Source organism: Aeromonas sp. 600948, from assembly GCF_049174875.1.
GTDB classification, from domain to species: Bacteria; Pseudomonadota; Gammaproteobacteria; order Enterobacterales; family Aeromonadaceae; genus Aeromonas; species Aeromonas veronii_A.
In genome coordinates this window covers 54,625-112,295 of record NZ_JAAKTY010000009.1, presented here as the reverse complement: position 1 = coordinate 112,295, position 57,671 = coordinate 54,625, and the positions used below count along the sequence as shown (strand labels likewise).

Sequence of the window (57,671 nt, the reverse complement as noted above, 5' to 3'; positions counted from 1 at the left end):
CGCCAAACGGCTGGCCAAGCTGCTGACCGGCGAGTGCGACGTTATGAGCACCCCTTCCGCTAGCCAGCTCTCGGTGATCAAGCAAAATCCGGCGCTGAGTCTCTCGCTCCAGTCGGGGATGAACGTCGCCTTTTTGGCCCTCAATACCCGCAAGCCGCCGTTCAACAACGTCAAGGTGCGTCAGGCCATTGCCAGCGCCATCAATATCGACAACCTGCTTCAGGCGGTCTATTTCGATACCGGCCTGCCCGCCAACAGCCTGTTGCCGACCCTCTCATGGGGTTACAACCCCAGCCTGCCCGAGCGCAAACCCGACCTGAAACGGGCGCGCCAGCTGCTCAAGGAGGCGGGTCTGGAGAAAGGGTTCGAGATGCAGGTGCTGGTGCAACCGGACGCCCGCCCCTACAACCCGGATGCGGTCAAGACCGCCCAGCTGATCCGCAGCGATCTGGCCAAGGTCGGGATCAAGCTCAAGATCGTGCAACGGGAGTGGCCGGTGATCGAAGGCCGCCTCACCAAGGGGCAGTACGACAGTCTGCTCTCCGGCTGGATTGCCGACAACGCCGATCCGGACAACTTCTTCCGCCAGCTGCTGAGCTGCTCGGCAGTGGAGCGCGGCAACAACTACAGCCGCTGGTGTAGCCCGGCCTTCGATCAGTTGCTGGATGATGCGGTCACCACACCCCAGCTCTCGTTTCGGCTGCGCAACTACTACTATGCCCAGACCCAGCTCAACGAACAGCTGCCGCTGATCCCGCTGGCACACGCCTTGCGTACCCAGGTCAGCCGCAGCGACATCGAGGGGCTGACGCTGATGCCCTTTGGCGGCACCTCCTTCAACCAGGCTCACAGGGAGTAAGCATGCTTCTATACACCTTGCGCCGCATCAACCTGCTGCTTATCACTCTGCTGGCGCTGACCTTTGTCGCCTATCTGCTGGACTATCGGCTGATCGGCAATCAGCTCAGCTTCTGGAGCGGCTATCCCGATTTCCTGCGTCGCATTTTCGCAGGTGACCTGGGGCTCTCCAGCGTCTCTGGGCTACCGGTGCTGGACGAGATCCGCCACTACTTCCCGGCGACCCTGATCCTCTGTCTGGCGGCGTTCGCCATCTCGCTGCTGGTGGGCATTCCTCTCGGCACCCTGGCGGCCCTGTCACAGGGAAAGACACTGGATCTCTCCATCATGACTGCCGGTCTTATCGGCTATGCGGTGCCGGTGTTCTGGCTGGCACTGCTGGTAGTGATGCTCTTTTCGCTGGATCTCGGCTGGTTGCCGGCGTCGGGCCAGATCAGCCTGCTCTACGACGTGCCCCCCATTACCGGCATCGCGGTGATCGATGTGCTGCTCAGCAACGAGCCCTGGCGGCAAGCGGCGCTGCACGATGCCCTGCGCCACCTCATTCTCCCGTCACTGGTGCTGGCGGTGGTGCCCACCACCGAGGTGATCCGCCATGTGCGCAGTTCCCTCATCGACGTGATGAAGCAGAACTACATCAAGGCGGCGGCGAGCCGGGGCCTTTCCAAGGCGCAGATCGTCTGGCGCCATGGTCTGAAGAACGCCCTGCCGCCGGTACTGCCGCTGCTGGGTCTGCAACTGGGTAGCGTGCTCACCTCCGCCATGATCACCGAGGTGGTGTTCGAGTGGCACGGGATCGGCCGCTGGCTCATCAGCAGCATCGCCCTGCAGGATTACGCCGCCATTCGCGGCGCGACTCTGGTGGTGGCCAGTTTCGTGATCCTGACCAGCGTCAGCACCGAGTTGCTGACCACCCTTATCTATCCGGCACGGCGCAAAGAGTTGTATGCCAAACAAGATTGAACGCGCTCATGGCGTGACCAGGAGCCAGGTATCCTATGCAAGATAAATCGAACATCTATCCCGAGCTCAAGATCCTCTCGCCCCTTGAGCAGACGTGGGCCTCCTACAGCCGCAATCCGCTCGCCATGGCGGGGCTCTGGTGCTTTTTGCTGTTGCTGCTCATCACGCTGGTGGGGCCGCTGGTCGTCCCCTACGGCATCGATGAACAGCACACCGACAAGCTGCTGCTCGCCCCCTCGTGGGCGGCGACCGGCAACATCGACTACTTCCTCGGCACCGATGATTTGGGGCGCGACATGCTCTCCCGGCTGGTGGTGGGAGCACGTCTCACCTTCGGCTGTGCCCTTGTCGTGGTGGTGATCGCCATGGTGGTGGGCTCCGCCATCGGCATACTCGGCGGCATGAGCAAGGGGCTGAAATCGAGCGTGCTGCACCACCTGCTCGATACCCTGCTCTCCATCCCCTCCCTGCTGATGGCCATCATCATGGTTGCCATTCTGGGGCCGGGCCTTGGCAATACCCTGATCGCCATTACCCTGGCATTGATCCCCCCCTTTATCCGGGCCACTTACAACGCGGTGCATGCCGAGATGCAGAAGGAGTACATCATTGCCAGTCGGCTCGATGGCTCGCCCCCCTTCAGGATCATGCGGCTGGCTATTTTGCCCAATATCGTCGAGACCCTGGTGGCCCAGACCACCCGCACCTTGTCTGCGGCCATTCTCGATATCTCGGCAGTCGGTTTTCTCGGCCTCGGCGCACAATCCCCTCAACCGGAGTGGGGCACCATGCTGGCCGATTCGAGTGACCTCATCTATCTCGCACCCTGGACCGTCACTTTGCCGGGCATGGCTATCCTGTTCAGCGTGCTGGCCACCAACCTGGTTGGTGAAGGCATCCGCGAAGCACTCAAAGAGGGGAATGACTGATGCCGCTGCTCGATATTCGCAATCTCACCATCGAGATCGACACACCGCAAGGCAAGGTCAAGGCGGTGGACAAGGTGAGCCTGACCCTGACCGAGGGGGAGATCCGCGGTCTGGTGGGTGAATCCGGCTCAGGTAAAAGTCTGATCGCCAAGGTGATCGTCGGCATCGAGAAGGACAACTGGACGGTACGTGCCGACCGGATGCGCTTCAACGACATGGATCTGCTGAGCATGCCTCCCAAGGAGCGTCGTCGCATCATGGGTCGCGAGATCGCCATGATCTTCCAGGACCCCATCAGCTGTCTCGACCCCTCCGAGGAGATCGGCACCCAGCTGGAAGAGGCAATCCCGACCGATTCGTTCGAGGGGCAATTCTGGCAACGCTTCCAGTGGCGCAAGAAGAAGGCCATCGCCCTGCTGCACCGGGTCGGCGTCAAGGATCACCGCAAGGTGATGCGCGCCTATCCCCATGAGCTGTCGGATGGCATGTGCCAGAAGGTGATGATCGCCATGGCCATTGCCAACCAGCCGCGTCTGCTGGTAGCCGACGAGCCCACCAGCGCCATGGAGTCCACCACCCACTCCCAGATCCTGCGACTCCTGGACAAGATGAACAAGCTGGGCAATACCACCATCCTGATCATCAGTAACGACATCGCCGCCATCGCCAACCTGACCGATACCATCAACGTGATGTACTGCGGCCAGATGGTGGAAGTGGGCACCCGGGAGCAGATCCTTGAGACCCCGCATCACCCCTATACCGATGCCCTGCTCAAATCGATCCCCGACTTTGACAAGCTGGTGCGCCACAAGTCGCGCCTCGAGACCCTGCCCGGCGTCATCCCGCCACTGCAACACCTGCCCATCGGCTGCCGTCTGGGGCCGCGCTGCCCCTACGCCCAGAAGCAGTGCGTGCAGACTCCTTTGATGAACAAGATCAAGGGCCATCAGTTCAGCTGTCACTTCCCGCTGAACATGGAGGAGCCCAAAAAATGATGACCGTTAATGCCCCCATGAAGGAGCCTCGCTTGTGATCGAGCCATCCCTGTTGCAGGTCAGAGGCCTTAGCAAAACCTACCAGAACCGTACCGGTCTGTTTCGTCGTCAGGCAGTAGAGGCGATCAAGCCCCTCTCGTTCGATCTTGAAGTGGGCCAGACCCTCGCCATCGTCGGCGAAGCTGGCTCCGGCAAGAGTACCCTCGCCCGCATTCTGGCCGGCATGATCGAACCCACCAGCGGCGACATCGCCATCGACGGCCAACTGATGGTGCATGGCGATTACCAGACTCGCTGCAAACTGCTGCGGATGATTTTTCAGGATCCCAACACCTCGCTGAACCGCAAGATCCGGGTCGGCCAGATCCTGGAAACCCCGCTGCGTCTCAACACCGAGATGACCGAGGAGGAGCGCCGTGAGAAGGTGGTGCAAACCCTGCGCATGGTGGGGATGCTGCCGGACCACGCCCTGTTTTATCCGCAGATGCTCTCCTCCGGTCAGCAACAGCGGGTGGCGCTGGCACGCGCGCTGATCCTCAACCCCAAGATAGTGGTGGCCGATGAGGCGCTCTCCACCCTGGATATCTCGGTACGCTCCCAGATCATCAATCTGCTGCTGGAGATGCAGGAGACCATGGGACTGAGTTATGTGCTGGTAGCCAACGATCTGGGCATCGTCAGCCATATCAGCGACGAGGTGCTGGTAATGCACGAAGGTCGGGTGGTGGAGCGCGGCAAGACTCTCAAGGTGTTTGCCGATCCCCAGCATGAGGTGACTCGCCGTCTCATCCAGAACTACAACAACGAATACCGCAAATAGAGAGGCGCTGGCCGCTCCCTTGCCGCTGTGTTTCGCCGAGCTCACTCGGCGAGATCAAAAAAGCCCACTGCATGCAGTGGGCTTTCTGTTACCGGCGTTGCTGCTTAGGATTGCAGCAGCAGACGGTTGATACGGGAGACGAAGCTCGCCGGATCGTTCAGCCCGCCCTGCTCGGCCAGCTGGGCCTGTTCGTGCAGCAGGGTGACCCACTCACCGAACAGAGCCTCGTCTTCAATGGTGTCGAGTTTCTTCACCAGCGCATGGTCAGGGTTGAGCTCCAGAATGTACTTCTGCTCCGGTACCGGCTGGCCAGCCGCACGCATGAGCTTGATCATCTGGGTGCTCATACCGTAGGCGTCAGTGACGATGCAAGAGGGTGAATCGGTCAGACGGTGAGTGACACGCACCTCTTTCACTGCATCGCCCAGGCTCTTCTTGACCCGCGCCACCAGACCGGCGTTAGCTTTTTCGGCCTCTTCCTGCGCCTGCTTGGAGGCTTCATCTTCCAGATCGCCGAGATCCAGTTCGCCACGGGTGACGGAGATGAGCTGCTTGCCGTCGAACTCGGTCAGGTGGCTCATCAGCCACTCGTCCACTCGCTCCCACATCAGCAGCACTTCGACACCCTTCTTGCGGAAGATCTCGAGATGCGGGCTGTTCTTGGCAGCGGCATAGGAGTCGGCGGTGATGTAGTAAATCTTCTGCTGACCTTCCTTCATGCGGCCAACGTAATCCTCGAGAGAGACTGTCTGGGCTTCGCCCTCGCCAGCGGTGCTGGCAAAGCGCAGGAGCTTCGCGATCTCTTCGCGGTTGGCGTAATCCTCGGCCGGGCCCTCTTTGAGCACGTTACCGAACTCTTTCCAGAACTTGGCGTACTTCTCGGCATCGTCTTTCGCCAGCTTGGAGAGCATGGTCAGGACGCGCTTGGAGCAAGCTTTGCGCAGGGAAGCGGTCACCTTGTTGTCCTGCAGAATTTCACGGCTGACGTTGAGCGGCAGATCGTTGGAGTCCAGCACCCCTTTGACGAAACGCAGGTAGGTCGGCATAAACTGCTCGGCGTCATCCATGATGAAGACGCGCTGTACGTAGAGCTTCAGACCGTGCTTCTGCTCGCGGTTGTAGAGGTCGAACGGTGCGCGGGCCGGTACGTAGAGCAGGCTGGTGTACTCTTGCGCCCCTTCCACCCGGTTGTGACCCCAGAGCAGCGGATCTTCAAAGTCGTGGGCGACGTGCTTGTAGAACTCCTGATACTCCTCGTCCTTGATATCTTTCGGGTTGCGGGTCCACAGTGCAGTCGCGCGGTTGACCTGCTCCCACTCGCCCGGGGTGCCGACGATGGTTTCACCATCCTCTTCACGATCCGGGGTACCCTCTTTGAACATCTCGACCGGTACGCTGATGTGATCGGAATATTTGCCCACCACGGAGCGCAGACGCCAGTCGTCGAGGAACTCGTCCTCTTCGGCACGCAGGTGCAGGATGACGTCGGTACCGCGACCGGCTTTAGTCACGTCAGCCACGGTGAAGGAGCCTTCCCCTTCCGATTCCCACTGTACGCCCTGCTCCGGAGCAGTACCGGCGGCGCGGGAAACCACGGTCACCTTGTCGGCCACGATAAAGGCAGAGTAGAAACCGACCCCGAACTGACCGATCAGCTGGGAATCCTTGCCCTGATCGCCGGAGAGGTTTTTGAAGAATTCGGCGGTGCCGGACTTGGCGATGGTACCCAGATGCTCGATCACCTGATCACGGGTCATACCGATCCCGTTATCGGAGATGGTCAGGGTACGCTTCTCTTTGTCCACCACCAGGCGCACACGCAACTGGCCGTCGTTTTCAAACAAAGAGGCATCGGAAAGCGCCTTGAAGCGCAGCTTGTCCGCCGCATCGGATGCGTTGGAGATCAGCTCGCGCAGGAATACTTCTTTGTTGGAGTAGAGGCTGTGAGCCATCAGGCTCAGCAGTTGTTTGACTTCAGTCTGAAAGCCGTGGGTTTCGGCATGAACACTTTGGGTCATGGACCAATCCTCAGAAACATCGGGTTGAACATATGCCCAACCTAGATGGGGACGGCCAATCAAATATCAAGGGGGCGAATGTGCAATCCTGCTCATTCGCCCCCTTTTTCCATTCAACTGCCGATTTTCTGATCAAGCCGCAATGATACAGCCCTATCCCGCCCCTTATTTGAGGCGCTGACGCCCCATCAGGGAGTGGGAGAGCGTGGTGCCATCCACCAGCTCCAGCTCTCCGCCCACCGGCACACCGTGGGCGATGCGGCTCACCTCTACCCCGGCAGCACGGGCCATATCAGCGATATACCAGGCGGTAGCATCCCCCTCGATGGTGGGATTGGTGGCGAGGATCAGTTCGCTGATGTGCTCTTCCTTCAGGCGGCGCTCGAGAATATCGAGTCCCAGCTCCTCCGGGCCTATGCCGTCCAGCGGCGAGAGGTGGCCCATCAGCACGAAGTAGCGGCCGGAGAACTGGCCGGTCTGCTCGATGGCGGCCACGTCCGCCGGGCTCTCCACCACGCAGAGCAGACCGTTCTCTTCCCGCTTGGGATTGGCGCAAATATCGCAGCGATCGTTCTCGGTAAAGGTGCGGCAGTGGCTGCAGTGGCCAATCTCGGTCAGGGCGCGAGAGAGCAGTTGGGCCAACCGCAAGCCGCCGCTGCGCTCACGCTCGAGCAGGGTAAAGGCCATCCGCTGGGCAGACTTAGGCCCCACCCCCGGCAATACCTGCAGGGCTTTCATCATCTCATCGAGCAGGGGACTGAACTTCATAACACTCCTTACACAGGCCTGCCCCTCGCCACCACTAGGGCCACGACGGGTCAGCAAAACAGGATAACGCCATTGGCGCAGGACTATACCCGAGCCGGCCCATGACTGCCATTTGCTTTGCTGGCCAGCGCAAAAACGCGGCGCTTATACTTGGTCAAAGACAAACGGGTGGTGTCATAAAAGATCGCCCCCCTCATCAGGACAAGGAGGTTAAATGGAGACACAACATATAAAGCCTCTGGTCCGCCGAAACGGGCTGACCCTGATCTGGGCCGGGGGGCTCATCACCAGCCTGATGCTATTACTGCTCTGGTTGCTTGTGGAAGGCCCGGTGCTCCCGGCCTATATATTGCTACTGAGTGGCATGATGATGACCTTGATAGGCTGGTTCAAGCTCAATGAACCCCCGATCAGCCTCTCCCTATGCCAGCACTCCCTCCACTATCACCACAAATATGGCGGCTGGGCACTGAAGTGGCACAACATCCAGCGTATCGATCAACCCAGAATCCATGTTGGTTGGGATCTCCAGCCCCTGCCCTATATCGGTTTCAAGATAAAACAGTATGACGAGTTTCTGACACTGATCACTCCCAGACTGGCCGTGCATCTGTTGACAGAGCAGCGCCCTGTGTTGCTGCATGCCCTGCATAATGAGCAGCTCCATGGGCAGCCAGTGCATACCAATGACCCCTTACAAGGCATCGACTGGCTGGAAGAGAGTCACTTTTGCTCCCCGCAAGGGCTGCACTACGATGGAGCATTGGCCATGCTGGCTCAACGGATGATTCGCATGCGCCACTTGCTCGGTTATGACCTGTTGATCCCGGTAGGCAGCCTGGATCGGGAACCGGATGATTTCCTCAAACTGCTGCGCCAATACAGGCAGGAGGCGATCGTCTCTCCACTACCTTCATCAGAGCCACACGCTCAATAACCCCCCTGCCAAGTGGTTGTCGCTACGTCCCAGGCACTAAACGGTGAGCTATCCAACGCGGTTGTAACACCCATTAGACGATTGCAGAGAGTGCTGATGAGAACTACCGATTCCCATAACACTAAATACTCATACCCTGAAGTAACCACCCTTCACCATGTGGTGCGGTGTTTATTTGAACAGTTAACTGCCATGGGTCATTGCAGTTAAAGAGGCTCATTTTTCGACATTGGATGCCAAAACGCTCAAGCGCTCTTGGCAACACGTTTTTATTTGTAATGGCTAACCAAAATCTAATTACCATACAAGTAACCCGAATTGCCGACGCACCTCCTACAGCGAATCATCACTTTTATTTAAGCCTTATTTTTTATACACTTAAATACATGTCGGGAGATTATTGGATGGCTTTTCCCTCAGATAACGAAGGATGTCGAGCCGAGTAAAACCAATCAGGAAGCAGAACACGTGTCCTCGAGAAGCAAACAAACCGTCAAGCTTGATAATGTCGCGGCCCTGGCCAAGGTGTCCCCCTCGACAGTCTCACTTTATGTACGTCATCCAGACAAGGTAAAAGCCAATACCGGCCATAAAATTCAGCGTGCCATTGATGAATTGGGTTATGTGCACAACAAAATTGCCAGTCAGTTTACTGCCGGGCGAAGTTCGGCAATGGCAATTATCGTTCCTTCCATTTCCAATATTACCTTTAGTACCTTTGTCCAGCAGATTGAACATATCGTGAGTGATGCAGGTTTTCAGCTCTATATCGCATCTCATGATCACTCAATGGAAAAAGAGGAGCAGCAGATCCGCTCCATTTTACAATGGTCTCCTGCCGCCATAACCCTCACTGGCGCGAAGCACAGTGATACTACGATTCGTATGCTGGAGCACAGTGCGGTGCCTGTGGTTCAAGCATGGCAAATCGGTGAAGCCAGTCCGTTTGTCGCGCAGGTCGGTATAGATCATTTTCAGGTGGGTTACGATGCCGCATCTTACCTGATACGCTCCGGCTGCCATAAAATTGCCTATTTCACGACCCGTTTTAACGATGACGTGCGTGCGCAGAGCCGCTACAGCGGCTTTTGCCAGGCACTTGAGACGGCGGGTATGGATCCCTTGTTGGTCGAAATCCCTTACAGCGACAATATTTACCCCGCCGCACGCGAACTACTCATCAAGACACTGCTCAAAGAGCGCAAACTCGACGGCATTTTTGCATCAAACGATACCATTGGTACTGCATTGCTGATGGAGGCGATTGCACGCAATATCCCGGTACCAGAGCAACTATCTATCATCGGGTTTGGCGATTTTCCAGGCAGCGGCTATCTGGCCCCCGTGACCTTGTCCAGTATCAATATCAATATTCACTCTGTTGCCAGCCAAGCTGCATCTATGATGTTGCGGATGGCTCGCGATCCCGATTATAAAGGCGAGATCATTGATGCAGGATTTGACTTGATCCCCAGACAGAGTACCCGGTTTGTTTTGTGACCAAGCCAATATAGTCACACCATGAACCATCACAAAACCATGGCCTTGATAAATAGCCCATAAAGATAAATGCCCCCCATGTATCTACCAGAACACTATCCATTGCGTCAGATATTTTTAAGCAGGGCACCAGTCACTGCCAGCGCTACAAGGTTTTGGTTAAGTAATATCGCTGATGAAACACCGGGCACTTTTCCAACGTCATCACGACGGAATAACCCCTCGCTTGGTAAAAAGGCTTTGCTTGAAAACTAAAAGTATCGAGCTGTGAAAAACGGCAGCCGCGCTCTAGGGCAGCCTGCTCCATTGCTGCCAATAACCGGCCTCCTACACCGCGCCCCCGCAGACTGCGGGCCACCCACAGATACTCGATATAGAGCCAGTTGCCGTAGGTATGGCCGCTGCATCCTCCGGCACGACGTTGCTGCTCATCCTGATAGAAGATGGCAAGTGGGCGACGTATCTGTTCACCGACAAACTCACGATTGGTTTTGATCAGGTTGTCTCGTAAAAAATCTATGTCGTCCTGGCTGGGGTTTTGCACAACGTCAAGAGTGTCAATCATGCTGCTCTGCTCCTCTGTTGAAACATAATGGCCGTGAACATTGTCACGGCCATGGGTTATCCGGGTCGCATCCTCTATAGCGAACGCCGGTGCGATTTACGCCAGATCCTTTAGCTCGGCAAACAGCGAAGCCCAGGGACTTTTGGCACGATAGAACACCGGGGGCTGGCCAATCGGTGCAGGCAGAGTGACCCGCTGGCCCCCTGTAAAGCGCTGGCCGCTCCAGACATGCGTCCACTGCTCACCTGCAGGCAGGTAAGTTGTCCACTCACGCACATCCCCTTGGTGAACCGGTGCCACCAGCAACTCTGACCCATAGAGGTATTGATCCTGTATGACGTAGACCTCGGGATCATGTTCAAAATGCAGCATCATGGCACGTTGAACCGGATACCCTTTCTCAGCCGCTTCATCCACCAGGCTACGTAAGTAAGGAGTCAGGTGGCAATAAACTCGGGTCATCCGGGCAAAATGCGCCAACGTGCTGCCATCCTGGTCAAACTGGAAGTTCTCATCAGGGCGGTTACCTTCGTGGGTACGCATGACTGGGGTAAAGGCAGCCATTTCAACCCAGCGGTCAAACAGCTCCTTGGTTCGACGGTTGCCAAACAGTGAGGTGTAGCCACCGATATCCGAGTGGTGATACGCGTTCCCCAACATACCGGAGGAGAGCGCCCCCGAGATCACCGTGACCAGACCGTCGTGACGGCTGAAATCGACACATTGATCGCCTGCCCACAGTAGCGGGCAGTATTGCTGCACCCCAGTGTAACCGGCTCGCATAAAGAAAAGGGCATCACCGGTTTGGCCGTTCATCGCGATCGCTTCTGCGTTGCACTGGGCCCACAGAGTCGGCCAGGCATTGTGCATCAGCTTGGCATCGACACCGTTGTGCAGGTAGATGTTATCGGTCGGCAGGTACTCGCCAAAGTCAGCCATCCACCCCTTGATCCCCATGTCCAGCATGTTTTTACGCAGCACGGTATCACGGAACCAGGCCATGGCGTCTGGATTGGTAAAGTCGATACAGCCGCAATAGAATTCGCCAAAGTCGACCAGCGCAACTTGACCATCCTTGTCCAGCGCCATATAGCCGAGCTCTTTGGCGATCGGAAACAGCTTGCCATCTTCACACAGGTAGGGGTTGACGTAGGCCATGAACTCGATGCCCTGGTCATTGAGCTCCTTGATCCTGGCGGGCAGATTGGGGTAGCGATCCTGATGGTGCTGCCAATCCCAGTCCCAGAACAGGCGCTTGCCAAACGAGGTGACCCGCAAGCCGCACCAGTCTTCACTCCACAAACCCGAAACCTTGATACCATGGTCAAGGGCGTTTTCCAGACGACTGAAGGTATTGACCTCTCCCCCCTTCAGACCAAGGATCGCCCCCTTGTAAACCCACTCAGGCAACCTGGGCTGGCGGCCAAACCGGGCGGACAGTTTTTCGATAATGCCCAGATAGCTCTCTGCGGTGCGCAACTCGATGGCCTGCGGGATCGCCCACACTTGCAGCTCATGAAACCCTTCGTGACGAAAATCGAAATCGGCATAAGCGGTGGTGTCGATATGGCAGCTGTATTTACGAGAGGAGACAAACGTGGGTTGCGGATAGTTGGTGTGGTAGTAATCCCCACCGGCTTTGCCCATCACATCGGCTTTCCATTTGATCTCGCTGTGGGGATGGCGACCAACACCGGGCTCTGAGGTCCACAACGGAAAGTGACGGCCACGCAAATCAAAATAGGACATCTGCTCGCCACAACCCCAGACATGCTCTTTACGTTCGGCCGGCAATCTGACCCAAAAGCGGTTATATGCCTCGTCCAGTATGGTCGGATAAAGCATCACATCATCGCCATCACACACCACAGCCACCTGTAGCAAAGCCGGGGTCAAGGCATTCGGGGCAAAAACGAACAGGTTGTTGTCAACCTGTTCGATATGAGTCAATGCGACGCGAGACTCGATGTAGTCTTCGATGTCAAAGTTGCCGCGATAAATTTCCATTTTTTCCCGGCCCTTGCCTATATAAAACGCTGGGGCATCCGCTTGATGAGAAAATAACAACTGCTGCTGGTGCTGAATCGTTAACGCCTGTGACGAAAATTCGAGTTGCATTGCATAAGCTCCTGTTTAGTCGGGCCATCCCCGCTTGCTCGCAAACACAATAATAGCGCTACGATTTCATTTCAATCGCGTAAAACCCAAACAGCGATCTCGATCACCAATCAACACCCGCCACATGAAAACGTTTAGCTCGCTTGCAAGCACTATTTGTAAGAGAATCCTTAACCACCAGCGCAATCTCTCGATCTGGATCCCACTTTTCAACAATCACACTTGCGCCAATAATCGCATCGCTACGATTATTGGGCTGCCGGATGGATTCCACACTATGGAGAATAAAATGGTTGTTCAGGCGCATATCGAAAGCAGACTGCCTTTTAGGGAAAAACTTGCCTATGGCGTCGGCGATTTTGGTTACAACTTTGTATTGAATATCACCACCCTCTACCTGCTTAAATTTCTGACCGATGTAGCAGGTATCAATGCGGCGTGGGCAGGCGTCATCTTTTTGGTGGCGAAAGTGTTCACCGGCTTCACCGACCTGGGCACCGGCATTTTCCTCGACACCCGCAAGAGCTTCGGACCTCGCGGCAAGTTTCGTCCGATGCTGCTCTGGACCATAGTGCCCCTGTTTGTCTGCAATATGTTGCTGTTTTGTAATTTTGAGCTCGACAGCGAGACCAAGACCACCCTGTTCATCGTCTGCTTTATGGCCTTTGGCCTGTTCTTTAGCTTGGGCAATGCCAGCTATGGCGCCATGGTGCCCTCTATGACCAAAAATGTTCAGGATCGCGCAGAGCTGGCAGCATGGCGTCAGGGCGGAGCCAACACCGGCCTGTTGTTAGCCACCGTCGGTTTCATGCCCATCGCCATGTTGTTTGAATCCCAGGAGACCGGCTACATGGTGGCAGCCCTGGCCTACACCTCGGTCGGCTTGGCGGCGGTGCTCTTTTGCTACCTCAACGTCAAAGAACACCACACCATCATAGGTAATGACCCTGACCAGATAGTCGAGAAGCCCACCATCAAGGAGGGGCTCAAGGCGGTACTCAAGAACAACCAGTTGCTGGTGCTGGCAGTAGCCAACCTGCTGACCCTCTCCGCATTCAACGTCAAACTCACCGTGCAGGTCTTCTACGCCCAGTACATTCTGGGTGATGTCTCCATGGTCTCTTACATGAGCTTTGTCAGCATGGGGTGCATCTACCTCGGGGTGTTGTCTGTGCCTGCGCTGGTACGCCGCTTTGGCAAAAAACCTGTCTATCTGGCCGGATTGTGCCTGTGGATCTCCGGCGACATTGCCAACTACCTGTTCGGTGGCACCGTCATGAGTTACGTGCTGTTCACCTCGCTGGCGTTCTTTGGCACCTCTTTCGTCAACAGCCTTAACTGGGCGTTTGTCTCAGATACCGTTGAGTACGGTGAGTGGAAAACCGGTACCCGTACCGAAGGCTTGGTCTACTGCGGCATGACCTTCTTTAGAAAGTGTTCGCAAGCTATCGCAGGGTTCGTCCCCGGGTTTGCTCTGGCACTGGTTGGCTACATGCCCAATGTGGAGCAAACCGATGCCGCCAAAACCGGGATCACCGGACTGATTTTCATCTACCCGGCAAGCCTGGCCATCGTAACGGCACTGGTGATGGCCCTCTTCTACACCCTCAACGAGCAGCGCTATCAAGAGATCATTGCCAGCCTTGGTGCCCGCCGTGTGGCGACCACCCAAAGCTGACTCTCATTCAACTGGCAGCGGCGTGCTGGCCACGCTGTTGCTCTCTTCAAGGATGTGATCCCATGACATATCGCAATGTGGCAAGTGACCGTCTGGCATGGCAGGAAAAGATGGCCTACGGAGTGGGTGATCTCGGCTATAACTTCCTGCTCAACTGCACAACGCTCTATTTGCTGATCTTCCTGACCGATGTGGCAGCCATTCCGGCAGCATGGGCCGGAGCAATCTTTCTGGTTTCGAAGTTCTTTACCGCCTGCACCGATCTGGTGACCGGCAGCGTGCTGGATAATCGTTCCGAGCTCGGCCCCAGAGGTAAATTTCGCCCCTTCCTGCTCTGGACCATAGTGCCACTGGCTCTTATCAACACCGCCCTGTTTACCAGCGTTGAGCTCCCGGTCATCGCTAAAACAGTGCTGTTTACCCTGCTGTTCATGATGTTTGGTGCCTTTTACAGTTTTGGCAATGCCTCCTATGGCGCCATGGTCCCGGCCCTCACCAAGCGACTCCAGGACCGAGCCGAGCTCGCCGCCTGGCGCCAGGGCGGAGCCAATACCGGATTACTGCTCTGCTCGGTAGGGTTCATGCCGCTGGTATTGCTGTTTGACAAGCCACAGGTCGGCTATAGCGTTGCGGTACTGATTTATTCGGTCATGGGGGCTGCAGCAGTACTCTTTTGCTACAGCAGAGTTCATGAACGCCATGTGCTGCCATCGGTTGTCAACGAATCGGGGTTTTCGGCAGTACAAACCAACGCACGGGCCGTGCTGGCAAACCGTCCGCTGGGCATCCTGGCGCTGGCCAATCTGCTGACGCTGGCAGCGTTCAACACCAAGCTGATTGTTCAGGTTTTTTACGCCCAATATGTGATTGGCGACGTATCGATGATCGCCTACATGAGCTTCATCAGCATAGGGTGTATCTACCTGGGGGTATTGCTGGTCCCCTTTGCCGTGCACCGTTTTGGCAAACTGCCTGTCTATCTGGCCGGTATTGGCGTGTGGATATGCGGTGACCTGCTCAACTACCTCTACAGCGAGAGTGCTCTCGATTACATCCTCTTTACCTCCCTGGCCCTGTGGGGATCCGCTTTCGTTAACAGTCTCAACTGGGCGTTCATCTCTGACACCGTCGAGTATGGGGAATGGAAAACAGGCATCCGCACCGAGGGGCTGGTCTACTGCAGTCTGACCTTCTGCCGCAAATGTTCGGCTGCGCTTGCGGGCCTCATTCCCGGGCTGGTACTGGCATGGTCAGGCTATGTTCCCAACGCGACGCAAAGCACCGAGACCCAAAGCAGCATCGCCAATCTGATGTTTCTCTACCCAATCTGCGCCCTGATTTGCGCTGCTGCCTTGATGTTGCTGTTCTACCCGCTCACTGATGCTCGCTATCAACAGATCGTCCGGGAGCTGGCACAACGCCATGCCCTTGCTTCTCCCCGGAAACCCCATCACCGAATGAGTGAACAATCTACTCCATCGCCTGACACCCCCCCTCTTCGTGCGGGTCAGAATGGCTGAATTTAACATGCTGTTTTTATTGAATTAATCCTTAACCAAATCAGATAAAGAGAGCGCTATTCCTATGTCATTCAACAGTGAAAACCTGGCCAAGCTCGATATCTCGGCGCTGCGTAGCCAACGCTGGTATGCCCCCGACACCATCCGAGCCTTCGCCCATCGTCAACGCAGTCAGCAAAGTGGCTTGAACCGCGACGAATTCATGGGCAAGCCAGTGATCGGGATCATCAATACCTGGAGTGAAATGAGCCCCTGCCATAGCCACCTGCGTGAGCGCGCCGAGGCCGTCAAGCGAGCCGTCTGGGCCGCGGGAGGCTACCCCGTTGAATTGCCCGCGCTGTCGGTCGGGGAAGTATTGGTCAAGCCGACCACCATGCTCTATCGCAACTTTCTGGCGATGGAGGCAGAAGAGCTGCTGCGCCAGCATCCTATCGATGGGGCCGTGCTGCTCGGCGGTTGCGACAAATCCACGCCAGCCCTGCTGATGGGTGCCATTTCGATGGACTTGCCGGTGATCTTCTGCCCCGCCGGCCCCATGTCGAGCGGCAAATGGCGCGGCCATGTCACCGGTGCCGGTACCCATACCAAGAAGTTCTGGGACCAATTGCGCTTGGGGGCCATTACCCAGCATGACTGGATCGAGCTGGAGGGGGCGATGACTCGCTCCATCGGCACCTGCAATACCATGGGCACAGCATCCACCATGACCTCCATCGCCGATGCCATGGGCTTTATGTTGCCGGGGGCCAGCTCCATCCCCGCCGCTGACTCGCGACACGTCCAGATGGCAGCCCAATGCGGCCAAATCATCGTCGACATGGTGTGGCATGATCACAAACCTTCCCGCTGGCTGACCCGAGCCAACTTCCTCAATGGCGTAGTGGCCTACATGGCGCTCGGCGGCTCCACCAATGCCGCGATCCACATGATTGCGATGGCCAACCGGGCGGGCATCAACCTCACTCTGGAAGACATGGAGTCGGTGGCACGGGAAGTCCCTGTGCTGGCCAATCTGTTTCCCTCTGGTGATCAGTTGATGGAGGAGTTCTTCTTCGCCGGCGGTCTGATGGCCCAGCTGAAAAAGGTGGAGTCATTCCTCCACCTCGATGCGATCGGGGTCACCAATCGTCCCGTTGCACAGTGGATTGCCAACGCGACCTGTTATGACGACAACGTGATCCGCTCGCTAGATAACCCTGTGGTACCGCTCTCCCGTGGATGTGCATTGACAGTATTGCGCGGCAATCTGTGTCCCAACGGGGCTGTGATGAAATCATCTGCCGCCAAACCCGAACTGCGCCACCACAAGGGCCCTGCCATCGTCTTCGACAGCCATCAAGAGCTCTCGGATCGCATCGATGACCCCGCCCTGGAGGTAACCAAGGAATCAGTGATTATCCTGCGCAATGCCGGCCCGGTCGGCGCGCCGGGCATGCCGGAGTGGGGCAACCTGCCGATCCCGAAAAAGCTGCTGCAACAAGGCGTCACCGACATGGTGCGGATTAGTGATGCCCGCATGTCCGGTACTCACTATGGCACCTGTATCCTGCACGTTGCCCCTGAAGCGGCCATTGGTGGCCCACTGGCACTGGTACGTACCGGTGACCTCATCGAGCTCGATATCGCCAATGGCCGCCTCAACATGCTGGTCAGTGATGAAGAGCTGGCCGAGCGCCGCCGCACGCTCAAACCGGTACACAAAGTTTATGAACGCTCTTATGCCGCACTCTATCAACAACATGTGACCCAGGCCGATCAGGGCTGTGACTTCGATTTCCTCCAGGCTGGCAGCAAAGTGCCCGAGCCCCCGATTTTCTAAAGGAGCAAACAATGAATCCGTTCAAACTTGCGATTACTCAAGGTCCACGCCCACTGGGCACCTGGATGATGACTGGCAGCGATACGGTGGCGGAAGCCATGGCGACTGTCGGTTTCGATTTCTTGGTGCTGGACCAGGAACATGTGCCGGTCGATAGCCTGGATGCGATCCGTATCGATCGCGCCATTCGTGCCAGCAACCCGGCCACCACCCCACTCTACCGCCTGGCCTGGAACGACACTGTGTTGATCAAACGGGCGCTTGATGGCGGTGCAACGTCGCTGATGGTGCCGTTTGTCAACAGTGCAGCAGAAGCCCGCAAAGCGGTAGAGGCGGCCTACTACCCTCCCCTAGGCAAACGCGGCTTTGCCGCGGTGCATCGTGCGTCCGGTTACGGTGCCGAACCCGAATTCGTGCGTAAAGCCCGGGAAGAGCTCTGCCTTATCCTGCAAATTGAGACCCCTGACGCCATTGATGCCATGGAAGAGATGGCCATTGAAGGAGTGACCGGCTTCTTTATCGGCCCCGGCGATATGAGCGCAGCCATGGGCCATATTGGCAATCCCTCTCACCCCGAGGTGCAAGCCAAGATCCGTGAAGGGCTGGAGAAGTGCCAGCGCTTGGGATTGCCTTGCGGGATCGTCGGTGGCAACCCCGAGCTGGTGAACAAATATCAAGAGATGGGTTTTAGCTTCGTGGCGCTCGGCTCCGACATGAGTTACCTGCTGGCTCGCGCCCGTGAACAGCTCGCCGCGATCCGGGGGGAACGTCTGAGCATATCCGGTGGCGAGGTTTACTGATGAAGAGGCTTCACCGCCAAAGCGGCCCGCTTGATCTGGAGCTCATCCCCGAGCTTGGTGGCGCTGTCGGCAAACTGACCTGGCATGGCAGGGAGATCTTGCGCTCCCTGCCCGATGGTCAGAACGTCACAGTCAACCAGGGGGGCTGTTTTCCCCTGGTACCTTACTCCAACCGTATTGCTCATGGACGGTTTCACTTCGCCGGATATGATTACGCCCTGCTGCGTAACTTTGGCGATCATCCCCACTCAATTCATGGCAACGGCTGGCAGCAGCCATGGCAAGAAGGGGATGCAGATGATGACTCTGTCGTGCTGACCCTGCACCATGACGCACAGGGAGCATCCGCGGCGCAATGGCCCTGGCCTTATCGGGCAACTCAGCGCTTCACCCTGCAAGAGAATGCGCTGCATATCATACTCACTTACCACAATCTGGCCGATCACGCTGTCCCGGCTGGGCTGGGCTTTCACCCCTATTTTCCCCGTGCGGCGCACGCCGAGATCCAGTTCGACGCAGGCGGTGTGGTACTCAACGACCACAAGTCCCTGCCCACTGGTCTCGCGCCACTACCGACCCAATGGAACTATCGCACTTGGCGCAAACCTGAACCCGCCAGTGTCGATAACTGCTTCCATCACTGGAGTGGCTGTGCACGGGTGCGCTGGCCAGATGAGAAGCTGATGGTGACCCTGAGCTCACCCGATGCGCCTCACGCCATCCTGTTTCTGCCGCCCGCCGATCGTGACTTCATCGCCATCGAGCCGGTTTCTCATATCAATGATGCCATCAACAACGGTGGCTTTGGTGACCCTGCGCTGGCCATGGCCACTGTGCCAGCCAATGGGCAGTTGCAGATCTCCATGCTGCTTGAGGTTTCTCACTATGCCTAATCCTGCTCTGCTACTTGCCGACTACCGCGGCCATCTGCCCGAGTGCCCGACCTGGAGCACTGATGAACAGGCGCTCTACTGGACCGATATTCTCGAGCGTTGCCTGTACCGCTATCACCCCGAAAGCGGCGCCATGACGACAATCCCCTTCCCCGAAGAAGTGGGCTGTTTTGCCCTGCGCGAACAGGGTGGCTTTATCGCAGCGATGCGCACCGGGATCTATCTGTGTGATCAACACGGGCAAATTGAGCGTAAAGTCGCCGATAACCCCAATAACCCAGCGCTGGCCCGTTTTAATGATGGCGGTACCGATCAGGCGGGTCGTTTCTATGCGGGCACTTACTGGAGCCCACGAGATTACAACGGCGCCCTGCTATGCCGGGTTGATGCCGAGCTGCAGATGTCGGTGATCCAGTGCGACATTCTGGGAGCCAATGGCTTGGCATTCAGCCCAGACATGCGCTGGATGTACACCACTGATACCCCCAACCGCCGCCTTTATCGCACTCCGTTGGCCCGCGACGGTTCACTCGGTCAACGGCAACTGCTGCGCGAGTTTGCAGCCCGCGCCGACGAAGGGCGCCCGGATGGGGCTGCAATCGATGTCGAAGGATGCTACTGGAGCGCCCTGTTTGATGGCCATCGTATCGCCCGCTTCTCTGCAGAGGGGGTATTGCTGGCCGAATATCCCTTGCCGGTACGTTGCCCCACCATGGTCTGTTTTGGTGGTGAAGACATGAAGACCCTCTTCATCACCACCACTCGCGAAAATATGGACGCCGCCGAACTGGCAGCACGTCCGCTCTCAGGTGCGCTGTTCAGCATGCGTGTTGACATCGCCGGTCTTGCTAAACCCACATTTAAGGAAAACAACGGATGAAAACTATCGGCTTTATCGGTCTTGGTCTGATGGGCGAAGCGATGTCAAAGAACATCGTCAAAAAATTTGATGGCAATGTGTTGGTATTCGATATCAATCAGGAGGCTGTCGCCCGGGTGGTCGATGCAGGCGCCATCGCCTCCCCTTCCATTGCCAGGTTGGCAGCCGATGCGGATGTGATCATCTCCATGGTACCGCGCTCCGAACACGTCAAAGCGGTCTATACCGAACTGCTGCCACACCTTGGCCCCGGCAAGATCACCATCGACATGTCCACCATTGACCCGGCAGTGTCAATCGCCTTATCCCGCCAGGTAGCAGAAACCGGTGCCGTGATGCTCGATGCGCCCGTGGTCAAATCGGTCCCTGCCGCCGTGGCTGCCGAGCTCGGGATCTACATAGGTGGCGACCTGTCCGCCTACAAAAAGGTCAAGCCATTGCTAGCCATGATGGGCAGCAACCAGATCCACCTGGGGGGCAACGGCCGTGGTTTGATCATGAAGGTGCTGCACAACACCTTGGTCGCCCAAATTCAGAACAGTGTCAACGAAATGCTGGCCACCGCCGATCATTTCGGCATCGATAAAGAGAGCTTCAACACCGCCGTCTCTTACGGTGGCGGCAGCAACTTCTATCTGACCAGCAAGATAGGTGCCCTGATCGCCGAGAACTACAACACTGTCTTCTCGCTGGAGAACATGGCCAAAGATATCGGCATTATGAAGAACCTCATGGGCGAAGAAGCGCTGACCCTGCCCGGAGTCGAATTGGTGAATAACATTTACCAGCAAGGCCTGAATAACGGTTTGGGCCATGAGGATTTCTGTGCCACTTATAAGTTGGTAAAGCAAAACATTCAATAGCTGGCTGATAAAAACCATCGCATGAGGTAATTAATTTACCTCATGCCAATCGCTGTACGATTTAATATCAACTTACCATTGGCGAGTCAATCACTATGCGTATCCACCCCAAAATATGCTTAATCCCTCTTATATGCTGCAACGCAGCTTTCGCAGGCGGTTATTTTGAAAGCCGTGAGGCATTTAACTTTGCTACCGACCAACATGAGTTATTGTTGCGACTCGGCTATAACTGGGAATCTGGTGCGGGTATTATGGCCAGCAATGCGTATAATACCGATAAACTAGACAAGCTAAAGCACAGTTATAACGAAATTGAAGGGTGGTATCCGCTATTAAATTTAACCACCAAACTCTCGGTCAATGCCGGTGGTTTGGTTAACTCCTCTAGCTCTGGCTCTGGTGGCTCTGCGTATCTGGATGGAAAGTACAACTTTACCGATAACTTTTCCGTTATTGCACGATACCGTTACAATCATCAAAATTATCTAACTACGGATCTTGATGGTTATGGCGATAATAACGATACCAATGAATACGCACTGTATATTGTCAATAAAATAACACCAGCTTTGACCCATACTTTTGAATCGCACTATTTTTCTCGCGTCAATAATTTCAACAGTGCTAATGGGAAAGATCATCACTGGGAGCTAACCAGTCAAACCCGCTATCGAATCAATCCACAATGGATGCCTTATCTGGAATTACAGTGGTACGATAGAAATATTGCCTATGATGCAGAGGCATACCGGATCCGTATTGGTGTTAAATACTTTTTCTAATGTTGCCAGATGAATTCAATCTATGACTCACGGAGAGCAGTTATGAACTATTCCCAGCAAGTACAATATCACTCTATTGCCGGCAAGGTCGCCGTTATCACAGGTGGCGCCAGTGGCATTGGCGAAGAGTTGGTGCGCGCCTTTGTCAGCCAAGGTGCCAAAGTCGCCTTCCTCGATTTTGATAAATCTGCAGGCGAAGCACTCGCGCATGAGCTCGACTGCCTGTTTCTGTTTTGCGATGTCACCGACCTGACTCTGCTCAAAGCGTGTTTTACGACCATTGAACAACAGCTGGGCAGTGTCGATATCCTGATCAACAACGCGGGCAGCGATGATCACCATAAAATTGAGGATCTGACCGAGGAGTATTTCGAAAACCGCATCAATATCAATCTGCGTCACCAGTTGTTTGCGATCCAAGCCGTGTTGCCAGGCATGGAGCAAAAAGGGAGCGGCAGCATCATCAATATGGGATCCATCAACTGGATGCGGGGCCGCCCCGGGAGAGTCTGCTACTCCCTGTCAAAAGCCGCTATCCATGGTTTTACCCGTACCCTGGCGCAGGAGTTGGGCGCAAGAGGCATTCGGGTTAACAGCCTGGTCCCAGGCGCAATCCGTACCCCCAAACAGGATGCGATGTGGGCGCAACTCGACCCTGCCGCGGTGAACCAGTTTGTCGAACTGCAAGCACTCAAATTCCGTCTCGATGGCTCACATTGTGCTCGCATGGCCCTCTTCCTGGGTTCTGACGAATCCAATGGCTGTACCGGCCAAGATTTCATTGTTGATGCGGGGCTTACTCTGAACTAAGGCTCTGTCCCAAGGCTGTCTGCTTGAAATGATGAGGTTTGAGCAATATCTGGCTGGCATGGCATTCAACCATGCCGGGCAATCCAGAAGAGGCAAATGCTGCAGATATTGCTTGTTTTTATAGATACGCGCTTGGCTAGATGGGACAGGTCTCGATGCAAATGGGGAAAACGCCATTAGCCTGAGTGCTCTCAATACTCCTCTCTTACAACGGGGAGTACCGGGAGAACCCACCATCTCCAGAATTATTCAATCAGATAGCATGCCAGCCAACATCAGATGACATAGTGGATGGCATATCAAAAATCGTACATAAAGAAAAAGCCCAAGCAATGTAATTGCTTGGGCTTATCATTTGGCGGTGAGGGAGGGATTCGAACCCTCGATACGTTGCCGTATACACACTTTCCAGGCGTGCTCCTTCAGCCACTCGGACACCTCACCAAATTTTTTCTCACTGCTTTATGTGCTTGAGCTGCACATTCGCTGGCGGACCATGCCGCGGCGACGGGGCGTAATGTAAGGGATACGATGGCTTTTGGTCAATGCAATTTTTTACTTTTTGCGTTCATTTGCTCAATATCCGAACCAAGTGACTAAAAATATGCCGTTTCGTATCCCTTTCAATCAATTTACTGCCGCTTCGTGCAAATGTTCACCTTTGAGCGCCTCTTCCAGCGAACCGTAGAATTCCAGCTTGCCGGGCTGCGGTCGCACCTTGGCGCGAGCCAGGGTCTTGAGCGGTTGGAACTGCAACTCGGCCACCCGCAACTCGACACCGGCTTTGGCCATCTGCTTGCCAAAGTGGAGGAAGGCAGACAGGCCGCCCGCATCGAGGATGGAAACCGCTTCCATCTGCAACACCAGCACCTTGTGCCCTTTCACTTGCGCTTCCAGCTCGGCAAAGACCCGTTCGGCCGCGGCGAAGAAGAGCGGGCCGTTGATCTTGTAGAGCAGGCCATTGTCCGGCACCTCGTGGGCATAGCGCTTGTGCTCGGCCAAATCGTGCAGTTTGGTCATCTTGGCGATTTCGCGCATAAAGAGCAGGGAGGCCAGAATCACCCCGAAGGTGATGGCGATAACCATGTCGAAAATGACGGTGAGTGACAGGCAGACCAGCAGCACCAGCACATCGGATTTGGGGGCACGACGGATCAGCTCCACCACCTTGTGCGCTTCACTCATGTTCCAGGCCACGATGAGCAGCAAGGCTGCCATGGCCGAGAGCGGCAACCAAGAGAGCCAGGGGGCCAGCACCAGAATGGCGGCCAGCACCACCAGCGCATGGACGATCCCCGAGACGGGGGACGTAGCGCCTGCACGCACGTTGGCGGCAGAGCGAGCGATGGCGGCGGTAGCGGTAATGCCGCCAAAGAAGGGGGCGAAGATGTTGCCAAGCCCCTGCCCCACCAGCTCGGCGTTGGAGCTGTGCTTGCGACCTGTCATCCCATCAAGCACCACGGCGCAGAGCAGCGATTCGATCGCCCCCAGCATCGCCATGGAGAAGGCGGCAGGCAGCAGCCGCTCAACAGCCGCCAGGTTCCATTCAACTGGCAAGCCATCAGGTCCGGGCAAGGCCCAGGGCATCACCAGGGTCGGCGCGATGGGCGGGATCCCCATCCCCTGGGTGCCATCGGCCAGGGTATAGCTGAACTTGCTGCCGATAGTGGCCACATCCACCCCAAAGTAATGGAGGCCAAAACCCAGACCTACCCCGACCAGCACCGCGGGCAAGTGGCCGGGCACCGGCAGACGCAGGCGTGGCCAGAGCAGCAGCACGGCCAGTGTTGCGACCCCCACCAGGGTATCGCCCCACTGCCAGCTTGGCAGGGCGGCGGCCAGCGCTTCGACCTTGCCCAGATAGGTTTCCGGCATCTCGGGCACGCTTAGGCCAAAGAAGTCCTTGATCTGCAAGGTGGCAATCACGATGGCGATCCCACCGGTAAAACCCAGCGTCACTGACGGGGGAATGTACTCGATAAGGCGGCCAAGACGGGCCATCCCCATCGCCACCAGAAAGAGGCCGGAGATGAGCGTCGCCATCAACAGACCACCGACCCCGAACTGCTGGGCGACCGGATAGAGGATCACTACAAAGGCAGCGGTCGGGCCGGAGATGGAGTAGCGGGAGCCACCGGTCACGGCGATCACGATTCCAGCAATGATGGCGGTATAGAGACCGTGTTGCGGCGGCACACCGCTGGCGATGGCCAGTGCCATGGCGAGCGGGATGGCGATGATGCCCACCGTCACACCGGCGATAAGATCACGGCCGAAGCGGGCCATGCTATAGGGTTCATCAATACAGGACTGGCGTAAGGCTATGGCGAGCTTCACGCTATTTAAAGAGGCTTGCTTGTGCATGTATATCGTAATACCAGAAGAGGGAGATAAAGGCCGGAGAGATCCGGCGCCCGATCATCATCAAGGGCCGGCAGGGCTGTCGACGCGGCGATGGTATCCTGCGTAACCTTACTCCAGACGGGCCATTTTTTCGATGGGCAGGATCAATGAAACGCGCGCTCACCCATTATTTGGCCTATTTGCCGCCAAATCGCCGATCTTGACTCCTGCTCTCTCCCTTTTAGCCACAAAGATCACCACTTGAGTCTTGTTGGCTTGCCGGCACGTTCGCGACATCATGCTGTCATCATCAGGTTGATGCGAACCGAGCCAATAACCCCGGGGCCGGTTGGGGGCTGTGATGGCAAGAGACTGATTGTGCTGAAAATAAACCGCAAAGCACAACTTTTGGGCAAACAGTCCGAAAATCCGGTTTTCGGGAAATTCGCGGGTTGACACCCGCCGCCCTGGTCATTAATATTCGCCCCGTCTTAACGAGACAGGCAATTCCTCCTTAGTTCAGTCGGTAGAACGGCGGACTGTTAATCCGTATGTCACTGGTTCAAGTCCAGTAGGAGGAGCCACTTTTCCCTCGTAGTTCAGTAGGTAGAACGGCGGACTGTTAATCCGTATGTCACAGGTTCAAGTCCTGTCGAGGGAGCCAAATTCTAAAGCCCAGCCTTTTGGCTGGGCTTTTTCGTATCTGCCTCAGAAGAGTCTAGAGAAGCCTGGATTACTCATCCCCATACTGAGGGCTGTCACGTCCACAAACAGGTCAATACCACGCCACAACCGAGCATGCTCACGGAGTGCTTGCTGATAGGCCCAAGTAGCGATGGCAGTAGAACGCTCGGCATCGACGCTGACCAGAGGGGCCAGCTCGTCCGTGAGGTACGCCCCATGGGTCAGGATATTCTGCTCGTACCAAGCATCCCTGTGCTCGGGAGCGGCAAGAAAATCCCGTTTGCTCCGGTTACAGTTGGCGTGTGCCAGTACGAAGTTGTGGCCCAAATCGATTGGATAACGACGCCAGGGGATGAAATGGTCTACCTCACCACTCCCGTGTATCGCCTTGTTACAGTAAAAACAGGTTCCCCCCTGCAAGTCCCTCAATACCTCTCCTACTCGCCCCAGCGCCTGACGGCTTGAACCAAATAGAAAATTCTCCAACCCCACACTGGGGCCAATCAGTGGCTGATTACCCTTGATGTCGCAGATAAGCTGTAACCAATGCTGTCGGGAGAGGGAGACCACCAGATCGTAAAAGCGGTGGAGACAGTAGAGAATGCCGGGATTAAGGCAGATATGATCCGCGCCCCTTTGGTGCGGATAGAGGTGGCACTCCTCTCGCCCACCCAGGATCTGCAGACGCCACAAGGGTCCCTCAACAAGGATGCGCCGAACTCGGGCAAGAAGAGGCCGCCAGGCGTCGTGCCGACGCAGTGCAGTTACCGAGCGGACCCCCTCTGCACGCAGCCGGGACAACTCCGTCAGCATGATGGCCTGACGACCGCTGCTCTGTTTGAGCAAGGTAGCCGTTTCTCCCGTCGCCGAGTAGGGCAGACTGTGCTGCCAATAAAGCTCCACAAACTTGGTGGCCAGTTCGTCCAGCGTAATAGTGCGCGCCGCGGTCAGATCATGGGTCTCGGTACTGCGCTCAATCGCGATATCTGCAATCCCGTGGAGCAAGGCGCACTTGTAAGTGGCCACAAAATCGCCTTCGGTAAAGATGCGTTGCAGATAGGCAATAAAAGCGAGTTGTTGCTCAGGGGAGGCGTGCATGTTCACCCCCAAGGATCAGACTCTGCCAACTCAAGCCGCTACGCGCCAAGACATCCTCCTGTGGTCCTGACACATGGAGCAGTGTCATCCCCTCCTCCAATGCAAGCCGCTCCACCTCATCGACAGCTACCGGATACATGGCTCGCTCCCGCATCTCCTGCTCCGAGATAACCAGACGAAGACTCAGTACCAGATAACCATCTGGTGAGAGCAGCTCATGAAGACGTGCCAGCGCCAAGGGACGAGACTCCGGGGGTAGATGCATCCAGACAGCACTGAGCAAAATCAGATCAAAAGTACCGATCACGCGAGAGAGAGCCGGCATAGCGTCATTGACCCAATCCACTGCAACATCCCGGGTATGGCACTGTCCCAGCGAAGCGAGTGCCTGACTGGGTTCGACAGCGACCACACTGTGGCCCTGATGGAGCCCGGCCAAAAACGCGGCATCCCGACCACTGCCAGCCCCTACATCGAGCAACCGGCGCGGCGCCGCCACGAGCCAAGGCTCCAGCAGAGTGAGCCAGTCGCAATGAACAGTGCGCGAAGATACCTGTTGGTAACGGGCCGCCAATTCGGTGGCGTGGCGCTGGTAGTAGTCGAGGGACACAGTGCGTTCCAATCGGAAAATAAAGGGAAATAGTCTCACAAGATCAGTGGGTTGACTATGACAAGGACGACACTTTACAGACATGAACGATTAAGGGAGCAGAGGCATTTACAAAAACGGGATGCCAGCCAAAAGAAGCGCGGCCAGAGGGCTCTGAATGATGCCACCGCTCAACATTTCGGGTAATATTTGTCCAACTCACTGATCTCTTGGCACTTATTATCGCCATGAGAGGTCAACGCCAGATGGAGATGGCTATTGATGAACCCAGCTGATGTCGTGGCCCTGTTTGGGGATGACAAGATTCTTTCTTTTGACCTTGAGCTGACCAGGGATGAAAAGCTGCGCCATCTGGGTGCACTCCTGGCTGATCGTGAGCTCAATCTCAAAGGCCCGCAGGATCTCTCCCTCAAGGCGTTAAATGCTCTGGCACAGGGGGCTGAGGTAATCCTTGGCCATAATATTCTCGATTTTGATCTCCCCTGGTTGGCCAAACAGGCTGTACGTCCCCAGTTGCTTCTCGAAAAGCCGGTAATAGATACCCTCTATCTATCTCCCCTTGCCTTTCCCAAAAACCCCTATCACCGCTTGGTCCAGGATTACAAACTGGTTCGGGATACCCTCAATGATCCGGTCGCGGATGCAAGGCTCGCATTGCAGATCTTCTCGGAACAGTTGATAGCCCTGCAAGCCTTACCCCTGTCCCAATTGCAGCTTTATCAATATCTGTTCGACCAGGGAGTCATGGCGCAATTTAACACTCAGGGTCTGTCACTGGTGTTTGCCAGACTGACAGGCCGCCCGCCAGTGCGGGTCTCGGAGCTACCCACTCTCATCAAGAGCATTGCCCATGAGAAAGCGTGCCCCAATCAGCTCAACCGGGTGATTGGTGATGCCCTGCGTCAACCCATGCTGTTGTTACCATTGGCTTATGCCTGCGCCTGGTTGCCCGTGTCCGGCGGGAACTCCGTGTTGCCCCCCTGGATTTGGCGCCGCTTCCCCCAGACCGCAGAAATCATTCACACAATTCGTGAACGTCACTGCGGTCATGCTGACTGCAGCTATTGTCAGGAGAACCACGATGCACGCCGCCATCTGCAGCGAATCTTCGAGCTCGACAACTTTCGCAACCTGCCTGATGGGACACCATTGCAGAAGACCTTGATCGAGGAAGCCATGGCTGGCGTCGCATTGCTCGGCATACTCCCAACCAGCGGCGGCAAGTCGCTCTGCTACCAGCTCCCGGCACTGGTGCGTAACCAGCGAAGCGGTGCTCTCACGGTCGTGATATCCCCCCTGCAGGCACTGATGAAGGATCAGGTGGACAACCTTAAACACAAGGCCGGTATTGAAGGGGTTGCCGCTATCTCGGGGCTGCTGACGCTACCAGAGCGAGGCGCGATTCTTGAACAGATCCGTATGGGGGATATCGCCTTGCTCTATATCTCCCCCGAGCAGTTGCGCAACCGCACAGTCAAACAAGCAATACGACAACGTCAGATCGGTGGCTGGGTATTTGACGAAGCGCACTGCCTGTCGAAATGGGGGCATGATTTTCGCCCTGACTATCTCTACTGTGCCAAGGCCATCGCCACCATTGCCAAGGAACAGCAGGTCCCCATGCCTCCTGTCTTCTGCTATACCGCGACCGCCAAACCGGATGTGATTGAGGATATTTGCGCCCAGTTTCTCGACAAACAGCCCCGACCTCTTCTCAGACTGGAAGGCGGGGTTGAACGTACCAACCTCGAATATGCCGTCGTTGAGTGTCCCGGTCTCAATAAACAGGGCCATATCCTTAACCTGCTCGAGCAGTTCTTCGGTGAGGAAAAGCCCGGTTCCTGCGTTATCTACTGCGCAACCAAGCGCAGCGTGGACGAGCTGGCCGATTTCCTCGGTCAGCAACAATCCCTCCCTGTCTCGCGCTTTTACGCCCGAATGGACAGTGCCCAGAAAAAAGCGACTCTCGAACAATTTATCAATGGCGAGATCCGGGTCATCTGCGCGACCAACGCCTTCGGGATGGGGATCGACAAGGATGATGTGCGTTTGGTGATCCATGCCGATATCCCCGGCTCCCTCGAAAACTATCTACAGGAAGCGGGACGAGCGGGACGCGATACAGCACAAGCCCACTGCGTACTGCTGTTTGATGAACAGGATATCGAGAAACAGTTCCAGCTCGAGGCAATGAGTGAAGTCAGCCTGCGCGATATCAAGCAGATTCTGCGCGGAATACGGCTCAGGGCCAGCAAAGGCGGCAAGCAGGAGAACAACCCGCCACTGGTCGCCACCAGTGCAGAGCTCATCAACCAGCCTGAGGTGGAAACCAGCTTTGCTGCCGATGACAGCAATGCGGATACCAAGGTCAAGACAGCGATCGCCTGGCTCGAGCGCGCTGGCTATCTGGAGCGCAGCGACAACATCACTCAGGTTTTTCAGGGGCGCCCTCTGTTTGCTTCCACAGAAGAGGCAATGAAAAGGGTAGACAGTCTAAAACTCGCTCCCAAGGCCAAAGCCATCTGGCAAGCGGTTATCCAGGCGCTGATGAGTGCTGCCGATGATGATGGTCTCAGTGCCGATGCCATTGCCGAAGAGGCAGGCCAATACATGGCCGATCACGGAAGTGGAGTTCAGGCCAGTGAAGTGATGCGGGTACTCACCCAGATGGCGGATGTCGGTCTGCTCTCTCAGGGGATGTTACTGACTACCTGGCTTCGCCCCAAAGGAAGAGACAATGCCAAGGTGCTCTGCGGGCAAGTACACAGCATTGAAAAGGCGATGCTGGACACCTTGCGTGAAACAGAACCCGAACCTGATACAGGGCAAGGGCTGATCTTTAACATTCGACTGGTCAATCAGGCCATCAAAGATCTGGGGCATGAGCGGTGTAACCCTGGCTTGCTGCGCAATTTGCTGACCAGCTGGGCCCAGGATGGTCGCTCGGGGGGCGAGAAAGGCTCCATTGATGTCAAATATCTCTCTCGGGATCTTTACCAACTCACCTTCAACCGAACCTGGTCCCAGATTGAGCAGACAATTGAGCAACGCCATCGCGTCACTGGCGCCACCCTCGATTTTCTCTACACCCTGTTGGCAAGCAGCGAAGAGAGTGTCCAGCGCCAAGTGATGCTGTCATTTGCCCTGGAACAACTGGTCAAATACCTGCGAGAAGACATGGATGTGGCTCAGCTAATGAACAAGCGGGAGGCAAGCAGCCAGCAGGAGTGGTTGCTCAAAGGGGCAGAGCGGGCACTTCTCTACCTGCATGAGCAACACGCCATCGTGCTGCAAAATGGCCTTGCCGTGTTCCGAAGCGCTATGACCCTCACGCTGACCGCTGAGCGGCAGCAACAATACAACAAGGCAGACTATCAGCCGCTTGAGCATCACTATCGCCAGAAGGTGATTCAGATCCATGTGATGAATGAATACGCCCGCATCAGCCTGGAGCACTTCAAGAAAGCCAAAAAGCTGGTGACAGACTACTTTTCCATGGAAGCTGACAAGTTCCTCGGTCACTACTTCAAAGGGCGCAACAAAATCCTGGAGCTGGCGACCAGCGAACACTCCTGGAAGCGCATTGTCGAAGATCTTCACAACCGAGCCCAGGAGCAGATCGTTCAGGCACCGCCCGAGCAAAACTTGCTGGTACTGGCAGGCCCGGGGTCAGGCAAGAGCAAGGTGATTATCCACCGCTGCGCCTACCTGATGCGGGTCAAGCAAATCTCCCCATCGCGGATCATGTTGCTCTGTTACAACCATAATGCGGCGATGTCCCTGCGCCGACGCCTGACCGAGTTGCTGGGGCGTGACGGAGCACGGGTCTCGGTATTCACCTTTCACGGTCTCGCAATGAGTCTGACAGGCAATGCGGTGCAAAACCGGACATCCGACGATATCGACTTTACCACCATCATTGATGACGCAATCAAGCTGCTCCGGGGGGAGCAGAACCAGCTCGGTCTCGAATTGGAAGAGCAGCGGGAAAAGCTGCTCGGTGGATTGCAATTCCTGCTCGTCGACGAGTATCAGGACATTGATGAACAACAGTACCAGCTTATCGCGGCACTGGTGGGCAAAAGCGAAGAGGATGAGGAGGCCCGACTGCATCTGATGGCTGTGGGTGATGATGACCAATCGATCTACGCCTTTCGCGACGCGAACGTCAGCTTTATTCGCCGCTTTGAGCACGACTACAATGCCCAGACTCACTTCCTGACCTGGAACTATCGTTCCACCACCCACATCATCGAGACCTCCAACCGCGTGATTGAGCACAATCAGGATCGCATGAAGCGTACACATCCCATCAAGATCGACGACAGGCGCAAGATGGAAGTGGCCGGGGGGCACTGGGAGGGACTGGAGGCAGCACAGGGCCGTGTCATCATCCAGCAGTGCCAGGATGTGGCGCAACAGGCAGCCGAGGTTGTGAGACATATCGCGCTTATCCGTGAGAAGACTCCCACTTGCCCGCTGGAATCTATCGCCGTGCTGGCCCGTAATGGGCTGGAGAAGGAGGAACTGGCCTGGGTTCGCTCGGCGCTGGCAGATGCCGATATTCCCTGTCGTTTTACTCTGGATAAAGAGAACGGTTTTCCTGTGCATCGCTGCCGTGAAATCTTGCGCTATCAGAATTGGCTACAACAGCAAGGTCATGCCCTGCTGACAGCGGAGCAACTTGCAGCCCCTCTCCCTCCACTCTCACTGGCCAACCGTTGGGAGGAGCTACTGCACAATCTGATTGCTCAATGGCAAGCCAGCCAGGGAGAGCACGCTCTTTCTGCCCACCACTTCCTGATGTTCCTCTACGAGTATTTGAGCGAGCAAAAGCGCCAGATCCGCTTCGGTAAAGGGGTATTGTTAAGTACGGTACATGGGGTTAAGGGGGAGGAGTATCGCCATGTGATACTTCTCGACGGCGGCTGGCAACGCGCGGCGGAGCTATCGACCAGTAACCTGGAAGAAGAGCGGCGCCTCTTCTATGTGGGGATGACACGTGCTATCGAAAGGCTGGTTCTCATGGCTCGCCACGATCAACGTAATCCCCATATTCCACTGATCGCCTCCCACTGCTACGTGCAGAGACCTTACGCAACCCGACCGGACAGACAACGTCGTTTTGCCATGATGGGTATGTCGCAACTGGTGTTGGGCTATGCCGGACGCAGTAGCGAGACTCATCGTATCCACCGCCTGCTCAGTCAGATAAAGGTTGGCGATGCCGTGCGTATCGCTCCCGATAAAAACAACAAGCTTCATGTGTATCACCAGAATCACGAAATAGCTCGCCTCTCCCTGCTCGGCGAAGAGACCTGGAAATTCGACATGAATAGCATCCGTGAAGCCCGAGTGATTGCTCTGGTGGAACGACGTAAAGAACAGGAGAAAGAAGAGTATCAACCCAAGATGCGCAGCGAACGTTGGGAGATCCCCATAATCGAGCTGGAGTTATGAACCAAACTGGTAGCCCCCCATGCTACCGGGATAGACCTTCACGACTTGCAGCACCAGCTGTGCCGGTACTGCAATAGGTGATAGTGAAAGCTTGGTGACTTGACGACACGTCGCTGCCAATAGCCTCAATTCAGGTCATAATGTAGTGGTCAACTAAATCCGGACACTTGGTTAGGCCGTTCTTCGGCTTTTGCTGGCGGTATCCCGTCATTGTGGCAATGTGGACGCCGCCAGTTGTAGTAAGTAATCCATCAGGTAATAACTGATATCTCGTTTCGCTTCTCGCAAGCTCATATATCCCATAGCCGGGAGCCACTCTGACTTCAGGCTCCTGAACAGTCGCTCCATCGGGGCGTTATCCCAGCAGTTACCACGACGACTCATACTCTGGGTCATGCGATAGCGCCACACTCGTTGCCGAAATGCCCGGCTGCCATATTGGCTGCCCTGGTCAGAGTGAAATAGCACACCGGATGGGCAACCCCGCTGCTGATAGGCCATCTCCAGTGCTTTGATGGCTAGCTCTGCATCTGGTTTATCTGACATCGCCCAGCCCACGACCCGCCGGGTGTGCAGGTCAAGAACCGCTGCCAGGTAATGCCAACGACCACCTGCCCAGACGTAGGTGATATCGCCACACCACACCTGATTGGGTTGCTGGACATCAAATTCACGGGCCAGCAGATTGGGAATGTCCGGTCGTTCAGACTGTGCCACCTTATAGCGGTGTGCGCCCGGCTGTTTGGATACCAGCCCGGCTTCCTTCATCAGGTTACGTACTTTGAATCGGCCAATCTGATACCCCAACTCTCGCATCATCGACATCAAGGCGCGGCTGCCCGCTGAGTTCCGGCTTTCTTTGAACAACCTGCGCAACTCAGAGCGCTGCTGCATACGCTCACGGTTAATCGTCCGCCTGCGAGTCAGATAGTCGTAAAAGCAGGAGGTGGGAACATCGAAAGCGCGGCAGACCAGAGTGATGGGGCTTCCAGCTCCTGGATTTTCTGCAGCTCCGGAGTCAGCGCTTTGCTGATTGGGGTAGTGCCAATTCGTTAGGATTGAAGCTGCTGAACCCAACGACGCAGTACGGTTTCACCGACATCCAGTGAACAGCTGGCTTCAGGGACAGAATATCCCTGGTCGAGCACCAGGGATGCGGCTTCGAGTTTGAATGCGGCAGTAAATGAGCGACGTAATCTTGTCATTGAACACCTCAGGTCATGGTGGCGACTGTACCACCTAAAATGGTGTCCGGGATGATTAGACCACTACATTGCTTATTGGCGGGTGACCCGGATCTGCAGGGTCTGGCGCTCGCTCTGGCTGCCTCGTCCGCCCTGTAGCTGGGTGCCGAGCCTGCTCCCCTGATCTGCCGAGCTGGTTGAGAGCTCCCCCACTGTCAGCCACTGGCCCGGGGCTCCACTGACCTCGGTGGCACTCTGCCCGCGATTGATGGTGCCCTGATCCAGCCTCGCCTGTTCGCTGCTCAGCGCAATCTGCACCCGATCGCCAATCAAGGTGGCCGTGGCATAGAGGCCGTTCACCAGCGGCATCATCCCCACCACGGCGCCCCCGTTCCACTGATAGAAGGTGACCGGCTGATAGGAGCCCATCTGCAGCAACACGGGACGACCCGACAGCCCGCGCACCTGCCAGCTGTCGTTCTGGCTGCGCTGGTACTGCTGGGCGTTGCCATCGACCAGCCATTGCCGCTTGGCCTCGTCACGACTTACTGAACCGCCCAGTTGTTCACTGCTGGAAAGCCCATCCACCCGCCACTCGATAAGCAGGCTTTGCGGTGGCTGGTTGATCTGCGCCAGCGTGGCTTCGGCCTCCTGCAGCTGGGCTGGCGTCCCGCTCAGCACCAGCTGATTACCCATGGAGCTGACCCCAAGCTGGGGATAGATCTCCTTGAGGGTCTGCACCGCCGCCTGCGCCTCGAAGACCGGGATCACTTTCACCTCGGCCCACAGCGATGGGCTCCAGAGTCCCATCATGCAGCCAAGCCACAGCAGCGCCCTGCGGCCAATCTTGCCCATCCGAACCATTACGCTCTCCTCGTTCTCTGTGCTCTTCTCGCTTTCTGTTCTCTTTCTCTCTGCTTAAGGTGTAGACCCCACCCGAAGCAACAGCTCAGCCCTATTTCGTTCACCCGTCGATGATGAACCCGGCGGTTGCCAAAAAACAATCGGGAATGCAGCAAGTCCGTGATTTCCCACGGTATGAGGCTCTCATTCCACGCCCGTTATCGCGTAAGATAGCGCCATCATAGTTGCCCAAGCGGAATCCATCATGTTGAAACAGTTGTTGTTACTCCCCCTTGCCCTGCTGCTGGGGGCCTGCTCCCTGACCCAGTACAATGTCAGCGAGGCCGAAATCAACCAGTACCTCAAAGATCAGGTCTCTTTTGAAAAGCAGCTGGGGATCCCCGGCATCATGTCGAGCAAGATCCGCCTGGACGAGATGCAGAGCCGTATCGGCCGCAAACAAGCAGATCGCATCGAGCTGGACGCCGCTGGCGACCTGCAGGTGAGCAGCCCCCTTGGCAGCCAGCAGATGAAGATCCGCTTTGCTTTGAGCGCACGCCCGGACTATGTGGCCGATCAGGGTGCCATCTATCTGCGCGATCTTGAGCTGCTCTCGGTCAAGACCGAGCCGGCCGATATCGGGGCCGCCCTCACCCCGCTGCTACCCACCTTCAATCAGTCGCTCTCCCTGTTCCTGTCGCAGACCCCGGTCTACCGCCTCGACAGCAGCCGCAAGAACGAAGCCAGGATCAAGGACAAGGTCGAAGCCCTCAAGGTGGAGCCGGGCCGTCTGGTCATCCCGTTCAAGCTGCTCTGATCCCCGCCACACTGGCACTTTCAGTGCAATAAACAGATAACCGTCCTTTTCGACAGCGCACATCCGGTTCAACGTGCAGCCGAATGGGGCGGTTTTTTACTTCTCAAGTCCCCATCAACACAGCATAATGCAGACCATTCTCATTTAGATTCGTCATGAGAAGCGTCAATAATAAAACCAATGGTGAGAAGGGACATGAGAAAAACCGTACTGGTTCAGGCGATCGCCTGTGCACTGATCAGCGGCGCCGCACACGCTGCCGTCAAGGTCGAAGATAAGACATTCAATACCGCCGCCAACATGCTGGCCTATACCGAATTCGAGCTCTCCGGTGAGCCGCTGGCCGAAGCGCTGGGGCTGGATCTGGATGTGCTGGATGCCAACCGTGCCGATGAACCGACCCCGTTCGACTTCGCTGCCGGCATCGAATCCTACGAATACTCCGAAGAGGCGATGTACGCCCTCAACTACCAATCCGGCATGGGCCCGCATCTGGTGAACGGGCCGCAAAACCTGGCCCGTGGCGGCACCATGGCCTCTCTGGGGCAACGGGTGTTGGCCATGGCCGACGCCGTTGGCTTCCCGGCTGATGAAGTGCCGCAGGGCATGTATCCCCTCTCCCTGCCCTACGCCTCCGCCAATCCGGAGTTTGCCCAGGCCGTCAACGCCACCCCGGTCAATGGCGACCAGATCACCATCAAGACCGCCAAAGGGACCGAGAAAACCGTCAAGACCCAGGTGCCCGCCTACTTCCGCGACTACAGCACCCTGCGCTGGAGCGGCAGCGACAACCTGCTGGTGCCCGCAGCGGTGGGCGGTATCCTGCTCAAAGAGGTGATGTGGTCCCAGGACTTCCTCGGCGGCATGCACGTAGCCGAAACCGATGAAGAGGTAGAAGCCGCCTCCGCCACCATGGATCAGGATGGCAAGCACAAGCTGGGCGTCTCTGCCGCCGATGGCTTCAATGGCATGATGCTGACCGAGCAGTCCATCGACAAGCTGGCCATCATGCAGAACCAGCTTGGCTTCGATGGCAAGCAACTGGGCGCCAGGATCACCCCGCAGTACGATCCGGCCAAGGGCGTTGTCTACTTCCCCCATCAGGTGAAAGTGACCGAAACCAGCAACAACGATGCCGGGGCCATCGGCAAGCTGGAGGTGGTGGATGGCTCCGCCCAGCTGCGCGATGCCTGGATGATGTTGTGGCCGCTCTCCGAGTTCTATGCCTTCAGCGATCAGCGCAGCGCCAACACCAACCAGAACCCGGCCTTCCACGCCGTGTTTGACGGCGCGCCGTTTGCCGCAGCACCGGCTGCCAACAAGGCCAATGACCTGGGCAAAGCGGTCGTGGGCAGCGATGCCTTCTCGCTGGCGATCAATCTCTCAAACCTCACCTTCAAGAACCTGGCAGCCCTGCACTTTGATACCAAGGATGGTACCCTGGTCGACAGCTGGCAGGCAGGCAAACAGGGCAAGCACGTCACCACCTTTGACGCCGCTTACGCACTGGTCGCCCTGCAGATCTTCCAGCGCGCTCAGGACGCGCTGCCGGTCGGTTACGCCGCCGGTGACAATGGCGAGCTGAACCTCAAGACCAAGCAGGGTCAAGAGGCGCTCGACTTGATCCGCAAACAGGCCGATTTCATCCTTGCCAACCTCAAGGGTAAAAATGGTCTGGTGCATGACGGCATCACGCTAGGTGGCAAGCTCGATGCCGGCCACTCCATCGATGCGCAGTTCGCCGCCATCCGTGGTCTGACTGCCGCCTTCCTCGCTACCTCCGATGCCAAGTACCGCACCGCCGCCCGCGAGCTGTTTATCGCCACCGACAAGGCCTACTTCAATGCCAAGGCGGGCACTTGGCTGGCGGGTAAACAGGGTGAATACACTCCCTGGACCCAGGCTGCCATCTCCGGCTCCCTACGCTCCGCCATGCTGAACCTGCGCAACGAAGGGGCCGAGAAGGCGCCCGAGTTGGAGCTGGCCAAGCTGACCGATCAATACGTCAGCTGGTTCCGTGGCACCGTCAACGGTGGCATGCAGATGGCCGAGTGGATCGGTGACTCCGGCGAGAACATCATCGAAGGTGCCGGCAGCGACACCGACGAAGATGGTGTACCGCAAGTGACCGCCGCCGGTGGCAAGCACGGCACCGCCATGGTGATGGCCGCCAAAGCAGTGGTTAGCGAATAATCTTCGCCATTCACCAGCATGAAAAAGGGAGCCAAATTGGCTCCCTTTGCATTACAGCGTCTGACACAATTTCAAGGGCTTTCCTCAAACCAGCTTGTCCAGCATCTCTTTGGTCACCAGCACAATTCCCTGTTCGGAGCGGTAGAAGCGGCGGCTATCCTCATCGGCGTTTTCACCCACCACCAACCCATCTGGCAGCACACATCCCTTGTCCACCACCACCCGGCGCAGACGGCAACCGGCGCCGATCTCGACCCCGGGGAAGATGATGGCCTGATCCAGGGTACAGAAAGAGTGCACCCGCACATTGGTAAAGAGCACCGAGTTGAGCACGAACGACCCGCTGACAATGGTCCCGCCCGCAAACATGGAGTTGATGGTCATGCCGTGCTGGCCATTGCGGTCCTGCACAAACTTGGCCGGAGGCGTCAGGGTCTGGCTGGTCCAGATAGGCCAGTTCTGATCGTAGATATCGAGCTCGGGCAGCACGGAGGCGAGATCCATGTTCGCTTCCCAGAACGAGTCCAGCGTACCCACGTCACGCCAGTAGGGCTTTTGCCCCTCGCGCGCGCCGACACAGGACATGTTGAAGGGGTGAGCAAATGCCAGCCCCTCCTCCACGATGCGGGGAATCACATCCATCCCGAAGTCGTGTTTGGAGTCCTGATTGTGAATGTCCTCCTCCAGCAGTTGGTAGAGGTACTCCGCCTCGAAGATATAGATCCCCATGGAGGCCAGCGAGCGATCTTCGCAACCCGGCATGGCGGGCGGATTGGCCGGTTTTTCGACGAAGGCGCGGATCTTGCGCTGCTCGTCAATATCCATGATGCCGAAAGCAGAGGCCTCGGCCCGCGGCACTTCGATGCAGGCTACCGTCACCTTGGCGCCAAGGCGCACATGGTCGAGCAGCATGGCGGCGTAATCCATCTTGTAGATGTGATCCCCTGCCAGCACCACCAGGTATTTGGGGCCATAGTCACGGATGATATCGACGTTCTGATAGATGGCATCGGCGGTACCGCGATACCAGTGCACCTCATCCACCCGTTGCTGGGCAGGGAGCAGGTCGATGAATTCGTTCATCTGGTAACGCAGGAAGGACCAGCCCGATTGCAGGTGACGCAGCAGGCTGTGAGATTTGTATTGGGTGACTACACCAACCCGGCGGATCCCCGAGTTGATACAGTTGGAGAGCACAAAGTCGATGATCCGGAATTTGCCACCGAAATGGACGGCAGGCTTGGCTCGGTTGTCAGTCAACTGCTTTAGGCGACTGCCACGTCCACCTGCCAGCACCAGTGCCATACTCTGATTCAACAATTGTCGTGCTTTGGCACTATTTTCTGGCTCTAACAACATGATTTACCTCTGCCTTGTTTGATCTGTTTCCAACTCATCTTCGCCTGTTTCGGTACCTGTGAAAGTGGTTTCACTCACATTTAACCGATTTCAATTGACCCTTTTCACCGAGTTGCGAGGAATAGCATGCTTTGCACCGCAAGCTTGGTTAAAATTCCCTCATAAAGCAGCCACTTCAAGGATAAAAAGATGGTTCACAAGCTTGGACGCCCCCTCTTCATGATCGCCACCATAGTGACCATACCCCTGCTGCTCCTGCAAGCAGTTTGGTTGGCCCTTCAGAGCACACCGCTCACTCTGACAGTTATTCTGGCCACCACACTGCTCGGCATGATCCTGTTGTTAATGCTGGCCATGCGCACCATGGACGGCATGGTCCAGCATCAGGAGCTCACCTGGGTCAAGGCCATCAGGAGCCGGGATCCCTCACTGCTTGATGAGCCCGCCTCCCGGGAAGTGCTGCAACAGCTGCTGGAGCAGTTCGAGAGTGCCGAACAGAGTGCCCATCGTCAGCTGACCGAACTGAGCAATCTGGCCACCACCGACGAGCTGACTCAACTACTCAACCGCCACGCCTTTCGCCGCGACATGACCGAGTTGCTGCAGCGGGATCAGGACACCCAGACAGCAAGTCTGGTGCTGATCCGCGCCACCGAGCTTGGCAAGATCAACGCCCAGCGCGGCTTCCAGTCTGGTGATGCCTACATCAAGGACATGGCGGCCCTTATCAAGCGGGTGGTGAGCCGCTTCCCGGGCAATCAGGTCTATCGCATTTCGGGGGCTGATTTCGCCGTACTGGTGCAACCGGTGGCCAATATTCCCCCCCATCTGCTGGGACAGGATTTGAAAGTGGCTTTCGATCACTATCAGGCTCAACACGAGCTGGAGAGCACCGGTTACTCGGGGTTGACCAAGCTCAGCAGCGGCCAGAAAATCGAGGCCGTGCTGGCCAGGGCGGATTTGGCGCTGGCACGCGCCCAGACCGAAACCATCAATGGCTGGGCCATCCAGCAGGATGACAACGTCTCCGATCTGCAGGGACAGCATCACTGGCGCGAGGTGCTGACTGAAGTGCTGGCACAGGAGCAGCTCAGCTTCACCTATCAGCCAATCCAGCCCCTGCACCGCAGCATGCTGGCCTACAACGAAATCTACACCCGTTTCAGCGGCGGCGATGGTACAGCCCTGCCCACCGACACCCTGTTTGCCATGGCCCAGCGGCTCGATATGGTGATGCGGCTGGAGCAACTGGTGATTGTTCATATAATGCGTCAATACCGGGCTTTTGGTGCCAATCAGAGTCGCTGGGGAGTCAATCTCTCCCCCAACCTGCTGCAAAACAGCGCCTTCCTGATCTGGCTTGACCGCCAGTTGCTCAAAGATCCCAATACCAGCGCCAATCTGGTGTTCGAGCTGGATGAAGAGCATCTGGAACGCAACCTGACCGGCGCCAAACGGGTATTTGAACTGCTGCGCCGCAACGGCAGTCGCTCGGCGATCGCCAATTTTGGCAAGGGGATCGGCTCCTTTACCCTGTTTCGCGAGCTCAAGCCCGACTACATCAAGCTGGACCCTGCCCTTATTACCGGGCTGGAGCAGGATCAGACCAACCAGCAGTTTGTGCGGATGATCGTCGATGTATCACATCGGATGGGATGTCAGGTGATTGCTGAGGGGGTAGAACAGCTTGGCCAGAAACAGCTGCTGCAGGGGATGTACGTGGATGGCTTGCAGGGCTATCTGATCGCCCGGCCGCAACCGCTGCGACCGGATATCAGCCAGCTGGGGCTCTTTACTGAGGATGCTTCAGCTTCAACAGGGTCAGAATGATGTCATTGAGCTGGCGGTAACGCTCCAACTCCTTCTGATCGTAACGGGTCGCCAGTGTAGTAGGATTGTGGCGGTTTTTGAGGTAACGGTTGATCTGCAACCGGTTGAACCCCGCCACCTGATAGACCTGGCCAAGCAGGCTATTGAGCTCATCGTGCTCCAGACCGGCTCTGGCCAGATAGTCCCCATCGGCGGGACTCTCGATCTGGTGGCTCCACTTGCCAATGCGACCACTCTCCTGCAGATAGCTGAGCCACTGCTCGATATAGAGCGGTTTGCACCCCGCCAACAGGTTGAAAAAGCCCACCGCATCGCAACGACAACCGCTCAGGAGCACGACCGCCAGCTGATCATCATCGCACTGGAAGGTCACTGGTCCGGCTTGCGCCCAATCCAGCGCCTGCACCCGAATGCTGGCCTTCTCACCCGCAGCTCCCGTTACGTCGAATACAAACATGGCGCTCCTCCCTTGGCAAAAGGTTGATGATGGACCATCCCCCTGACAGGTGCAAAGGCAAATCGGCTTTTAACTCATCAATCGGGCCATTCGACCATAAAAAAGACCGGCACCTTCGCGGATGCCGGTCTTTGTCCCGATGGCCTGTGCGTTCATGCCATCAATGGAGGCGCTTTCAGGCGTCCAGTTCAACCAGTGCCTTGGCCAGCTCGATGGGTTCGAGCTCCTGACCTTCCAGATCGGCGTTCCAGTTCGGGCCAACCAGTACATCATCTTCATCCAGATCGTTGATCCAGATATCGAGAAACTCTTCCAGATCGATCACTTCCGGCTCGTAATCGGCCCACTCGTCAACACAGTGCAGACGAGCGTCCTCTTCGGCAGACCAGAGCGGCATCACGTCGGCATCTTCAAATTCGGCTGAGCGGCAGACAACCCAGTCTTCCCCATAGCGCAGTCCCCACACCTGACCCGACTCGCGGACTTGTTCGATAAACAGTTGGAAATTGGCGTCAAGATTGTCGTTAAGCATGCTCATGGGGTTCTCTCTTTCTTTCGGGTGCTGCTGCATTGTCGGGCGACAATACGATGGCCAAATGGTGTCGCAAAAGTGACATGGACTCAAGCATATTGGGGTTATTCCGGCAAAAAAGCCGGGATAACCCCCATTAGCCTGCAAAAACGCCTCCCGATGGAGGCGCCTTGCAGATTAGGAGATCAACGCTCCCAGTAAACCTCTTCCAGGCTGTCCTCTTTCTCCGGCAAACCGCGGGAGAGACGGGGACTGCTCTGGGCCAACACCTCGTAGCTGACGCGGTTGGCGTATTTGCACACCTGGGCCAGTGAGGAGTAAGTCAGGAACTCGGAGATGTGTTTGGCGGAGTTGGGCACATTCATCCGGTGATAGGAGTTGGCCACCATGTCGTGCAGCACGGCGGAAAGCGCGCCATCCCCTGCCCCGTTGGTGTTCTTGATCTTCTCCGGGCCACCCATGTACGGGGAGATGTGGGAGTAGATCCGGGTCGGTTTGCGGCACTTGGCGCGGGCCATCGGACGGCTGAACTCATACATGTTGAACTCGGGGATGACGCCCGGCAACAGGGTATGAGTGGTCTCGCGCTTGTAGTCCTCGTCGGTGTAGCTCGCCATGTAAAGACCGATGGGGCCTGCGGTACAGAGCACCATGTCGGCCCAATCGAGCGCCTTGTCGGCCGCACCGAGCGGATCTGCGATGCCGGTCAGGGCTTCACCTTCGTCTTCGTTCATCGCCAGCACAGTCACGTTCTCGGCAATGAAGTCGCGCCACCACTGGGGGTTTTCGTCGATGACGAAACGGGTGCCCAGGGTCAGCACCACGGGAATACCGGCCTCGCGGGCATAACGCACCGCGGTCATGGCCGCCTCTTTCATCGGATCACCATCGTCACCACGCACCAGATAGGCGGTGATCACCAGGGCAGATGCCCCTTTGATCACATCCTCCGGGATGTGCTGCACATCCAGCTGGTTCATCTTGCCGGCGTTGATGCCGAAGCTGCGCTCGCCGCACTCGGTGATGAAGGTGAAGCAACGACCGATGGGGCCATCCACCGGCTGCAGATAGTCCAGATTGACGCGGGAAGAGGTGTTGCACAGATAGCGGTAGGCGTAGCAGCCGATGCGAATATCCTGACTCATCACACCCAGCAGGATGGAGTGGGAGTCGGCCAGTACCGAGTAGTTGTGTACCGTGTTGCCAATGGTGCCACCGGCAAACTCGCTCACTACCATGTTGTTGGCCTTGAGCTCGTCATAAATCCGTTCGGCCACGTCGTCGTTGATGACGACGGAGTGCCCCTTGCTCAGACCATAACGGGTCAGAAAGTCTTCATCCACATGGGCTTCAATATCAACCAGGGTCTGATCAATCCCGACCACGTAGGCTTTGCCCAGTTCGGTTAACAGGGGATTTTGCGGCACCAGGGGATCGCGTCTGTCGACAGGGAAGTAGTGTTTGGACTTGCGCTGACCGGGAAATTTCATGGCAATGTTCTGTGCTCTGGGGGAAAGAGGGGCGGGATTTTAACACAATCCGTCGCCCCGAAAAGTCGCCCTGTTTAAATAATGGAGTCAGTATAGACAAGGCTTGCAAGGAAAAACGTTTGCCTTTTCACCATAAAAAAACCACCCCGTCCGGGGTGGTTCAATAGCATACAAAGCGCCGGTTTTCAGGCGGCCGCCATCCCCTGCAACAGAGCCAGCACCGAGAAGAGGCCGAGGGCGAGCCAGAACAGCAAGGTGCCCAGAAAACGGGGCACATTGGGGGCTTTGGGGATCTGGATGCCGATGGCATGCAGGATGCGGCCAACCAGTAGCATGGCGCCACCGGCATGCAGCCAGAGCGCACCGGCACCGGAGAGCTCGCACAGCGCCATCAGCAGCAGGGTCAGCGGCACATACTCGGCAAAATTGCCGTGGGCCCGGATCGCCGCCAGCAGCTCGGGGGCCTCCCCCTGTCCTATCATCACCCCGAACTGGGCGCGGCGTTTGACCACCCAGAAGGAGAGCCCTAGAAACAGCAGCCCAAGCAGGCCTGCGTAGATCAGCGTGATATGTACCATGACTCGACTCCTTGTTTGACTGACTGCCGGTCACTCATGCCAATTCGCGGCAGATGAGCGAGACCATCATCCTGATGTGGGCCTGATCGCTGTTGAGGGCCGGAATATATTCAAACCGCTCGCCACCGGCCTCCATGAAGATCTCCCGATTCTGTACCTGAATTTCCTCAAGGGTTTCGAGGCAGTCGGCGGCAAAGGCGGGGCAAATTACATCGAGCCGCTTGACTCCGGCGGCCGGCAGGCCAGCAATGGTCACGTCTGTGTAGGGCTTGAGCCACTCCTCCTTGCCAAAGCGGGACTGGAAGCTGGCCGTCCACTGCCCGGCCTCCAGCCCGAGCGCCTCGGCCAGCAAGCTGGCGGTATGGCGACACTGGTGACCATAGGGGTCCCCTTCGTTCTCGTAGCGCTCGGGAATACCGTGGAACGACATCAGCAGGTGATCACCCTGACCGTGCTGCTCCCAGTGACGGCGCACACTCATGGCCAGCGCCTGAATGTATTCGGGATGGGCGTGATAATCACGAATGAGCCGCACCACCGGCAGATTGCGTTCTCTCTTCATCGCCTTGCCCCAGGCATCGAAGACCGAGGCGGTGGTACTGACCGAATATTGCGGATAGAGCGGCAACAGGATCACCCGGTTGACCCCTTTGGCCTTGAGCGCCTGCCAGCCATCATTCACTGACGGGGAACCATAGGTCATCGCCAGCTCCACCGGCACCTCAACCCCCTCCCGCTTGAGCTCCTGCTCCAGCGCAGCACGCTGCTGCTTGCTTATCACCATCAGCGGCGAGCCCTGCTCGGTCCACACCTGCTGATAGAGCTTGGCCACTTTGGGCGAGCGCGTCGGCAAGATGATGAAGTGGAGCAGCGGACACCAGAGGTAACGGGGCAGGTCCACCACACGGGGATCGTGCAGGAACTGGCTGAGGAACGCTTTGACGGCAGCGGTGGTCGGTGCGGCTGGGGTACCCAGATTGACCAGCAATATTCCGGTTTTCGTGGTCACGTTGGCTTCCTGTCTATCTGTCATTATGCAAAAAGGGCCCGACAGGGCCCTTCTCTATTTATCTGATGGCACGGGAAACAGTGCCGGCAGCAAAGATCAGCCCAGAATGGTGGCAAGCTGCTTGCTGACCAGATCAACCGGCTGAGTGCCGTCGATCTTGACGTAACGGGTGTGGCCCGCTTCCGCCTCTTTGCCGTAGAAACCGATCAGCGGCGCGGTCTGCTGATGATATACATCCAGACGCTTGCGTACTGTGGTCTCTTCGTCGTCGGCGCGGATCACCAGATCTTCACCGGTCACGTCATCCTTGCCTTCCACTTTCGGCGGGTTGAACACCACGTGGTAGGTACGGCCGGAGCCGGAGTGAACGCGACGGCCGCTCATGCGCTTGACGATCTCTTCGTCCGGCACATCGAACTCCAGCACGAAATCAACCACGACACCGGCGTCCTTCATGGCTTGCGCCTGGGGAATGGTGCGCGGGAAACCGTCCAACAGGAAGCCTTTGGCGCAGTCCGGCTGAGCGATGCGCTCTTTCACCAGACCGATGATGATGTCGTCAGAGACCAGCTGACCTGCGTCCATCACAGCTTTGGCTTTCAGACCGAGCTCGGTGCCCGCTTTGATCGCCGCACGCAGCATGTCGCCGGTGGAGATCTGGGGAATACCGTGTTTTTCCATGATGAACTGAGCCTGGGTACCTTTGCCGGCGCCCGGAGCCCCCAACAGAACAATGCGCATACACGCTCCTATTGATTGGTTATTCAAATCTTGCGAAGGCAAAAAAGTACACGGTTTCGCCCGTTTCTACAAGGGTGAGCCACCTGAATGAGCACTTTATCACCACAATAACCGGCTGTTCGAACAGGATTTCATCGCAAGGGGAAGACGCAAAAATAGCCAGGGATTCAGCATAGAGCGCCAAAAGCAGGAAGGAGGTACGACAGAAAAAAAGATCCCGGCTCAGGGCCGGGAATTGCGCTCAAAAGTAACTACTTGTCGCTCGTAGTAGGAACAGGGCAATAGTAGTTTGCCCCCTGTGCGTCAACAACTGTCAGATGTGACAGGCAGGCCGCTATGAAACCGGAACTGGGGATCCGGCGAGCAGATTAGCTCGGCTTCCTGCTTGCCAAAGAAGGCCACCCGCTCGCTGATATCCTCCCCTGCGTACTGTTCGGCCAGGCTCAGGTAATCCTGATAGTGACGCGCTTCGGAGCGCAGCAAAGAGACGTAGAAGCGGCTCAGCTCTTCGTCCAGATGGGGCGCCAGCTTGGCAAACCGCTCGCAGGAGCGGGCCTCGATATAGGCGCCGATGATCATCTTGTCGACTATGGTGGCCGGTTCATGGGTGCGCACATGCTGCATCAACTGGCGGGCATAGCGGGAGGCCGTCACCGGCCCGTATTCGATGCCGCGGGCCTGCATGATCTCCAGCACCTGCTCGAAGTGATGCAGCTCCTCCTGTATGAGCCGCACCATGGGAAACAGCAGCGGATTGCGTTCCAGCTCGGAAAAGACGGTGCGATCAGACTCCCCCATGCTGCGTTTGCCCAGGATCTCGGCCTTCTCCGGAATGGCATCCAGCTCGCGATAGAACTCCAGCTTGGGCAGCAGATGGCGCTTGCCCTTGGGCAGGCAGTAGCGACGCACCAGACTGTGGGCAGTGAGTGCGGCCTTGGTCTCGCAGTTGGCGTGATCGATGAGCAGGGTCGGTAAACGGGCCGGATCCCGCGCCATCTCTACCCACTCATCCGGGGTCTCGCACTGCAAAAACTGGCGCACTGGGGCTAGCAGATCATCCATCTGAACTCTCGTCTCTTAAAAGCGTATCGATCATATATGTTGCCGCCTATGCTAGCGGATCCCGCTGGCCATGCCCATATCCGGCAAGATAAACGGATGTTTTTCAAACAGATACACCCTACCCCTTCTGGCGGTGCGAGGTAGAAACGACAATGGGGGCCACTGGCCCCCATCTCGCTATCCCATCCGGCAAAACCGCAAACGTTTAACTGCCTTCGTTAAAAATTTCCAGATTGCTGGTGCCTTCCTGCCACTCACGCACCGCTTTGGTGTCATCGTTGCGCAGGGCGTTGAGGTGATCCAGATAGGACTGGTCCACGTCGGAGGTGACGTAGTGACCATTGAAGACTGAGGTCTCGAAGTGACGCAGATCCGGGTTGATCTCCCGCACGGCGGCTTCCAGATCTTCCAGATCCTGGAAAATCAGGCCGTCAGCGCCAATCAGCTTGCACACCTCTTCCACTTCGCGGCCATGGGCGATCAGCTCGTTGGCGGTGGGCATGTCGATGCCGTAGACGTTGGGGAAACGAATTTCCGGCGCCGCCGAGGCGAAGTAGACCTTGGCAGCCCCTGCTTCACGGGCCATCTGGATGATCTGCTCGGACGTGGTACCGCGCACTATGCTGTCATCCACCAGCAACACCTTTTTGCCCTTGAATTCGGAGCTGATGGCGTTGAGTTTGCGACGCACCGACTTCTTGCGCTGGGTCTGGCCTGGCATGATAAAGGTACGGCCGATGTAGCGGTTCTTCACGAAGCCCTGACGGTATGGCAGATCCAGGGTGTGGGCGATCTCCAGCGCCACGTCACAGGAGGTCTCGGGGATAGGGATAACCACATCGACGTCGAGATCTTCCCACTCGCGGGCAATCTTCTGACCCAGCTTGCGACCCATGTTGAGGCGGGCGGCGTAGACCGAGACCTTGTCGATGCACGAATCGGGACGGGCGAAATAGACGTATTCGAAGATGCAGGAGCTCATCTGCGGGTTTTCCGCACACTGCTCGGAGAAGAGCTGGCCCTGCTCGGTGATGTAGATGGCTTCACCCGGCGCAATATCCCGCACCGTCTCGAAACCGATGGCGTCGAGTGCCACGCTCTCGGAGGCAAGCATGTACTCCACCTGGCCCTGCTCGTCCTGACGACGACCGAGGATCAGCGGGCGAATGCCGTTGGGATCGCGAAAACCGATGAGACCATGACCAATCACTAGTGAAACCACCGCATAAGCGCCGCGGATCTGCTGATGGGTTCTGCGCACCGCGGCGAAGATATCTTCGGGGCGCAGGGCCATCTTGTCACAACGATCCAGCTCGTGGGCCAGCACGTTCAGCAACACTTCCGAATCGGAGGTGGTGTTGATGTGACGACGGGCGACCTTGAACTGCTGCTCCTTGAGCTCCTTGGCGTTGGTGAGGTTGCCGTTATGGGCCAGCACCATGCCGTAGGGCGAGTTCACATAAAAAGGTTGGGCTTCAGCGGCACTTGAGCTACCTGCGGTGGGATATCTGACATGACCTATGCCGATGTTCCCTTGCAAACGCTGCATGTGGCGCACTTCAAACACGTCCTTCACCAGGCCATTGGCCTTGCGTTGCCGGAAGTTTCCACTATCAATGGTCACGATCCCGGCGGCATCCTGTCCCCTGTGCTGCAACACCGTCAAGGCGTCGTAGAGGGCCTGATTGACGGGGGTGGTGCCAACTATACCGACAATACCACACATGTCTTTGCTACCTCGAAGTCACTATACCTGTTTAAGAAAACTGGATGAGTTCAGCATGAACCCGAAAAACCACTGGATCACCGGCTTGAACTCCGGCACCAGCTTGGATGCCGCCCACCAGTCGCTCTGGGAGAGGCTGGTGAAGGTATCCATGAAAAAAAGCAGGGCACTGACGATCAGTACCCCGCGAATTGCGCCGAAGCAGACTCCAAGCACCCGATCGGTACCGGAGAGCCCCGTCTTGTCCACCAGCAGACCCACCACGTAGTTCACCACGCTGCCCAGGATCAGGGTTGCCACGAACAGGGCCGCGATGGCCAGACCGTTGCGCACCAGCGCATCGGAGAAAGAGGTAAAATAGGCGGCGAGATCAGGATAGAAGTGGCTGGCAATAAAGAAGGCAACGAACCAGGTGACGAGAGACATGGCCTCTTTGACGAAGCCGCGCACCAGGCTGATGAGTGCAGAAAAACCGACGATGCCGATGATGGCGTAATCAATCCAGACCATAGAAAAAGATGTCCTGCGAAATTGCGGCGCAGTCTAACAAAAACGATTGCGCAATGCTTGATAAAATTGTGTTACATGTTCAAAGAGGCGCCGGAAACGCAGATTTATTCACGATAAAAACGGTTGAGCGGCGCCAGAATGCACAACGCCATGGCATGGCCATGGCGTTGTCGTCTGCAACGAGCGCTTACCCGATGTGGGTCAGGCCGCCCATGTAGGATTGCAGCGCAGCCGGGATGGCGATACGGCCATCTGCCTGCTGGTAGTTCTCGATCACGGCGACCAGAGTACGGCCTACAGCCAGACCGGAGCCATTCAGGGTGTGAATGAGCTGCGGCTTGCCATCGACACGCACGCGAGCCTGCATGCGGCGCGCCTGGAAGTCGGTGCAGTTGGAGACGGAAGAGATCTCGCGGTAAGTGTTCTGGGCCGGCAGCCACACTTCCAGATCGTAAGTCTTGGCCGCGCAGAAGCCCATGTCACCGGTAGAGAGCGCCATCACGCGATATGGCAGCTCCAGCAGTTGCAGCACCTTCTCGGCGTGACCCACCATCTCTTCAAGCGCTTCCCAGGATTTCTCCGGGTGAACCAGCTGCACCATTTCGACCTTGTCGAACTGGTGCATACGGATGAGGCCACGGGTATCGCGACCGTAAGAGCCCGCTTCGGAACGGAAGCAGGGGCTGTGAGCGGTCATCTTGATCGGCAGCTCCTGCTCGTCGAAGATCTCGTCGCGCGCCATGTTGGTAAGCGGTACTTCGGAAGTCGGGATCAGGGAGAACTTGCGCACCTTGCCCTCTTCTTCCCCTTCGCCGTCAATACCGGTATTGAACAGATCCTGGGAAAACTTCGGCAGCTGGCCGGTACCGTACAGGCTGTCCGGGTTGACCAGATAAGGTACGTAGCACTCGGTGTAACCGTGTTGCAGGGTGTGCAGATCCAGCATGAACTGGGCCAGGGCGCGGTGCAGACGGGCAATCTGGCCCTTCATCACCACGAAACGGGAACCGGAGAGCTTGACGCCGTTCTTGAAATCGACGCCCTTGGCCGCTTCACCCAGATCGATATGATCCCGTACCGGGAAGTCGAAGTGACGCGGGGTACCCCAGCGACGCACTTCCACGTTGTCGTTTTCGTCACGACCAACAGGGGTAGTTTCGCTCGGCAGGTTGGGGATGGCATCGGCAATGGTTTTCAGCTGGGCCAGCAGGGCATCCAGCTCAACCTTGCTGGTCTCCAGCTCGTCGTTGATCTTGGTCACTTCAGCCTTGAGCGGGGCAACATCTTCACCGCGACGGGCAGCCTCACCGATGGACTTGGAGCGGGCGTTGCGCTCGGCCTGCAGCTCCTGGGTACGGGACTGCAGATCCTTGCGCTTCTCTTCCAGAGCATTGACAGCCGCTACGTCCAGAACGTAGCCACGTGTCGCCAGACGAGCGGCAGCTTCATCGATGTCGCTGCGCAGATATTTGGGATCCAGCATGGGTTACCTACTTTTTTAATAAGGGATCTGGGCCTGAGTCATCATGACGGGCTAAAAAACAGATCCGGAAGTTAACATCGGTTGGCCCCCGTCGCCTTGAGAGTCAGGCCTTCGAAATCAAGAAGATGGTATCAGGCCGAAACCAACGGGGTCAGAGGGGCAGTGTAGCAGACCGCCCCCCTGCCCGAACAGGGACTATTTGGGTCGTTTTTGCCGACTTGTGCGGTCAAACACCCCAATTATTCCGGTACTTGACCAATTTTCATTCTGCTGACAAACAAGCGGGGCTATCGGCCCCGTTTTTGCGAGCTCTGTCGATCCAGCTCTTGGAGATAATCGAGCTTCTGGCCGATCTGCTTTTCAAGGCCACGATCGGTAGGCTGATAGTACTGCTTGCCGGCAAGCTCGGGGGGAAAATACTCCTCCCCCGCGGCATAGGCGCCCGGCTCGTCATGGGCATAGCGATACTCGGCACCATAGCCCAGATCGCTCATCAGCCGGGTCGGCGCATTGCGCAGGTGCACCGGCACCTCGAAGTCAGGGAGGTTTTTGGCATCATTGAGCGCTGCCTTCCAGGCGGTGTAGACCGCATTGCTCTTGGGGGCACAGGCGAGATAGACGATCGCCTGGGCGATAGCCCGCTCCCCTTCCGCCGGCCCGATGCGGTGGAAACAATCCCAGGCAGATAGCGCCACCTGCATGGCACGGGGATCGGCATTGCCCACATCTTCCGAGGCGATGGCCAGCAAGCGGCGGGCAATGTAGAGGGGATCGCAGCCGGCACTCACCATGCGGGCATACCAGTAGAGTGCCGCATCCGGTGCCGAGCCGCGGATAGATTTATGCACCGCCGAGATGAGGTCGTAGAAGTGATCCCCCCCCTTGTCGAAGCGGGCCACATGTTCCCCCGCTACGGCGGCAAGCAGCGCGCTGTCGATCACCCTCGCCCCTGTGCTGTCGGTTTCGGCCATGTCGGCCAACAGCTCCAAATAGTTGAGGGATTTACGCCCGTCCCCATCCACCGCCTTGGCCAGCGCCTCCTTCACCCCGGGGGCAAAGGTGAGCACCGGATCATTGAGACCACGGGGATCGGTCATCGCCTGATCGAGCATGGCGAGGATGTCGCTCTCCTCAAGTCGCTTGAGCAGATAGACCCGAGCACGGGAGAGCAGCGCGTTGTTGAGTTCGAACGAGGGGTTTTCGGTGGTGGCACCGATAAAGGTGATGGTGCCATCTTCGATATGAGGCAGGAACACATCCTGCTGACTCTTGTTGAAGCGGTGCACTTCATCCACGAAGAGGATGGTGCGCACCCCGCGCCAGCTGTTCTCTTTGGCCTTGTCGATGGCGGCGCGGATCTCCTTGATGCCTGAGGTCACTGCCGAGAGTCGCTCCACTTCCGCCTGACAGTAGTGAGCCACCAGCTCCGCCAGCGTGGTTTTACCGGTACCGGGTGGCCCCCACAGGATCATGGAGTGGCAGTGACCCGCCAGGATCGCTTTGCGCAGGGGCTTGTCAGCCCCCAGGATATGTTGCTGACCGATATACTGGTCGAGGTTTTGCGGCCGCATCCGGGCCGCCAGCGGACGAAAGTCCGATGAGAAATCCAGCGACAAGTTGCTCATCTGTATTGACCACCCAGCGTCACGCCACTCGCCTTTGACTGGCGCAGTGGCAAGCAATCCAACGACCGCTTGCTCATTAGCGCTGGTCGTCCAGTTCGACCCCCTTCGGGATCTTGAAAACAAATTCGTTGCCCTTGAGCACCGGCTTGCGGTTGAAGCTGCTCAGGGTGAATTCACTCCACTGCCCTTGCGCCTCTTTCACATCGAAACGACTGATGTTGTCTTGTCTGTCGAAGGTGACACGGAAGGAGGCAATCAGCTCATCCTTGTTACGGCTGGTGACGGTGTAGACATCCCCCTGCTGGGTCACGTCATAGTTCTTCCAGAACTTGTCGTCATTGCCGGCGATCAGAATAAAGGGGGTGTTGAGCACCGCATCTTTCAGCTTGAGGGCGGTCACCTGCTCGACGAAGGGATCATAGACCCAGACATCCTGACCATCGGCAACTATCAGGCTCTCGTCCGGCGAGGTGGTGTGCCAGTTGAAACGGTTTGGCCGCTGCACCAGCAGATCGCCGCTGGCCTTTTGCAGTTCCTTGCCCTTGCTGTCATAGACGGTCTGGGCAAATTTGGCGGAGAAGAGGCTCACCCCCGCCAGCTTCTGTTTGAGATCGCTGGCCGCATCGGCCCACACCTGGCTGCTGGCCATCAGCAGCACGGTACCCATCAACAGTTGTTTTTTCATCACGCTCTTCATAAAGACGCTCTCGATAAAAGGCCACGCCCGCGGAGGGCATGGCCAGGGATAGTATGAAACGGTGAGGCTTAGTCCCGCACCGGCGGCGGTGCCAGCACGTCGCGCTGACCATTGCCACCCGGTGAGCTGACGATGCCCTGATTCTCCATCTGCTCGATGAGACGGGCTGCCCGGTTGTAACCAATCTTGAACTTGCGCTGGACGCTGGAGGTCGAGCCACGGCGGGACTCCACCACAAAAGCGACCGCTTCGTCGAACAGGGGGTCGAGCTCTTCATCGCCACCACCGCCATATTCGCCGCTGCCACCTTCGCCACCCGACTCACCGGAGAGGATCTCCTCGATGTAGTTCGGCTCGCCGCGCAGTTTCCAGTCCGCCACCACCTTGTGCACTTCGTGATCATCGACGAACGCACCGTGTACCCGGGTCGGGTTGGAGGTGCCAGCCGGCATGTAGAGCATGTCGCCCATACCGAGCAGGGATTCGGCGCCGCCCTGATCGATAATGGTACGGGAGTCGATCTTGCTCGATACCTGGAACGAAATACGGGTCGGGATGTTGGCCTTGATAAGACCGGTAATCACATCCACTGACGGACGCTGGGTCGCCAGAATGAGGTGAATACCGGCGGCCCGCGCCTTCTGGGCGATACGGGCGATCAGCTCTTCCACCTTCTTGCCGACGATCATCATCATGTCGGCAAATTCGTCCACCACCACCACGATGTGGGGCAGCTTCTCCAGCTCCGGCGGCATCTGATCCATGGAGTCACCCGGGCGCCACAACGGATCCAGCAGGGGTTCCCCCTCCTCGATGGCGGCCAGCACCTTGTCGTTGTAGCCCTTGAGGTTACGCACCCCGACCGCCGACATCAGCTTGTAACGACGCTCCATCTCGCCCACACACCAGCGCAGGGCGTTGGCGGCATCCTTCATGTCGGTCACCACCTCGGTCAGCAGATGCGGGATCCCTTCGTAGACCGAGAGTTCCAGCATCTTGGGATCGATCATGATGAAGCGCAGATCATCTGGGGATGACTTGTAGAGCATCGAGATGATCATGGTGTTGACCCCTACCGACTTACCGGAACCTGTGGTACCGGCCACCAGCAGGTGCGGCATCTTGGCCAGGTTCACCACCACCGGCTCGCCGGCGATGTCCTGACCCAGGCCCATTGTGAGCGGGTTGCGGCTATCGCGGAAAGCATTGCAGTCGAGGGTTTCACGCAGGTAAACGGTCTGGCGCACCCGGTTGGGCAGCTCGATACCGACATAGGTTTTACCCGGGATCACCTCAACCACCCGCACACTGCTGGCAGACAAGGAGCGGGCCAGATCGCGTGAGAGGTTGGTGATCTTGCTCGCCTTCATGCCCGGCGCCAGATCCAGCTCGAAACGGGTAATGACCGGGCCCGGATAGACACCGACCACCTTGGCCTGCACGTTGTAGTCGGCAAGCTTGGCCTCCACCAGACGGCCCATGCGATCCAGCTCGTCCTTGCTCATCATCTGGGTCTTGGCTGGCGGTCTGTCCAGCAGCTCGATACTCGGCAACGGCGGCATTGTTGACTGCGGACGACGCTTGGGCTTGGTCGGAGCGACGGCTACCGGCGCGGCGACCTCGTCGTCCCCTTCGGCCCAGGGCAGATCCAGATCGTCCTCGTCATCGGCCACAGCCAGTAGCGGCTGGCGGCGCCCATTGGCAGCCGCCACCGCACGTTTCGGTTTGGCAGCCGGAGCCGGCTCATCATCTTCATCATCAAACTGTGGGTCGAACTCGAAGGTATCGTCGTCGAGTTCCGGCAGCCACTCTTCGGCTGCAGCCTTCTGGTTCTTGGCCTTGGGCTTGCGCGTCCAGCTGGTGTGCGGCTCATCTTCCTCGTCATCAAACGCGATGGCCCCTACCCCGCCTTCCAGCAAGGGATCCGGCCCCTCGTTGCGGGGTTGACGCCAGCCACCGGTCAGCCAGCGGCCGAGGGTGGTCGGGAAGTGGTAAACAGCACTGACCGAACCGGTACAGGCCGCACCGATCTGCTCGACAATAGTGAGCCAGGACCAGCCGGTAAACAGGGTGATGCCGGTTGCCACGAAGCAGAGCAGCATCAGGTTGGCCCCGACGCCGCCAAACAGCGGCACCACTGCAGAAGCGATCACATCCCCCACCAGACCACCGGCGGAGAAGTTTTGCATATCGTTGAAGTTCATGCTGGCAATGGCCGACATGCCGAGCACGGTCAGGATAAAGCCGATGATCCGCACCCCCAGGGTGAGGTAATCCACATCGAGCAGACGGCTCGGGCGCCAGAACAGACTCCAGCCCAGCAGCACCACCAGCGGCGGCACCAGATAGGAGAAGGCACCAAAGGTAAACATGGTGATATCGGCGAGCCAGGCACCGGCACTACCGGCGAGGTTCTTCACCTCCCCTTGCCAGGAGGTCTGGGACCAGCCGGGATCAGCGGGATGATAGGACAACAGGGCAAGCAGAAGATAAGCAGCCATCAGGGTGATGGCGATCAAGACGGCTTCGAAGATCCGTTGTGTACCTGATAAAGGAGTAAACAGCTTTTTATCGGCCAAACTCCGGCTCCTTTCTGAAAACATGTAATGCAGGAAATAAGGGGGCCTAGTATCCCCGAAAAGCCCATCGATTGTCAGCCAGAGCCTGATGGGACGGGGCCATATTTGCAATTATCTTTACAAGAAGAAACGAGCGGACCGGCCGCTCGTTTCTGACTGTCATGGTGTCTCATATGGAAAAGATACCACGGCATAACCTGCTTTATCGGGTGCTGATCACCAGACGACTGCTCTGCTTGACCTCTTCCATCACCACGTAGGTGCGGGTGTCATTGACACCGGGCAGACGCAGCAGGGTTTCCCCCAACAGACGGCGGTAAGCCGACATGTCGCTGACTCGGGTCTTGAGCAGATAGTCGAAGTCACCGGAAACCAGATGACACTCCTGGATCTCTTCGAGCACCTGAACAGCCTTGTTGAACTGTTCAAACACATCAGGCGCCCCGCGATTGAGGGTTATCTCTACAAACACCAGCAGAGATGCGTCCAGATAATGAGGGTTCAGAATAGCGGCATATCCTTCGATATAACCTTGTCGCTCGAGGCGACGAACCCGTTCCAGACACGGTGTAGGACTCAGGCCAACTCGCTTGGACAACTCAACATTCGAAATCCTGCCATCCTTTTGCAGTTCATTAAGAATGTTGCGGTCAATCCTGTCCAAATCCTTTAGCCGACTCTTAGCTTCCATCATTTTATTCCATCCTTTGGCTATTTTTTGGTAAGAATCACCAGTCATTTTATAATTATGGTCACAAATCCTGTCAATACCTGAATATACTAGGCGCAAATGTTGGTTAACATTTTGGCAACATGAAACACCAATCTATAGACGAGGGATAGCATGATTATCGGTGTACCTAAAGAGATAAAAAACCATGAATACCGCGTAGGCATGGTTCCGGCCAGTGTACGTGAACTGACAGCACGAAACCATACTGTTTTCGTCCAAAGCGGTGCCGGAAACGGCATTGGCTTCAGCGATGCAGATTATATCGCTGTTGGAGCCGAAATTTTGGCCTCTGCAGCAGAGGTTTTCGCCAAAGCCGAGATGATCGTCAAGGTCAAGGAACCTCAGCCTGTCGAATGTGCCATGCTGCGTCCGGGTCAGACCCTGTTCACCTATCTGCATCTGGCGCCAGACTTGCCCCAGACCGAAGCCCTGCTGAAAAGCGGCGCCATCTGTATCGCCTATGAAACCGTCACCGACGGCCGTGGGGGCCTGCCCCTGCTGGCCCCCATGTCGGAAGTGGCCGGACGCATGTCTATTCAGGCGGGTGCCCAGGCGCTGGAAAAATCGCGCGGTGGGAGCGGTGTTCTGCTTGGCGGCGTACCCGGTGTCGAACCGGCCAAGGTGGTGATCATCGGTGGCGGCGTGGTCGGCTCCAATGCGGCCCGCATGGCCATTGGCCTGCGCGCGGATGTGACCATCCTCGACAACAACGTCGATACCCTGCGCCGTCTCGATAACGAGTTCCAGGGAGCGGCCAAGGTGGTCTACTCCAACAGCGAGACGCTGGAGCGCCATCTGCTGGCGGCCGATCTGGTCATCGGCGGCGTGCTGGTACCGGGTGCCACTGCGCCAAAACTTGTCCGCCGTGACCACATTGCGCGCATGAAGCCGGGTTCTGCCATCGTCGATGTGGCCATCGATCAGGGCGGCTGTGTGGAAACCTCCCACTCCACCACCCACCAGGATCCGACCTATATCGTCGATGAGGTGGTGCACTACTGTGTCGCCAACATGCCGGGGGCGGTGGCCCGCACCTCGACCGTGGCGCTCAACAATGCCACCCTCCCCTTTATTATCAAGCTGGCCCAGCAAGGGTATCGTCAGGCACTGCTGAGCGACCCCAACCTGTTGCACGGGCTCAACGTGATGGAGGGCAAGCTCACCTGCAAGGAAGTGGCCGTGGCACATGGCCTTGCCTACACGGATCCCCTGACCCTGCTGAACTGATCTGCTCTGGCCTGCGCCAGTTGGAGATGAGTGAAAATCCGCCCGCGATGGGCGGTTTTTTTATTCCTTTATTTTGCATGTCACCCCTTGTGAACACGATTAGTGCAATCGACTCACCAGCCTTTGACCCCGGATCACGAATTACCTACAATCGCGCAAACTCATCACATCCCGGAAATGACATCATGAGCCAAGTCACTCACAGCAAATTGCTGATCTTAGGGTCAGGCCCGGCCGGTTACACCGCGGCCGTCTATGCCGCCCGCGCCAACCTCAATC

General features: G+C 57.1%; 45 protein-coding genes, 3 tRNA genes and 1 pseudogene (2 of these 49 only partly in view). 24 read left to right on the top strand and 25 right to left on the bottom strand.

Features of this window, described 5'->3' with window-relative positions; translation table 11 throughout:
• The 5 genes in view from sapA to G5182_RS10025 are tightly spaced (at most 35 nt apart) and all read left to right on the top strand, a layout consistent with a single transcriptional unit that may run on beyond the window.
• Positions 1-859, top strand: partial view of an ABC transporter substrate-binding protein SapA gene (gene sapA, locus G5182_RS10045; protein ID WP_227343040.1) — the 3' portion only. 737 nt of this gene lie to the left of the window's left edge; 859 of the gene's 1,596 nt are visible here — the last part of the coding sequence; its start codon lies off the left edge, out of view; the stop codon is at positions 857-859.
• 2 nt (positions 860-861) lie between these two features.
• A complete protein-coding gene (locus G5182_RS10040; RefSeq protein ID WP_021231386.1) occupies positions 862-1,821 on the top strand; it encodes an ABC transporter permease in 960 nt (319 codons plus the stop codon).
• A 35-nt stretch (positions 1,822-1,856) separates the two neighbouring features.
• The gene (locus tag G5182_RS10035) at positions 1,857-2,750 is read left to right on the top strand and encodes an ABC transporter permease subunit (protein WP_216953434.1); all 894 of its coding nucleotides are present in this window, start codon (positions 1,857-1,859) and stop codon (positions 2,748-2,750) included.
• Positions 2,750-3,748, top strand: a complete 999-nt coding sequence (locus G5182_RS10030) for an oligopeptide/dipeptide ABC transporter ATP-binding protein (RefSeq protein WP_227342654.1) — start codon at positions 2,750-2,752, stop codon at positions 3,746-3,748. Before G5182_RS10035 ends, G5182_RS10030 begins: the two co-directional genes overlap by 1 nt.
• Before the next feature lie 34 nt (positions 3,749-3,782).
• Positions 3,783-4,568, top strand: a complete 786-nt coding sequence (locus G5182_RS10025; RefSeq protein WP_005333681.1) for an ATP-binding cassette domain-containing protein — start codon at positions 3,783-3,785, stop codon at positions 4,566-4,568.
• Between the two features lie 104 nt (positions 4,569-4,672).
• Here G5182_RS10025 and htpG read toward each other — a convergent pair whose 3' ends face one another.
• Together htpG and recR are read right to left on the bottom strand one after the other, a co-directional pair.
• Complete coding sequence (gene htpG / locus G5182_RS10020) at positions 4,673-6,586, bottom strand: molecular chaperone HtpG (RefSeq protein WP_227342653.1); 1,914 nt, start codon at positions 6,584-6,586, stop codon at positions 4,673-4,675.
• 165 nt (positions 6,587-6,751) lie between these two features.
• Positions 6,752-7,354 (bottom strand): recombination mediator RecR, encoded by a 603-nt coding sequence (gene recR / locus G5182_RS10015; RefSeq protein ID WP_019444931.1) that lies wholly within the window; start codon positions 7,352-7,354, stop codon positions 6,752-6,754.
• Positions 7,355-7,568: 214 nt separating this feature from the next.
• Here recR and G5182_RS10010 point away from each other — a divergent pair, with 214 nt between their 5' ends.
• Positions 7,569-8,291 carry a DUF2982 domain-containing protein gene (locus G5182_RS10010; RefSeq protein WP_227342650.1) on the top strand — a complete coding sequence of 241 codons (723 nt, stop codon included), beginning with the start codon at positions 7,569-7,571 and terminating at the stop codon, positions 8,289-8,291.
• A gap of 468 nt (positions 8,292-8,759) precedes the next feature.
• Positions 8,760-9,791: a LacI family DNA-binding transcriptional regulator gene (locus G5182_RS10005; protein ID WP_227342649.1), complete on the top strand. Its 1,032-nt coding sequence runs from the start codon at positions 8,760-8,762 to the stop codon at positions 9,789-9,791.
• Positions 9,792-9,936: 145 nt separating this feature from the next.
• Here the strand turns inward: G5182_RS10005 and G5182_RS10000 are convergent, their stop codons facing one another.
• Both G5182_RS10000 and G5182_RS09995 read right to left on the bottom strand, forming a co-directional pair.
• Complete coding sequence (locus G5182_RS10000; RefSeq protein WP_227342647.1) at positions 9,937-10,356, bottom strand: GNAT family N-acetyltransferase; 420 nt, start codon at positions 10,354-10,356, stop codon at positions 9,937-9,939.
• Positions 10,357-10,452: 96 nt separating this feature from the next.
• Entirely contained in the window at positions 10,453-12,474 is a 2,022-nt protein-coding gene (locus G5182_RS09995; protein ID WP_266134805.1) for an alpha-glucosidase, read from the bottom strand.
• A 277-nt stretch (positions 12,475-12,751) separates the two neighbouring features.
• Between G5182_RS09995 and G5182_RS09990 the strand changes: the two genes are divergently transcribed.
• The 9 genes from G5182_RS09990 (at position 12,752) to G5182_RS09950 (ending at position 22,522) form a co-directional block, all read left to right on the top strand.
• On the top strand, positions 12,752-14,152 hold the full coding sequence (locus G5182_RS09990; RefSeq protein WP_421252268.1) for a glycoside-pentoside-hexuronide (GPH):cation symporter: 1,401 nt from the start codon (positions 12,752-12,754) through the stop codon (positions 14,150-14,152).
• Between the two features lie 62 nt (positions 14,153-14,214).
• Positions 14,215-15,672, top strand: a complete 1,458-nt coding sequence (locus G5182_RS09985; protein WP_421231536.1) for a glycoside-pentoside-hexuronide (GPH):cation symporter — start codon at positions 14,215-14,217, stop codon at positions 15,670-15,672.
• Positions 15,673-15,736: 64 nt separating this feature from the next.
• Positions 15,737-17,491 carry an L-arabinonate dehydratase gene (gene araD, locus G5182_RS09980; protein ID WP_216978944.1) on the top strand — a complete coding sequence of 585 codons (1,755 nt, stop codon included), beginning with the start codon at positions 15,737-15,739 and terminating at the stop codon, positions 17,489-17,491.
• 11 nt (positions 17,492-17,502) lie between these two features.
• A complete protein-coding gene (locus G5182_RS09975) occupies positions 17,503-18,291 on the top strand; it encodes an HpcH/HpaI aldolase family protein (RefSeq protein ID WP_216978945.1) in 789 nt (262 codons plus the stop codon).
• Entirely contained in the window at positions 18,291-19,184 is an 894-nt protein-coding gene (locus G5182_RS09970) for an aldose 1-epimerase (RefSeq protein ID WP_227342638.1), read from the top strand. Before G5182_RS09975 ends, G5182_RS09970 begins: the two co-directional genes overlap by 1 nt.
• Positions 19,177-20,064 carry an SMP-30/gluconolactonase/LRE family protein gene (locus G5182_RS09965; protein ID WP_227342636.1) on the top strand — a complete coding sequence of 296 codons (888 nt, stop codon included), beginning with the start codon at positions 19,177-19,179 and terminating at the stop codon, positions 20,062-20,064. Before G5182_RS09970 ends, G5182_RS09965 begins: the two co-directional genes overlap by 8 nt.
• Positions 20,061-20,927 carry an NAD(P)-dependent oxidoreductase gene (locus G5182_RS09960; protein ID WP_216953423.1) on the top strand — a complete coding sequence of 289 codons (867 nt, stop codon included), beginning with the start codon at positions 20,061-20,063 and terminating at the stop codon, positions 20,925-20,927. The genes G5182_RS09965 and G5182_RS09960 overlap by 4 nt, the downstream gene beginning before the upstream one ends.
• 95 nt (positions 20,928-21,022) lie before the next feature.
• On the top strand, positions 21,023-21,712 hold the full coding sequence (gene ompL / locus G5182_RS09955) for a porin OmpL (RefSeq protein WP_216953422.1): 690 nt from the start codon (positions 21,023-21,025) through the stop codon (positions 21,710-21,712).
• A gap of 42 nt (positions 21,713-21,754) precedes the next feature.
• Positions 21,755-22,522, top strand: a complete 768-nt coding sequence (locus G5182_RS09950; protein WP_216953421.1) for an SDR family NAD(P)-dependent oxidoreductase — start codon at positions 21,755-21,757, stop codon at positions 22,520-22,522.
• A gap of 356 nt (positions 22,523-22,878) precedes the next feature.
• Here the strand turns inward: G5182_RS09950 and G5182_RS09945 are convergent.
• Positions 22,879-22,966: transfer RNA gene (locus G5182_RS09945), tRNA-Ser, on the bottom strand.
• 183 nt (positions 22,967-23,149) lie between these two features.
• On the bottom strand, positions 23,150-24,886 hold the full coding sequence (gene dauA / locus G5182_RS09940) for a C4-dicarboxylic acid transporter DauA (protein WP_139478114.1): 1,737 nt from the start codon (positions 24,884-24,886) through the stop codon (positions 23,150-23,152).
• 487 nt (positions 24,887-25,373) lie between these two features.
• On the opposite strand from dauA, the gene G5182_RS09935 reads away from it, so the two are divergent.
• Both G5182_RS09935 and G5182_RS09930 read left to right on the top strand, forming a co-directional pair.
• Positions 25,374-25,449, top strand: a tRNA-Asn gene (locus G5182_RS09935).
• A gap of 4 nt (positions 25,450-25,453) precedes the next feature.
• Positions 25,454-25,529: transfer RNA gene (locus tag G5182_RS09930), tRNA-Asn, on the top strand.
• A gap of 44 nt (positions 25,530-25,573) precedes the next feature.
• Here G5182_RS09930 and G5182_RS09925 read toward each other — a convergent pair.
• A complete protein-coding gene (locus tag G5182_RS09925; RefSeq protein WP_201936379.1) occupies positions 25,574-26,647 on the bottom strand; it encodes an HNH endonuclease in 1,074 nt (357 codons plus the stop codon).
• A complete protein-coding gene (locus G5182_RS09920; protein WP_227342609.1) occupies positions 26,631-27,257 on the bottom strand; it encodes a class I SAM-dependent methyltransferase in 627 nt (208 codons plus the stop codon). The genes G5182_RS09925 and G5182_RS09920 overlap by 17 nt, the downstream gene beginning before the upstream one ends.
• A 261-nt stretch (positions 27,258-27,518) precedes the next feature.
• Between G5182_RS09920 and G5182_RS09915 the strand changes: the two genes are divergently transcribed.
• Positions 27,519-32,717, top strand: a complete 5,199-nt coding sequence (locus tag G5182_RS09915) for a RecQ family ATP-dependent DNA helicase (RefSeq protein WP_227342608.1) — start codon at positions 27,519-27,521, stop codon at positions 32,715-32,717.
• Positions 32,718-32,866: 149 nt separating this feature from the next.
• Here the strand turns inward: G5182_RS09915 and G5182_RS09910 are convergent.
• Positions 32,867-33,922: pseudogene (locus tag G5182_RS09910) on the bottom strand (IS3 family transposase).
• 72 nt (positions 33,923-33,994) lie between these two features.
• Entirely contained in the window at positions 33,995-34,714 is a 720-nt protein-coding gene (locus tag G5182_RS09905) for a hypothetical protein (protein WP_408082995.1), read from the bottom strand.
• 295 nt (positions 34,715-35,009) lie between these two features.
• Between G5182_RS09905 and G5182_RS09900 the strand changes: the two genes are divergently transcribed.
• Positions 35,010-35,561, top strand: a complete 552-nt coding sequence (locus tag G5182_RS09900) for a lipoprotein (RefSeq protein WP_227342604.1) — start codon at positions 35,010-35,012, stop codon at positions 35,559-35,561.
• A gap of 195 nt (positions 35,562-35,756) precedes the next feature.
• A complete protein-coding gene (locus tag G5182_RS09895; RefSeq protein ID WP_227342603.1) occupies positions 35,757-37,754 on the top strand; it encodes a hypothetical protein in 1,998 nt (665 codons plus the stop codon).
• 84 nt (positions 37,755-37,838) lie between these two features.
• On the opposite strand, the gene glgC is transcribed toward G5182_RS09895, so the two are convergent.
• On the bottom strand, positions 37,839-39,113 hold the full coding sequence (gene glgC / locus G5182_RS09890; RefSeq protein ID WP_227342601.1) for a glucose-1-phosphate adenylyltransferase: 1,275 nt from the start codon (positions 39,111-39,113) through the stop codon (positions 37,839-37,841).
• Positions 39,114-39,302: 189 nt separating this feature from the next.
• On the opposite strand from glgC, the gene G5182_RS09885 reads away from it, so the two are divergent.
• Positions 39,303-40,943 (top strand): EAL domain-containing protein, encoded by a 1,641-nt coding sequence (locus G5182_RS09885; protein ID WP_227342600.1) that lies wholly within the window; start codon positions 39,303-39,305, stop codon positions 40,941-40,943.
• On the opposite strand, the gene G5182_RS09880 is transcribed toward G5182_RS09885, so the two are convergent.
• The 14 genes from G5182_RS09880 to lrp form a co-directional block, all read right to left on the bottom strand.
• The gene (locus G5182_RS09880) at positions 40,906-41,400 is read right to left on the bottom strand and encodes a hypothetical protein (protein WP_227342598.1); all 495 of its coding nucleotides are present in this window, start codon (positions 41,398-41,400) and stop codon (positions 40,906-40,908) included. The genes G5182_RS09885 and G5182_RS09880 overlap by 38 nt on opposite strands.
• Positions 41,401-41,575: 175 nt before the next feature.
• On the bottom strand, positions 41,576-41,938 hold the full coding sequence (locus G5182_RS09875; RefSeq protein WP_005337077.1) for a DUF2750 domain-containing protein: 363 nt from the start codon (positions 41,936-41,938) through the stop codon (positions 41,576-41,578).
• A gap of 179 nt (positions 41,939-42,117) precedes the next feature.
• Positions 42,118-43,422, bottom strand: a complete 1,305-nt coding sequence (locus tag G5182_RS09870; protein ID WP_216953402.1) for an inosine/guanosine kinase — start codon at positions 43,420-43,422, stop codon at positions 42,118-42,120.
• 185 nt (positions 43,423-43,607) lie between these two features.
• Positions 43,608-44,000 (bottom strand): MAPEG family protein, encoded by a 393-nt coding sequence (locus G5182_RS09865; RefSeq protein ID WP_005359993.1) that lies wholly within the window; start codon positions 43,998-44,000, stop codon positions 43,608-43,610.
• Between the two features lie 34 nt (positions 44,001-44,034).
• A complete protein-coding gene (hemH, locus tag G5182_RS09860) occupies positions 44,035-45,009 on the bottom strand; it encodes a ferrochelatase (protein ID WP_076494673.1) in 975 nt (324 codons plus the stop codon).
• Between the two features lie 96 nt (positions 45,010-45,105).
• A complete protein-coding gene (adk, locus tag G5182_RS09855; RefSeq protein WP_005337083.1) occupies positions 45,106-45,750 on the bottom strand; it encodes an adenylate kinase in 645 nt (214 codons plus the stop codon).
• 303 nt (positions 45,751-46,053) lie between these two features.
• Entirely contained in the window at positions 46,054-46,812 is a 759-nt protein-coding gene (gene miaE, locus G5182_RS09850; RefSeq protein ID WP_227342596.1) for a tRNA isopentenyl-2-thiomethyl-A-37 hydroxylase MiaE, read from the bottom strand.
• A gap of 205 nt (positions 46,813-47,017) precedes the next feature.
• The gene (purF, locus tag G5182_RS09845) at positions 47,018-48,538 is read right to left on the bottom strand and encodes an amidophosphoribosyltransferase (protein WP_005351229.1); all 1,521 of its coding nucleotides are present in this window, start codon (positions 48,536-48,538) and stop codon (positions 47,018-47,020) included.
• A gap of 21 nt (positions 48,539-48,559) precedes the next feature.
• Positions 48,560-49,048: a CvpA family protein gene (locus tag G5182_RS09840; protein WP_033115174.1), complete on the bottom strand. Its 489-nt coding sequence runs from the start codon at positions 49,046-49,048 to the stop codon at positions 48,560-48,562.
• A 187-nt stretch (positions 49,049-49,235) separates the two neighbouring features.
• Positions 49,236-50,531 carry a serine--tRNA ligase gene (serS, locus tag G5182_RS09835; RefSeq protein ID WP_216978961.1) on the bottom strand — a complete coding sequence of 432 codons (1,296 nt, stop codon included), beginning with the start codon at positions 50,529-50,531 and terminating at the stop codon, positions 49,236-49,238.
• A 287-nt stretch (positions 50,532-50,818) separates the two neighbouring features.
• Positions 50,819-52,156, bottom strand: coding sequence for a replication-associated recombination protein A (locus tag G5182_RS09830; RefSeq protein WP_227342595.1), 1,338 nt, complete (start codon positions 52,154-52,156; stop codon positions 50,819-50,821).
• Positions 52,157-52,232: 76 nt separating this feature from the next.
• Entirely contained in the window at positions 52,233-52,841 is a 609-nt protein-coding gene (gene lolA, locus G5182_RS09825) for an outer membrane lipoprotein chaperone LolA (protein ID WP_041202312.1), read from the bottom strand.
• 80 nt (positions 52,842-52,921) lie between these two features.
• Positions 52,922-55,432, bottom strand: a complete 2,511-nt coding sequence (locus tag G5182_RS09820) for a DNA translocase FtsK (RefSeq protein ID WP_321537288.1) — start codon at positions 55,430-55,432, stop codon at positions 52,922-52,924.
• A gap of 202 nt (positions 55,433-55,634) precedes the next feature.
• Complete coding sequence (gene lrp / locus G5182_RS09815) at positions 55,635-56,126, bottom strand: leucine-responsive transcriptional regulator Lrp (protein ID WP_005300047.1); 492 nt, start codon at positions 56,124-56,126, stop codon at positions 55,635-55,637.
• Between the two features lie 150 nt (positions 56,127-56,276).
• On the opposite strand from lrp, the gene ald reads away from it, so the two are divergent.
• Together ald and trxB are read left to right on the top strand one after the other, a co-directional pair.
• On the top strand, positions 56,277-57,392 hold the full coding sequence (gene ald, locus G5182_RS09810; protein ID WP_227342591.1) for an alanine dehydrogenase: 1,116 nt from the start codon (positions 56,277-56,279) through the stop codon (positions 57,390-57,392).
• Between the two features lie 185 nt (positions 57,393-57,577).
• Positions 57,578-57,671, top strand: the 5' portion of a protein-coding gene (gene trxB, locus G5182_RS09805; protein ID WP_019445530.1) for a thioredoxin-disulfide reductase. It continues 857 nt past the right edge of the window; the window shows 94 of its 951 coding nt (coding positions 1-94); it begins with the start codon at positions 57,578-57,580; the stop codon falls past the right edge of the window.

What these genes read in the sequence shown, in the direction of transcription:
- G5182_RS10040 (WP_021231386.1), top strand. Translation starts at nt 862, where the DNA reads ATGCTTCTATACACCTTGCGCCGCATCAACCTGCTGCTTATCACTCTG.
- G5182_RS10035 (WP_216953434.1), top strand. Translation starts at nt 1,857, where the DNA reads ATGCAAGATAAATCGAACATCTATCCCGAGCTCAAGATCCTCTCGCCC.
- G5182_RS10030 (WP_227342654.1), top strand. Translation starts at nt 2,750, where the DNA reads ATGCCGCTGCTCGATATTCGCAATCTCACCATCGAGATCGACACACCG.
- htpG (WP_227342653.1), bottom strand. Translation starts at nt 6,586, where the DNA reads ATGACCCAAAGTGTTCATGCCGAAACCCACGGCTTTCAGACTGAAGTC.
- recR (WP_019444931.1), bottom strand. Translation starts at nt 7,354, where the DNA reads ATGAAGTTCAGTCCCCTGCTCGATGAGATGATGAAAGCCCTGCAGGTA.
- G5182_RS10010 (WP_227342650.1), top strand. Translation starts at nt 7,569, where the DNA reads ATGGAGACACAACATATAAAGCCTCTGGTCCGCCGAAACGGGCTGACC.
- G5182_RS10000 (WP_227342647.1), bottom strand. Translation starts at nt 10,356, where the DNA reads ATGATTGACACTCTTGACGTTGTGCAAAACCCCAGCCAGGACGACATA.
- G5182_RS09995 (WP_266134805.1), bottom strand. Translation starts at nt 12,474, where the DNA reads ATGCAACTCGAATTTTCGTCACAGGCGTTAACGATTCAGCACCAGCAG.
- G5182_RS09990 (WP_421252268.1), top strand. Translation starts at nt 12,752, where the DNA reads ATGGAGAATAAAATGGTTGTTCAGGCGCATATCGAAAGCAGACTGCCT.
- G5182_RS09985 (WP_421231536.1), top strand. Translation starts at nt 14,215, where the DNA reads ATGACATATCGCAATGTGGCAAGTGACCGTCTGGCATGGCAGGAAAAG.
- araD (WP_216978944.1), top strand. Translation starts at nt 15,737, where the DNA reads ATGTCATTCAACAGTGAAAACCTGGCCAAGCTCGATATCTCGGCGCTG.
- G5182_RS09975 (WP_216978945.1), top strand. Translation starts at nt 17,503, where the DNA reads ATGAATCCGTTCAAACTTGCGATTACTCAAGGTCCACGCCCACTGGGC.
- G5182_RS09970 (WP_227342638.1), top strand. Translation starts at nt 18,291, where the DNA reads ATGAAGAGGCTTCACCGCCAAAGCGGCCCGCTTGATCTGGAGCTCATC.
- G5182_RS09965 (WP_227342636.1), top strand. Translation starts at nt 19,177, where the DNA reads ATGCCTAATCCTGCTCTGCTACTTGCCGACTACCGCGGCCATCTGCCC.
- G5182_RS09960 (WP_216953423.1), top strand. Translation starts at nt 20,061, where the DNA reads ATGAAAACTATCGGCTTTATCGGTCTTGGTCTGATGGGCGAAGCGATG.
- ompL (WP_216953422.1), top strand. Translation starts at nt 21,023, where the DNA reads ATGCGTATCCACCCCAAAATATGCTTAATCCCTCTTATATGCTGCAAC.
- G5182_RS09950 (WP_216953421.1), top strand. Translation starts at nt 21,755, where the DNA reads ATGAACTATTCCCAGCAAGTACAATATCACTCTATTGCCGGCAAGGTC.
- dauA (WP_139478114.1), bottom strand. Translation starts at nt 24,886, where the DNA reads ATGCACAAGCAAGCCTCTTTAAATAGCGTGAAGCTCGCCATAGCCTTA.
- G5182_RS09925 (WP_201936379.1), bottom strand. Translation starts at nt 26,647, where the DNA reads ATGCACGCCTCCCCTGAGCAACAACTCGCTTTTATTGCCTATCTGCAA.
- G5182_RS09915 (WP_227342608.1), top strand. Translation starts at nt 27,519, where the DNA reads ATGAACCCAGCTGATGTCGTGGCCCTGTTTGGGGATGACAAGATTCTT.
- G5182_RS09905 (WP_408082995.1), bottom strand. Translation starts at nt 34,714, where the DNA reads ATGATGGGACTCTGGAGCCCATCGCTGTGGGCCGAGGTGAAAGTGATC.
- G5182_RS09900 (WP_227342604.1), top strand. Translation starts at nt 35,010, where the DNA reads ATGTTGAAACAGTTGTTGTTACTCCCCCTTGCCCTGCTGCTGGGGGCC.
- G5182_RS09895 (WP_227342603.1), top strand. Translation starts at nt 35,757, where the DNA reads ATGAGAAAAACCGTACTGGTTCAGGCGATCGCCTGTGCACTGATCAGC.
- glgC (WP_227342601.1), bottom strand. Translation starts at nt 39,113, where the DNA reads ATGTTGTTAGAGCCAGAAAATAGTGCCAAAGCACGACAATTGTTGAAT.
- G5182_RS09885 (WP_227342600.1), top strand. Translation starts at nt 39,303, where the DNA reads ATGGTTCACAAGCTTGGACGCCCCCTCTTCATGATCGCCACCATAGTG.
- G5182_RS09880 (WP_227342598.1), bottom strand. Translation starts at nt 41,400, where the DNA reads ATGTTTGTATTCGACGTAACGGGAGCTGCGGGTGAGAAGGCCAGCATT.
- G5182_RS09875 (WP_005337077.1), bottom strand. Translation starts at nt 41,938, where the DNA reads ATGAGCATGCTTAACGACAATCTTGACGCCAATTTCCAACTGTTTATC.
- G5182_RS09870 (WP_216953402.1), bottom strand. Translation starts at nt 43,422, where the DNA reads ATGAAATTTCCCGGTCAGCGCAAGTCCAAACACTACTTCCCTGTCGAC.
- G5182_RS09865 (WP_005359993.1), bottom strand. Translation starts at nt 44,000, where the DNA reads ATGGTACATATCACGCTGATCTACGCAGGCCTGCTTGGGCTGCTGTTT.
- adk (WP_005337083.1), bottom strand. Translation starts at nt 45,750, where the DNA reads ATGCGCATTGTTCTGTTGGGGGCTCCGGGCGCCGGCAAAGGTACCCAG.
- miaE (WP_227342596.1), bottom strand. Translation starts at nt 46,812, where the DNA reads ATGGATGATCTGCTAGCCCCAGTGCGCCAGTTTTTGCAGTGCGAGACC.
- purF (WP_005351229.1), bottom strand. Translation starts at nt 48,538, where the DNA reads ATGTGTGGTATTGTCGGTATAGTTGGCACCACCCCCGTCAATCAGGCC.
- G5182_RS09840 (WP_033115174.1), bottom strand. Translation starts at nt 49,048, where the DNA reads ATGGTCTGGATTGATTACGCCATCATCGGCATCGTCGGTTTTTCTGCA.
- serS (WP_216978961.1), bottom strand. Translation starts at nt 50,531, where the DNA reads ATGCTGGATCCCAAATATCTGCGCAGCGACATCGATGAAGCTGCCGCT.
- G5182_RS09830 (WP_227342595.1), bottom strand. Translation starts at nt 52,156, where the DNA reads ATGAGCAACTTGTCGCTGGATTTCTCATCGGACTTTCGTCCGCTGGCG.
- lolA (WP_041202312.1), bottom strand. Translation starts at nt 52,841, where the DNA reads ATGAAAAAACAACTGTTGATGGGTACCGTGCTGCTGATGGCCAGCAGC.
- lrp (WP_005300047.1), bottom strand. Translation starts at nt 56,126, where the DNA reads ATGATGGAAGCTAAGAGTCGGCTAAAGGATTTGGACAGGATTGACCGC.
- ald (WP_227342591.1), top strand. Translation starts at nt 56,277, where the DNA reads ATGATTATCGGTGTACCTAAAGAGATAAAAAACCATGAATACCGCGTA.